The following is a 55,621-nucleotide window of genomic DNA, read 5'->3' on the forward strand; positions in this document are numbered from 1 at the left end:
AGGCGAGGAGGTCGCGTCGACCTTAATCAAGACGCTTCGGTGCGAGTGGATCCACGGCTTCATCGCCGACTTCTTCAACACTATCGGTGGTCACCAGCCCGACTGGCGGCGCTTTCGGCGGCAAGGACGAGCTGACCGTGCAGCCTGCCCTGGCCCTGCTGGCGCTGAAGACCGGACGCGCCGTGCGGCTGCATCTCGACCGGGCGGAATCCGTCATCGCGGGCACCAAGCGCAATGCCATGCGCATCCATATGCGTACCGCCTGCGACCCCGAAGGTCGGCTGCTCGCACAGCAGGTGGATGTGATCGCGGATGCCGGCGCCTACGCGTCGCTCGGTCCGGGCGTGCTTGAGACGGCCCTCGAACACGCCTGCGGGCCATATGTCGTTCCCAACGTCCTCAGCTCGGGCAGGCTCGCCTACACCAATAACGGCGTCTGCGGCGCGTTTCGTGGCTTCGGTGCCAACCAGATGGCCTTCGCGGTAGAGTGCCAGCTGGACCGGCTGGCCGAAGCCGCCGGCATCGACATTATCGAGATACGGCGCCGCAATTTGCGCGAGCCTGGCACGCGAGGCCATCTCGGCCAGCAGGTCGCGCCGTCCGAACGTTTGGCCGAGATGCTGCAAGCCGCCGCTGCTGACCCGATCTGGGCCAAGCCGCGTGGTCCGTCGTTCGACGGCTGTGAGACGATCGGCGTCGGGATGGCGATGAACTATCAAGGCAACGGACTAGGCACGCTGCCGCCGGACCCGGCCGGAGGCGCGTTGCGCTTGGCTGCGGATGGCATGATCGAAGCGCTCTATGGCCTGGACGAGCTGGGACAGGGCCTGCTCACCTCGGTCAAGGCCGCCGTAGCCGGAGCGCTCGGCTGCGGTCGCGACGATGTCCGGCCGGTCACCGGCGATACGGCGGCGACGCCCGAATCCGGTTCCTCTACCGCCTCGCGCGGCACTCACGTGGTCTGGCGGGTCGCGGCAGTCGCCGCACCAGCTTTTGCGCGTGACCTGCTGGCCGCAGCGGGCCAGCTGCTTTGCCGCGAAGCCGGGACGCTGGCGCTGGCACCCGGCGGTATCGTCGAGCGACATTCCAACAGCGGCTCACTGCTCATGAGTTTCGCCGAGCTTGCCGAGGCGTTGCCTCCCGACCGGCTGCCAGCTGCTGCCGTCAGCTTCGAGTTTCCGAAATCGGACTATCTGGAAGGCAATGCACGCCTGATCTTCGCCTTCGGCGCGACACTGGCGCGCGTTGCCGTCAGCCGCATCACCGGACAGGTACGTGTGCTCGACCTCCATCAGCACACCGCGGCCGGACCGATGCTCGATCCCGCCGCCTATCTCGGCCAGATCGAGGGCGGCGGCGTCCAGGGGCTGGGCTTCACCCTCACCGAGGACGCGGCGATGCGGGATGGCCGGTATCTTGCCGGCAACCTCGACTTCTATATGCTGCCAGGCATTGCCGATACGCCGGAAAGCCTCGCGACCTTCGCATTGGAGGATTTGGACGAGGACGACCCGTTCGGCCCGCGCGGAGTTGGTGAGCTTGGCATTGGCGCCGTGACGCCAGCCATCGTCAACGCGATTGCGGACGCCATAGGGGATTGGCCCGAGCGCATCCCGGTCGATCCAGAATGGGTGCTCGACGCCTTGCGGAGGAGTGCGGCGTGAGTGCCGACATCGAGATCGCCTTTAACCTCAACGGCTGCCGCCAGGCGCTGGCCGTGCCCGCCGAGTTGCGCCTGATCGATCTGCTGCGCGATCATTTCGGCATGACTGCCGCCAAGACGGCTTGCGGCATCGGCCGCTGCGGCGCTTGTTCCGTGCTGATGGACGATCGCGCGGTCAATGGCTGTCTGCTCATGTCGTGGCAACTCGACCGGGCCACCATCATCACGCCGGAGGGTTTCGACGACCTTCCCGAAGCTATTGTCCTGCGCCAGGCTCTGGCGGCCGAAAACGCCTTCCAGTGCGGCTACTGCGCACCCGGCATCACTGTTGCGCTGACCGCTCTGCTGCTGGAGAATCCGGCTCCAGACGAGTCTCAGATCCGCACTGCGCTCGAAGGCAATATCTGCCGTTGCACAGGCTATCATTCCATCATCCGCGGTGCTCTCGCCGCGGTCGAGGCGCTCGCTTGCGGGGTACGGACATGACGGTCATCATTCGAAACGGTGCAGCCAGGCATGCAGGCGTCAAGGCGTTCCTGGCCAAACCCAGAATGCGGCACCTGATCGGCGGCGGCTGGTGCGACGCCAGCGATGGCGCAACCTTGCCCGCGACCGATCCTGCGAATGGCGACACGCTCGCACTGCTGGCGCAAGGCACAGCCGATGACGCCGGCCGCGCCATTGCTGCGGCGCGTGCTGCTTTCGAAGGCGAGAGCTGGCGCGACATAACACCGTCGGCACGCGGTAAGCTGCTATGGCGCATCGCCAACCTGATTGAACGCCATGCCGATGAGCTTGCAGAACTCGAGACGCTTGACCAAGGAAAGTCGCTGAAGACCTCACGCTTCGCCGAGATTCCCGCCTCGGCCGAGCAGTTCCACTATTTCGCCGGTTTTGCCACGAAAATCCTCGGCACGACCATCCCCACCTCCATCAGCTACCAACCGGCGCGCAGCAAGATTTTCGCCTACACGGTGCGAGAGCCGATCGGTGTCGTGGCAGCCATAACGCCATGGAATTCGCCGCTGCTCATGGCCTCGATGAAGCTCGCCCCGGCGCTTGCCGCCGGCTGTACGATCGTGCTCAAGCCAGCTGAGGAAACGTCGCTCACCGCGCTCAGGCTCGGCGAACTGATGATCGAAGCCGGCTTGCCGGACGGCGTCGTCAATATCGTGACCGGTCTCGGTGAAACCGTGGGCGCAGCATTGGCTGCAGATCCCGATGTCGATAAGGTCGCCTTCACCGGCTCGACGGAAGTCGGAAAGATGATCGTCTCCGCAGCGCGCGGCAATCTGAAGAAGCTGACGCTCGAGCTGGGTGGCAAGTCGCCGGCCATCATCATGCCCGATGTGGACATGGGGCTCGCAATCCCCGGAGTGGCTCGGGGGATCTTCGCCAATGCCGGCCAGGTCTGCGTCGCCGGCTCGCGTGTCTATGCGCATCGCTCGATCTACGACCGTCTGGTGGAGGGGCTGGCGGAAGAGGCGCGAAAGCTGCGTCTCGGACACGGGCTTGACCCGGATGCCGACCTTGGTCCGCTGGTCAACGGAACCCAGGCTGCGCGCGTCGCCTTCTACGTCGGCGATGGTGCTTCCAGCGGCGCCGAGATCATCGCCGGCGGCCGGCGCTTCGACAACTTCTTCGAGCCGACCGTGGTTACCGGCGTTCGCCCGGACATGCGCATGATGCGCGAGGAAATCTTCGGCCCGGTCGTTGCCGTGACACCGTTCGACGATGTCGCGGAGGCGTTAAGCCATGCGAACGACTCGCCCTACGGCCTCGCCGCAAGCGTCTGGACCCGCGACCTTTCCACTGCGCATCGCCTTGCCGCACGTATCCGGTCGGGCACCGTCTGGATCAATTGCCATTCCTACTTCTCGCCGGAATTGCCGAAGGGCGGCCACAAGCAATCCGGTTGGGGCTATGAGAACGGCGCACCGGGCCTGGAGAACTATCTCGAGACGAAAACAGTCTGCGCGGTGATTTAGCCGCGCCTTTTCCGCGATGTTCGCGGATCGGAGGCTGACAGCCCTTCCATCGGCGGACAAGGATTGATCGACAATTGCTCGGATCCTCCTGAGGACCAGTTCCTTGACGGCCTTGGTCCACATCGACGTTGCGCTTGACTCGTCCATATTATCCATAATAAATCATACATATCGCCCTCGAAAAAAGGCGGCAGGTCTGGGAGGACCAATGAAAATCACGGCCATCAAGGCGCGCGTCTGCAATGCGGAAATGCGCAACTGGGTCTTCGTCCGGGTCGAAACCGACGAGCCCGGGCTGTTTGGCTGGGGTGAGGCAACGCTGGAATGGAAGACCCGAGCCGTCGTTGGGGCGCTTCAGGACCTTGAGGCCCTGCTCATCGGGCAGGATCCGCGCAACGTGGAGCAGTGCTACCAGATACTTACGCGGCACGGATTTTGGCGTCTCGGCGTCGAGGGAATGTCTGCTGTCAGCGGCATTGAGATCGCGCTCTGGGACATCCTGGGCAAATCATTGGGAGTCCCCGTCTGGCGCCTTCTAGGTGGCCAGGTCCGCGACTATCTGCGCACCTACACGCATCTCGGCCTCGGGGACATGAAGGCGGTCTATGAGACCGGATCCGCGGATGCCATCGTGGAACGCGGACGCATCGTGACGCAGGCAGGCTACGACGCGGTCAAGGTCGTCTGCATTCCCTACACCCACTACGTGTCTCCTACGAAGGCGGTCGATTCTGTTGCCAACATGGTTGGCTCACTTCGCGAGGCGGTTGGCCCGGACATCGACATCATGGTCGATTTCCACGGACGCCCTGCATCGGTTAACGCGGCGATGGATTACCTCAGAGCAATCGAGCCGGCCCGCATCATGTTCGCGGAAGAGCCCGTTCCACCCGAAGATGTTGCCGGACTGGCGCATATTACGGCGCGATCGGCCGTGCCGATCGCGTCCGGCGAACGGCTGATCGGGCGCCGCGAATTCACGCACTCGATCGCAGCCCGTGCCTTCAACATTGCCCAGCCTGATCTCTGCCACACTGGCGGTCTGCTGGAGACAAAGAAGATCGCGGCCATGGCGGAAACGGCAGGCATCGGCCTTGCGCCGCACAACCCGCTCGGTCCGATCGCTGGCGTCGCTGCTCTTCACTTCGGCATATCGACGCCAAACGTCGTCATTCAGGAGGAGATGTCCGGGGCCGTCGCCTGGTACGACGAGGTCGTTACCTGGCCAATTCGGCGTAAACCAGGCCGCTGGGACCTGCCCGAACTGCCGGGCCTTGGCGTCACCGTCAATGAGGACGTGATCGTGCGTCACCCCTTTAAGCAGGAAGTGCTGCATGCCCGCAATGCCGTCATGCCGGACGGCACCGTGGTTGACTGGTGAATGCAATGGCAGGCCGGCTGCAAGGAAAGATCGCAATCGTCACGGGCGCCGGCCAAGGCATAGGTGCCGCCACCGCCCGGGCTTTTGCGATGCATGGGGCAAAGACCGTCATTGCCGAACTGAATGCGGCAAGCGGCAAAGCGATCGCCGACGAACTGCGTGCCGGAGGCGCCGACGTATTGTTCGTCGAGACGGATGTCACGGACGCATCCGCGGTCGCGGACATGGTCGCCCGCACGATCACGAGCTATGGCGGCGTCGACGTTCTGGTCAACAATGCCGGTGCCAACGTCTTCTACGAACCATTGATGATGCCGGATGAGGAATGGGAGCGCTGCCTCAAGCTCGACCTCCAGGCCGCGTGGTTCTGCGCCAAGGCGGTTTTGCCGACGATGCTGGCGAAGGGCTCGGGGTCCATCGTCAACATAGCGAGCTGTCACGCCTTCCAGATCATTCCCCATACGTTCCCGTATCCGGTCGCCAAGCATGCACTTTTGGGCCTGACCCGTTCGCTGGCCATCGAATATGCCGCACGCGGTATCCGGGTGAACGCGATAGCACCCGGCTACATCGAGACGCCGATCGCGGAAGCCTACTGGAACACATTCCCGAACCCCGCCGAGGAGAAGCGGCGAGCCTACGACCTCCATCCGCCCAAGCGTATTGGCCGGCCGGACGAGGTTGCAATGACGGCGGTTTTCCTCGCTTCGGACGAAGCGCCGTTCATAAATGCCGAGACGATCACCATCGATGGTGGGCGCTCGGTTCTCTACCACGACTAGCAACCAATAGAGCTCTCAGGGAGGATATTCATGAAAACCACAACAAAGGCTTTGGCGACATTTGCGGTATTGGCTGCCGGACTGATGAGTGGCACAGCAAGCGCAGACGACATCAAGATTGGCTACATCAACAAGATGGGAGACCACCCATGGTTCGTCGCCGAAGTCGGCGGCGCCAAGAAAGCGGCTGAGGCGGCAGGGGCCGCGTTCGTGTCGCAGGACGTTCAGTTCGACGCCAATTTGACGATCACGACCTTCGATACGATGGTCGGCGATGGCGTGAAAGGCATCGCCATCGTTGTCCCCGACAAGGCGCTGGGACCGGTCATCGCGGAGAAAGCAAAGGCCGCAAAAATTCCCTTGGTGGCGGTGGACGACGATATCTACTACCAGGATGGCACCCAGGTCCCCTATGTCGGCATGAATGCTTACAATATCGGTGCGCGGGTGGGCGAAGAGCTTGCTAAGCTCTACAAGGCTGAAGGCTGGGCGGGCAAAGAGGTGCGCATCGCCTCGATCGAGGACCGCAAGGCCGATACCTGCATGCAGCGCAACAAGGGCGCGGAAGAAGCGTTCCTGAAGGCGGTGCCCGATTTCAAGCCGGGCAGCATCGTTCGCGTCCCCTACGACAATACGATGGTCAACGCCATCGATGTGATGACCACCACATTGACGGCCAATCCCAGCGTCACGAACTGGATATTCTATTCATGCAACGATGACGGCGTGCTGGGTGGTGCGCGAGCACTGGAGAATGCCGGCTATTCCGCAGACCAGGGCATGGGGATCGGCATCGACGGGAGCCGCGCCTGCGATGCCTTCGGATCCGGAAAGCCCTCGGCGTTCCGTGGTACGATGTGGCTCAATTCGGAAAATCATGGCGCGCTGGCGGTGAAGATTCTCTTGGCCTCCATCAAGGACGGAACGAAGCTTCCCGTTCAGTCCTTCACCGACCCGGAATACATCACGGCCGACAATTTTGCGTCGGACTACAAAGCCAAGCTCTGCCACTGAACCAGATATGCGTCATGCGCCGCAGTGCGCATGACGCTCTTTGGGCCGGCAGTTCGTCGGCGGGCACACGGGATCGATCCTCGGGAGTGAGCTTTTGATGCAATCGGATTTCTTCTCGCTCGACAGGATATCGAAGCGCTTCGGCGTCGTGCAGGCGCTCGACAATGTCTCGATTGCCTTTCGGCCAGGAGAGGTGCTTGCCCTGGTTGGCGAGAATGGCGCCGGCAAGTCGACAATGATGCGAATTCTCGAGGGCGTGTTCGCACCGGACACCGGCACCGTGCTGCATGGCTCCACGCCGATCGTTTTCAGCGAGCCGCGCGACAGCCACAGAGCCGGAATACGCGTCATCCATCAGGAGCCGGAGATCGTTCCGAACCTGACCGTGGCCGAGAACATTTTCGTCGGCGAACTGCCGCGGCTGGCAGGCGTCCTGCTCGACTGGCACAGGCTCGAGGACCAGACTGATAAGGTGCTTGCGACCTTCGGCATGCAGCAGGATATGCTGCCGCGTCAACTCTGCAGCACACTCGGTCCGGCACAGCGCCAGATGATCGAAATCATGCGCGCCATACGTGCCGGCGGCCGGCTGATCGCATTCGATGAGCCGACCTCGTCACTGACCGACGACGAAGCGCGCCGTCTGTTTTCAGTAATTCGCCGGCTGCGCGGCGCGGGCACTTCGATCGTCTACATCTCTCACAGGCTGAACGAGGTCATCGACCTTGCGGATCGCATTGTCGTGTTGCGGGACGGCCGGCTGGTCGATGATTCCCCCGCTGCCGGTGCCAGCGAGCAGACCATAGCCAAGCTCATGGTGGGCCGCGACATAGCCGATCTGTTTACGCGCGAGACGTGGCAATCGGGGCAACCGTTGCTGGAGGTGGCGGGCCTGACCACCGACCACGTCACCGATGTGAGCCTCAAGGTCCGCCGTGGCGAGGTGCTCGGCATTGCCGGCCTTATGGGTGCGGGTCGATCCGAACTGGCAAAGGCGATTGTCGGCTATGATAGGCGCGTCGACGGAACCATAACGATGAATGGTGTGCCCGTTGGCCCTAACAGCCCGCATGCAGCGATCGTGGCGGGCATCGGCTTTGCCCCGGAAGACCGCAAGCACGAGGCGCTGCTGTTGTTCCGAAGCATTCTTGATAACGCCTCGCTTTGCGTGCCCGACAGAACGTCGACCTTCGGCTTCTTCAACCGGCGCAAGGCACTGGAAATCGTCTCACCGCTTGCAGCAAAGATGTCGATCAAGGCGCCCAACCTCGACGAACAGGTTTCGAAATTATCGGGTGGCAACCAACAGAAGGTCGTTCTCGCGCGCTGGCTTGCGCGGCAGCCGATGCTTCTCATCCTCGACGAGCCGACCCGCGGCATCGACATCGGCGCCAAGGCGGAAATCTATCGCCTGATCGACGAACTCGCCGCCAGCGGCATCGGCATAATCCTGATTTCCTCGGAAATGCCGGAACTGATCGGGCTGGCCGACAGGGTGCTTGTTATGGCTGGAGGCCGGATCACGGCCGAACTTTCCCGCCCTGACATCGACGAGGCCACGATCCTGAGACATGCCATGCCTCAATCTGCAGCATCGCTTGGAGGACAAATTCAGTGAACAGCCTTGAGCTCAGGACAGCAACAACGCAAACCGGCAAAAGGCGCGCTTCCTTGCGCATCGCAGAGCGCATCGGCATTCACAACATAAGCCTTCTTGTTGCTCTCGCCATTCTCGTGCTCATTTTCGGCACCCTGAGAGGCGACGTGTTCTTCTCCAGCCGCAACCTGCTGAACATCGGTCTAGGCATTACCATCCTGGGCGTTCTGGCGATGAGCCAGACCGTGGTTATTGTCGCCGGAGGGCTCGATATTGCCGTCGGCGCAATTGTCGGTCTGACCACAGTATCGACGGCAATGGCCATCCAGGCCACCGGATCACCCGCCGCGGGCATTCTTGCCGGCCTGGTCCTGGGCGGTCTTGCCGGCCTCGTGAACGGCATCATCATCACCTATGGGCGGGTCAACGCTGTCATCGCGACTCTCGGTACGATGGCGATCTTCCGCGGCATCGCGTTCATCATGTCTGATGGGCAATCGATCGCGATTTTCGGCGACACTTTCCGCTTCATCGGGATCGGACGAATCCTCGGCCTGCCTCTGCTGATCTGGATTCTCTTGCTGACCGCGATCGTGTTCCATCTCTTCCTTGCCCGCTCGATCGTTGGCCGCAACATCTATGCCCTGGGCGGCAATCCCGTTGTCGCACGCTTCTCCGGCATCAACATCAACCGCTACCGCGTCGGCATCTACATCATGAGTGGAGTGGCGGCCGGATTGGCCGGGATTCTGTTGGCTGCCCGTACCGGCTCCGGGCAGCCCGTATCCGGATCCCAAGGCCTGGAACTCGAGGCCATCACAGCGGCCGTGCTGGGTGGCTGCGCCTTGCAGGGCGGCAAGGGCACGATCGTCGGCGCACTGCTGGGCGTCGCCATCATTGGCGTCCTCAACAACGGAATGATACTGACGTCCGTGCCAACCTTCTATCAGTTGCTTGCCAAGGGCTCGCTGCTGATACTTGCTGTGGTAATTGCCGAGTACCACTTGAACAGGACATGACGATGGACGCGGCGATCGCTTCGACTGGCCAAGGCAAGCAGGACATTCCTGCCGCAGATGGCACCATGTCATCGCTCAAGGATCGCATCGCACGCGATCTCGGACAGCGCATCCTCGCCGGCTCCTACGCCCAGCACTCCGTCCTGCCGACGGAAGCCGAGCTTTGCGTTATCTACGGGGCGAGCCGCACCGCGCTTCGCGATGCTCTTCTGACGCTTTCGGCGAAAGGATTGATCGAGGCGCGCAAGCGGGCCGGGACGCGTGTGCGCGTGTCGAGCGAATGGAACAGGCTGGATGCACAGGTTCTGGAATGGATGCGCGATATCGAGCCCGATCTCGATTTCGTCCGCGGATTGATCGAGGCGCGGCTGGTCATTGAACCCGCTGCCGCCCAACTTGCGGCCAAGATGGCGACGTCAGGCGATCTCGCAGTCATCGAAGCGGCCTATGAAGCCATGCGCATTGCTCCGCAGGACGATCTCGCTGCGTGTCTCGATGCCGACGTCAGGTTTCATACCGCCATCCTTCGTGCCAGCCGCAACCCGGTGTTCGCCAATCTCGGCAATATGCTTGCGGCCGCCCTCAGCTTCTCCTTCCGCTTGACCACATCGGCCACCGCTAATTACCAGCAGACGCTGAGCGCGCATGGCGACGTGCTGGAGGCAATCAGGATGCGCAGGGCCGACGATGCACACGATCAGATGAAAGCGCTCATCGGGATCGCGTCGAACGACCTTCTTGCAGTGGCCCGCAAAGGTCGCCATCAACAGCCGATCGCCGCTGCCATGGCCGATACCGTCTGAAGCTGATGCTCGGGACGATCAAGATCGGAAGCGGAGACCTGTCTGCTGAAATCGCCCCGTCGCTTGGGGCAGGTCTTGCGAGGTTCGATTATGGGCGCGTGCCACTCTTCAGGCCTTGGCCAAACGGCGGGAGCAGCAAACCGTTCGACCTTGCCTGCAACCTGCTTTTGCCATGGTCAAATCGCATCTCGGGCGGCGGGTTCACATTCGACTCCAAATTCCACGAACTGCCTGCCAATGTTGCAGGCGAGCCATTTCCCATTCATGGCAATGGATTTTCGAGCGAGTGGGACGTCGACAGCGTAACGCAGGACAACGCAAAGCTGTCGCTCATCAGCAACGGGCCCGGCCCATACCGATATCGCGCCGAGGTGAGCTACGCGCTGGCCGGACAGGGGCTCGAGCTGAAACTTCGCGTCGTCAATCGGGCCTCGATGAGATTGCCGTTCGGGCTTGGCATCCATCCATGGTTCCCGAGAACGGCACGAACCGCGCTTCATGCGCCGGCCTCGCAGGTTTGTCTCGAACTGCCCAACCACCTCCCTGAACGGTTTGTGGATGTCAAAACCCGTCCCGACTGGGATTTCGGCGCCCCAGTCGTATTGCCGAGTGGATGGATAAACAATCTGTTTGCCGGTTGGAACGGCGTCGCCACCATATCGTGGCCGGAGCACAGTTGCAGCCTGCGGATTGAAGCTTCATCGTCCTTGAATTTTTACCTGGTCTATTCGCCATCGAAGGACAGCGACTCCTTCTGTTTTGAACCGGTCAGTCATACTGTCGATGCTCACAATCGTGGTTCGATCGACAAATGGAATGGACTGTCGGTGCTTGGGCCCGGCGAGAGCCTGGCAGCCCGTTGCAGCTTTGCCGTCAGTTAGGCGGACCTCTGCGGCGCCCTCGAATTGGCGGATGTCGGCCAGCATGTCCGGTGAGAACGAAGCCGGCTTTTCGTCCAAACGGAGCTTGGGAAGAGGGAACTCCGGCGACCGGGAACCCGTGAGCCAGTTCGACGTTTGCCGGATGTCGCTGCGCAGCTCATCTGCTTGACGCCCACCACATGTGCCTGGCAGGATTGGATCAATGACGGATGTTGAACCAAAAGAATTCGTGCTCGCAGGCATCGTCATGAAGCGACTGGTCTCCGGCGAACAGACGGGAGGCTTGTTGAGTCTCTTCGAAAACACAAGCGACGGGCACACGAAAACGCCAATCCATGTTCATGCGAATGACGACGAGACGGTCTACGTCATCGAAGGGCACTTGACCGCAATTGTGGACGGTGTGGTCCGAACGCTCTCGCCCGGCGAGAGCATGTTTTTGAAGCGGGGCATCCCGCACCAGCTTATGAATCGCGGCAATCAGGTCGTTCGCTATATCCTGATAGACACGCCAAGTGTGTTCGAGCAGTTTCTCGCCGAAGGTGGCCATGAACGCAGCAAGGGAGAGGTGGTCGGGCCGCCGACGCCTGCCGATATCGAGCGGCTCAAAGTAGCCGCGCCGAAGTTTGGGATTACGCTTCTGCAGGACTGGCCGGCAAGAGAGTAGATGGCTTCGTGATGGCGGCTTGAATCGCCGCTAAAGCCAGCCCTTGCCCGAGGAACCGGTATTGGCTAGCCGCCGGCAATCCAATCCGAGAGGCTGCGGGCAAAACTTCGCGGCACGATGAGTTCGCACGCGGTCTCGCCGGTGCGCAGGAAGAGCACGGGCACGTGATGGAAGGATGTTTGCACGGCGCGGCCCGGAGCGGCGGTCGGCGCGTGCCAGTCGACGGCAATGCAGCCGGACAGAAGCCTTGCGATACCAGGGCCGGCCATTTTCAAACGAACACGACCTTCCCCGAGGGGCACGGAACAGCCGAGATCGGGGTCGACGACAAGGGCTGGCGCTTCTGTGCCTTCGTCGAGAGCCAGCCAAAGGCGGCGAGGTGCAACGCGGATGGTTAAAAGGCCCTTGTGGCGAACCGTCTCTCCGACCGAAGCGGGAAGTTTCGTGTTGAGCGACGCCGAGACGCTCTTTTCGAATTGTCTCAGTGTCGCGTCCCAGCCCTCGATCTGGATAAGCGGACAATCCGCCACGGACAGGCTGAAATCCCGAGAAGAGGTCAAGCTAGCCATGCAGCCGTTCTCCCTGCGGATCGATGAATACCGGCGAGACAACGCGGGCGCGAACCGTTTCGACCTTCATCGGATAGACCGCCACGACCTCGCTTCCTTCTGCCGCGACATCACCGGCAAGCAGGGCCAACCCGACATAATGGCCGCATTCGGGGCTGAAAGTGACGGAGGTGACACGACCGCGCCCATGGCCATGGGGTTTCTCATCCGGCAGGAACAGGATGGCGCCGCCGCGCAGGCGTTTTCCCTCTTCGATGCATTCCAGCCCGACCAGACGCTGCCGGTTGGGCGCCCGGAGGGCAGGGCGCCGTCGCAGGACGTCGCCGACGAAGCCGCTGCGCTTGCCGGCCATGCGGCCGAGGCCGAGATCGTCGAGCGTCGTGCGCCCATCGATCTCCGGTCCGGCGACATGGCCCTTTTCGACCCGCAGCGCGCCAAGCGCCTCGACACCGTAAGGCTTCAGGTCGAAGGGTCTGCCGGCTTCGAGCAAGCGGCTCCAGAGCTGTTCACCGGCAGTGGCGCCGACATAGACTTCGTAAGCGCGCTCGCCGGAATAACTGAGACGCAGGATGCGGAGCGCACGGCCCTCCCATTCGCTTTCGAGTAGTCCCATATGCGAAAGCGCCTCCTCGGAAACGTCGAGAGCGGGAAACGCTGCATTCAGGATAGCGCGGCTGTTAGGCCCGGCAACCGACATCGCCGCCCACTCGTCGCTGACCGAGGTAACGGCCACGCGCAAATCCGGCCAGGCCGTGTCGAGCAGGAATTCGAGACGCGACAGCACATCGGCGGCCTTGGCGGTCGAAGTGGTCATGAAGAACCGGTTTTCCGCTAGCCGCGTCGTGGTGCCGTCGTCGAAGACGATGCCGTCGTCGCGCAGCATGACGCCGTAGCGGGCGCGGCCTATCGCCAGTTTGGCAAAGCCGTTGGCATAGACGCGGTCGAGGAAGATTGCCGCATCCGGGCCCTGGACATCGATCTTGCCGAGCGTGGAGATGTCCATCAGGCCCGCCGCCTGACGCACGGTACGCATTTCGGCGACGTAGGCCTCGTTCACGTTACGCCCCGACTGCCGGTAGAAATAGGGCGGCATCCAGAGCCCGACCTCGAGCATCTCGGCGCCGTTTGCCATGTGCCAGTCGTGCATCGGCGTGCGGCGGATCGGCTTGAAATGATGGCCGATGGCGCGTCCAGCAAGCGCGCCGATCGCCACGGGCGTATAGGGCGGCCGAAAGGTCGTGGCGCCGGTCTCGGGGATTGTTGCCTTGCGCAGGGCGGCCATCGCGGCAAGTGCGGCAAAATTGCTGGTCTTGCCCTGGTCGGTGCCCATGCCGAGCGTGGTGTAGCGCTTCAGGTGCTCGACCGATTCATAGCCCTCACGATGGGCGAGCTCGATATCCCCGGTCGTCACGTCCATCTGGAAATCGACGAAGGCCTTTCCACGTCCAACGGAAGGGATCTCGCGAAGTGAACTCGTGCCGGTCTCGTCCAGATCGAGTTTCGACGGAGCGGGCACCGGCGCCGACTTGCCGCAGGAGGCTGCGGCCTCGCTACCGGCGCGATGACCGTCGTCGATGGCATCGGCCGTCGCATAGGTTCCCATCATCGCGCCGGCGCCGAACCGGCCGGCCGGAAACGAACCCGGCACGAAGCCGTCGATGTCGTCGCGGTAGGTGGGCTTGCTCCCCAGGTGCGAGGTGAGATGCACGGTTGGCGACCAGCCGCCGGACACGCAGACCAGGTCGCAGGCGGCCTCGGATTGGCCGTCCGGCCCGTTGAGCGTTACACGTCTGACAGCATGGCCGCCGTTAAGGTCGACGATGCGCGTTGCGGCCCGCACCACCACGCCGAGCCGTGCGGCTTCCGCGGCAAGTGCTGCGGGCGGGACGGCGCGCAGATCGGCAACCGTCACCTCCGCGCCGGCTGCGGCATGGTCGAAGGCGGTGCGCCAGGCACCGTCATTGGTGGTGGCGACGATGATTTTCTTGCCCGGCAGGACGGCGAAGCGATTGAGATAGGTCCGGGCGGCCGAGGCAAGCATCACGCCGGGCCGGTCATTGTTCGAGAACACCATCGGCCGCTCGATGGCGCCGGTGGCGAAAACAATCGAGCGGGCGCGCAGCATGGTGACCGTTTGGCGTGTCTCGCCATTCGGCTGCGGATCGGTTGGATCGCGCTGTTCGACCAGTCCAAGGACATTGCCGTCATAGCTGCCGAAAGCGGTCGTCCGCTTCATCAGCGCGACGGTTTCGAAGTCCTCTAACTCGGCCTCGGCCTGCCTCAGCCATGCGGCCGCTGCGCTGTCGGACGGTTCCGCCAGAAGCTGGCCGCCAAGCAGGAAATCCTGCTCGATCAGCGCGACCCGCGCCCCGGCCGCGGCGGCTGCCCGCGCCGCCGACAATCCCGCCGGGCCGCCGCCGACGACGGCGACATCGGCAAAGGCATGACGAACCTCATAGCGGTCGGGATCGGGGTCGGTGCCGGCCCTGCCCAGGCCGGCCGCCTTGCGGATGAAATGTTCGTAGAACATCCAGGCGCGGCGCGTCGGGCCCATGAAGGTCTTGTAGTAGAAGCCGGCGGACAGAAACGGTGCCAACAGCCCGTTGACGCTTTGCACGTCGAAGGCAAGCGACGGCCAGCAGTTCTGACTCTCCACGGCTATGCCGTCGGCGAGTTCCAGCGTCGTCGCCGGCAGGTTCGGCTCGCGCCTGCCGGCGCTCCCGAGCGTAACCAGCGCATTCGGCTCTTCGGGCCCGGCGGAAAAAATGCCACGCGAGCGATGATATTTGAAGCTGCGACCAACCACCGTGACGCCGTTGGCGAGCAGCGCCGAGGCAAGCGTGTCGCCGCGATACCCAGCCAGCTTGCCGCCGTCGAAGATGAAATTGACCGGCACCTCGCGGCTGATACGGCCACCCACTGGCAGGCGTTTGCGGTTCGAACTCATGCCGGTTGTTTCCTGACAGTCGATTTCCTGGCGAAGTCGACGGCTGCGATGACGTGGTTGCGTGTGTCGCGTTCGACGACCAGCCATTGCCGGCAACCGGTCACGTGCTGCCAGAATTCACGGTGCGGGCCGGCCGGGTTTGTCCTGATATAGACGTAGCGGCACCAGGCCTCCGGATCGGGATCGTCATGGGCCGGACGCGTGACCGAGGCATCGCCGCCATAGCGGAACTCGTCATGGTCGTGCGGGCCGCAGCAGGGGCATTCGATGCGCAGCATTTTGTCCCGCCTCCTATTGCAGCCAGGCGGAAGGGCCGACACCGGCCTCATCGAGCGTGTGGCCGGTGCGGAAACGATCGAGCCCGTAGGCCGCGATCAAGGGATGCGGCTTGCCGGTGGCGATCGTGTGGGCGAAGCACCAGCCGGACGCCGGCGTCGCCTTGAAGCCGCCATAGCACCAGCCGCCGTTGAGATAGAGGCCGTCGATCGGCGTCGGGCAGATGATCGGGCTGGCATCGGGAGTCATGTCCATGACGCCGCCCCAGTGGCGCAGCAGCCGGACGCGCGAAATGCACGGCATCAATGCAATCGCCGCCTCCGCCACCTCGCGCACGACGCCGAGATTGCCGCGCTGGGCGTATGAATTGTAGCCGTCGAGATTGCCGCCGAAGACCAGTCCGCCCTTGTCGGACTGGCTGACGTAGAAATGGTCGGCGCCGTAAGCGACGACGTGATCTACCAACGGCTTCAGCGGCTCGGTGACGAAAGCTTGCAGCACATGGCTTTCGATCGGCAGTTCAAGGCCGGCCTTGGCGCCGAGCACGGACGTGTGGCCAGCGACCGCGAGGCCGACCTTGCCGGCGCCGATGCGGCCTTTCGTCGTTTCGACGCCGACGATACTGTCGCCGTCGCGGACAAAGCCTGTCACTTCGCAGTTCTGGATGATGTCGACGCCATGGCCATCGGCAGCGCGCGCATACCCCCAAGCGACGGCATCGTGGCGCGCCGTGCCCGCCCGGCCCTGGAAGATAGCGCCATGGATCGGGAAGCGGGCGGTGTCGGAAAAGTCGAGATAAGGCACCAGCCGGCGCACGTCTTCCCGGTCGAGGATATCGGCATCGATGCCGTTCAGCCGCATGACATTGGCGCGGTGGCTGAAGCCGTCGAGCTGATCGGCCGAATGCGCCGTGACGAGCTGGCCGCGCTGCGAGAACATGACGTTGAAATTCAGCGCCCGCGACATGCCCTCCCAAAGCTTCATCGAGAATTCGTAGAACTGGGTGTTGCCATCGAGCAGGTAGTTGGAGCGGATGACGGTAGTGTTGCGGCCGACATTGCCGCCGCCGACATAGCCCTTTTCGAGCACCGCGACGTTGCGGATGCCGTGGTTCTCGGCAAGGTAGAAGGCGGTAGCGAGGCCGTGTCCACCGCCGCCGATGACGATCACATCATAGGACGGTTTTGGCTCCGCCGCACGCCAGGCGCGCTGCCAATTCTTCTGGCCGGACAGCGCGTTGCGGAAAATCGAGAGTGCCGAGTAGCGCGCCATGCGTGCGGGCCTATCGAACGATCGGGCCGGCCGGCGTGCGGGTGAGCACTTCAGCGCCCGCATCGGTCAAAAGCACCGTGTTGGAGACGAAGTCATCGCCGCGACCGGTGCCCATCAGCCATGACAGGATGTGGAAGCTCATCCCGGTCTCGATCTCGAGGTCGGAATCGTGCCTCAAGCCGGTCACCGAATTGCCGCCGGTCCATGACGGCGGCTGGCCGGCGCCGACAAGATAACCGCAGTGATGGCGGCGATAGTGGGAAAGACCGGCCTCGTCGGCGACAGCCTGCCAGGCGGCGTAGACATCGCGCGCCTTGGCGCCCGGCCGCAACGCCTCGATGACCGCGTTGAACGCCTTGGCGGTCAATTCCGCCATTGCGGCGTCTTCGTCGCTGATGTGGCCGATGCGAACGAGCCGGCCGAGCGGGGCGTGGTAGCGCGAGATGCAGCCGGACAATTCGACAAAGACCGGCTCGCCCTTGCGGTAGATCCCGTCGCCCCAGGTCGTGTGCTCTTCACCCAGGCGCGCGGCTGGGCGGATGAACGGTCCGAAGCCCGGCGCATGACCGCCGGCGCGGATCATTGCCGCAACACATTGGGCGGCGACCTCCTGTTCGGAAGCGCCATCGGAGATCGCGGCGATCGCGGCACCGGCGGCGGCGTCCGTCACCTTGGCGGCTCGACGCATCAGCGCCTGTTCCTCGGCGCTCTTCACCCGCCGCATCTTGTCGACCAGACCGGAGACATCGCTCCATTTGGCGTCCGCCTGCGTCTGGAGCGCAACGGCAAGCCCATGGCTGAGGCCAGCCGTCCAGTATTCGAGGCCGATCCGCTTGCCCGACAGGCCGAGCTCCGCAAGCACCCGCGCGGCAAGGTCGGCCGCCGTTTCGCTGTCGGAGTGACCACGGAATTCCGCTGCCTTTACCTGCTTCTCGATCGTCACCATTTCCATCGAGCGGGTGACCAGGACAGGTTTTCCCTGGAGCGGGACGATCAGCAGGTGAGGGGCAAAATACCCCCAATGATCGAGCCCGGTGAGATAGAAGACGTTCTCCGGCGAGGCGAAGACCGCCGCGTCGAGGTCGCGCTCGGCCAGTGCAGCACGGACCTTGGCAAGGCGGCCGGCAATTTCGGCTTCGGAAAACGGATTGCGGTCCATCGGGCGTCCTCGTGCTTGTTGCCGGCTTGCTGGCGGGCATGGTCTTTTCGGCAGCCGGTTTCCCGGCCGCCATGTCAGTCGATGACGACGAGTTCGCGCGCCACGTCGCAGAGGCGTTCGCCGCCGCGATCCGTGACGACGAACGATTCCGAGATGGCGATGCCGAAATCGTCGAGCCAGACGCCGGCCATGAAATGGAAGCACATCCCGGGCTGCATCTCGGTGGTGTCGCCGGGACGAAGGCTTGCGGTGCGTTCACCCCAATCGGGCGGATAGGCGAGCCCGACCGGATAGCCGACGCGGCTTTCCTTCTTCAGCCCGTTCTTCCTCAACACTGCCTGCCAGGCGGCTTCCACCTGTTCGGCGGTGTTGCCGGGGCGCGCCTTCTCGAGGCCAGCGTCGACGCCCTCGACGATCGCCTTGGCCATGTCGAGGATGGCTTGCGGCGGCTTGCCGAAATGTACCGTCCGGGTCAGCGCCGCATGATAGCGGCGCCGCACGCCGGCGATCTCCAGAATGGCGAGGCCGCTGTCCGGCAGCGGCGCGTCGGACCACGTCAGATGCGGCGTGCTGGTGCCCTCGCCAACGGGCATCAGCGGACAGATCGCGGCATAGTCGCCGCCCGCTCCGGGCACGCCCATGATCTGCGCGTGATAGATTTCCGCAATGACATGGTTCTGAGGCACACCGCGCCGCATTTTCTCGATGGCACGGTTCATGGCATGCGTGCAGATCGCACCCGCCTCGCGGATCAGCACCAGCTCGGCGTCGGATTTGACCAGCCGCGCCCAGTTGACGAGATCGTGGTTGTTGGCGAAGTGCGCGTCGGGCAGCCCCTCGACAAGGTGGGCGTGGCAGCGCGCAGTGTAATAATGCGCGTCCATCTCGACGCCGATGCGGGCTTTTCCCCAGCCGCGCGACCGGATCAGTCGGGCGAGTTCGTCATAGGGGTGTTCGACGGGCTGCTGCACCAGCCGTTCCGAGAACGGCACGATGTTTGTCTCCGGCAGGCCGGTGGTCAGGCGTGCGCTCTTGGCATCCTGTGCCCTGCCGAACCAGATCGGCCGGTCTTCCTCCAGATGGACGAGCACGCACTGCGGAACGTAGAACGACCATCCATCATAGCCGGTCAGCCAGCACATGTTGGCGGGATCCTGACAAACGATGAGATCGAAGCCGGCTTTTTGCATGCGTGTCTTCACGCCGGCGAGGCGCTGCCCATACTCCGCTTGCGTGAATGTCCCGAAGCCGTTCGCGGTCGCCACCGAAATCCTGCCTTCCAGGTATGCCGTTTGCCTTTTGTAACTGGCAACTAGGCCAAATTGTGCACAACTCGACGTCAATTTGCTGGCTAACTGCGAATTATCGCCGAATTTTCATGGTTTCTATATCTCTGCTTGCGAAATGTCTAGGGCAGTTGTATACGTCTGATCAAGCAGGCGTCGACCTCGAAGAAGGCCGCGCCCTGGGAACCATCCACAGTTGTCCAATGGGAGAAAAGCATGCTCAAATCATCGATATCGCGCCGTATGGTCGTGAAGGCGGCTGCCTGCATCGCACTCGCCGCGACGTCATTGACGTCGTTGTCCGCTCACGCGGAAACCACCCTCGAACGGGCCAAGAAGGACGGCTACATCCGCGTCGGTTTCGCCAACGAGGCGCCGTTCGGTTACGCCACGCCAGACGGCAAGCTGACCGGCGAGGCCCCTGAAGTCGCCAAGGCGGTGCTCGCCAAGATGGGCATACCGCAGGTCGACGGTGTTTTGACCGAATTCGGCTCGCTCATTCCGGGTCTCAAGGCCGGCCGCTTCGACATCATCGCCGCCGGCATGTTCATCACTCCGAAGCGCTGCGCCGAGATCAACTACTCCGAGCCGTCCTACGGCATCGGCGAGGCTATGCTGGTGGCAAAAGGCAATCCGAAAGGCATCAAGGATTTTTCCAGCATCAAGGACAATCCGGATCTCAAGCTTGCCGTGATGGCCGGCGCCGTTGAAGGCGGCTTCGCCAAGGAAGCGGGCGTTGCCGATGGGCAGATCGTCTCCTTGCCTGACCAGTCCAGCCTAGTCGCCGCCGTCCAGTCGGGCCGCGCCGACGCTGCCGCGCTGACCGCTCTTTCGATCGCCGACATGGCCAAGAAAGCCGACGGTGTCGAATCGACCAAGCCCTTCGGCGAGGTTGCCGGCAAGTCGGTGAAAGGCCATGGCGGCTTCGGCTTCCGCAAGGAAGACACCGACCTGCAGGAGGCGTTCAACGCCGAACTGAAGAAGTTCCTCGGTTCGCCGGAGCATATCGCGCTGGTCGAGCCACTCGGCTTCGGCAAGGACTATCTCCCCAACAAGACCACCGCAGAGCTCTGCGCTGGCAAATAGGTTCCCAACTGCTGGCGGCGCGAAAGCGCCGCCCTTTTTTCCCGGGGGAATCGCATGGGAATCCGTACGCTCATTGCCATGCTGGTCATCGCGCTCGTCGTGATCGGCGCGTTGGCAACACAGGAAAGCTATAGAGTGTTCATGCCGGGCCTGCTGCAAGGCGCGGTCCTGACGGTCGAGATCGCCGTCCTCGGCAGCCTGCTGGCAATTATCATGGGCGTGCTTGCAGCACTTGCAAGGATGTACGGCCCGACGCCGCTCAGATGGCTGGCCACGGTTTACGTCGAGATCTTCCGCGGAACGTCGGCACTGGTGCAATTGTTCTGGCTGTTTTTCGTGCTCCCGCAATTCGGCGTCACGATCAACGCGTTCGTGGTGGCGGTGCTCGCGCTCGGCCTGAATGTCGGCGCTTACGGATCGGAGTGCGTGCGCGGCGCGATCCAGTCCGTTGCCCGCGGCCAGTGGGAAGCGTGTACGGCATTGAACATGAGCCGCCCGCAGATGCTGCGCCGGATCATCCTGCCGCAGGCCTTTGTCGCGATGATCCCACCCTGGGGTAATCTGTTCATCGAGCTTCTGAAATCGACGGCGCTGGTCTCGCTGATCACGCTTTCGGATCTCGCCTTCAAGGCGCAGCAAATGAACCAGAACACGTTCAAGACCATTCCGATCTTCACCCTCGTTCTTTTGATGTACCTGGCAATGTCGCTGGTTGTGACCATCGGCATGCGGCTTCTTGAAAGGCGGGCGTCGCTCGGACTGGCGCGGGGGAAGGCGGCATGATCTGGGATTGGGGATTTGCCCTGGAAATCCTGCCGGTGCTTGCTCGCGCCGCCGTCATTTCCATCGAAGCGACGCTGATCGGCTTTGCGCTTGCCGCTTCGCTCGGCCTGGTGCTGGCCGTTGTCCGCATCGCCGTGCCATGGACCAGCTGGACGATTTCGGTGCTGGTCGAGCTGATCCGCTCGACCCCGCTGCTCATCCAGATATTCTTTCTCTATTTCGTCTTTCCGAAATTCGGTGTCGTGCTCGACGCTTTCACCGCCGGGGTGCTGGCCATCGGCATCCACTACGCCGCCTATTGCTCCGAGGTCTATCGCGCCGGTTTCGACAACATCCATCGCGGCCAGTGGGAAGCTTCGATCGCGCTCAATCTCTCGTCCTGGACGACGTTCCGCGACATCATCATTCCGCAGGCGATCCCGCCGATCGTTCCGGCGCTCGGCAATTATCTGGTGGCCTTGTTCAAGGAAACGCCGTTACTTTCCGCAATCGCCGTGATGGAACTGATGCAGACCGCCAAGATCATCGGCTCCGAAACGTTCCGCTACACCGAGCCGATCACGCTGGTCGGCCTGTTTTTCCTTGCCATGAGCCTGGTTTCGGCGGCGCTCATCCGCTCCCTCGAAGGGCTGCTCAACCGGAGGACCACCCGATGACTGAACAACCGATGGTCCGCTTCGACAATGTATCGAAACGCTACGGCACGTTAACCGTTCTCGACGGGCTCAATCTCGAAATAGCGCGCGGCGAAAAAGTCTCGGTCATCGGTCCGTCGGGTTCGGGCAAGACGACGGTGCTGCGCATGCTGATGACGCTGGAGACGATCAATGACGGCGTCATCTGGGTCGAAGGCGAGCCGCTGACCCATATGGAGAGGAACGGCAAGCTTGTTCCCGCCGATCTCGCCCACATCCGCAAGATCCGCGCCAAGATCGGCATGGTGTTCCAGTCGTTCAACCTGTTTCCGCATATGACGGCGATGCAGAACTGCATCGAGGCGCCGATAACAGTGCTCGGCATGAAGCGGGCGGACGCCGAGGCAAGGGCGGCGGAGCTGCTGGAACTGGTCGGCCTGGCCCAGAAGAAGGACCACTATCCGTCACAGCTTTCCGGCGGCCAACAGCAGCGCGTCGCCATCGCCAGGGCGCTGGCAATGCGGCCCAAGATCATGCTGTTCGACGAGGTGACGTCGGCGCTCGACCCGGAGCTTGTCGGCGAAGTGCTGCAGGTGATAAGGCAAATCGGGCGCGAGCATGATCTCACCATGCTGATGGTCACCCATCAGATGGGCTTCGCCAAGGAGTTTTCTGACCGCGTTTGTTTCTTCTATCAAGGCAAGATCTGCGAGCAGGGACCGCCAAGCGAACTGTTTGGTGCTCCCAAGAACGAGCGGACACGGCAATTCCTGCACGCTGTCCTGGAGGCTGGGTGACGATCGAGACAGAGGCGAAGCCGCCCACGACGGTGACCGCCGCGCCGCCGCGCCCGCTCTCCGCGCGGGAGCGGTTCGAGCGCATCTACCGGATATTGCGCGACCGCATCTGCCTGCTCGATTATGCGCCGGGAAGCCACCTGTCCGAGGAAGAACTTGCCCAGGAATTCGAGATCAGCCGCACGCCGGTCCGGCGCGTCCTGGCGCGCCTTGAATCCGAGGGTCTGGTTCAATCCGTCCACGGCGTCGGCACGATCGTCACCGACGTCGACATCGAGGAATTGCAGCAGGTCTATCATCTTCGCCTCGAGCTGGCGCTCCTCGTCGGCAAGCTTTCGCCGATCCCGCGCACGGCGGACGACCTCGACCGGATACGGGCGCTCATCGCGCGCTGCGATTCCGATATACTCAATCCCGACCAGCGCGCTTTCCTGCGCCTCAACATGGATTTTTTCTACGAGCTCACGGCGATGACCGGCAACCAGCCACTGCGCGAGATCAGCGAGCGCCTGTATTTTCAGGTCGCGCGCGTCGTCCTGAAGCTGATGCCGCAATTGGGCCTTGTCGAGGAATTCACCGCGTTCCGCCGCGAAATGGAAGAGGTCCTTGCCGCCGCTGAGATCGGCGACTGGGAGTCCATCGGGCACATAAGGCGGGCGCATATCTCAATGAGCTTCCGCCGCATGATGCGTCACGCAGGCGAGGCGAATCTGGATAGAGCTACATAATCAGCGCTTAAGATTGTGCCGGTGGCCTGCCGTCGAACTTGCCTAGTTGCCAGGGAAAGCATGGCCGCCCGCCCGGTGCCGACAGAATTTGCCAGCACCGGCGAGACTGCAGGCCGGCGCCGCCCTTAAAGAGGATTCTCATTCGGTATGTTGGCGGGATTCCAGACAACCTCCCATAGGTGTCCGTTCGGGTCGCGGAAGTATCCGGCATATCCGCCAAAGAACGTGTCCCGGGCAGGCTTGATGATCTCGGCTCCGGCGCGGGCGGCCTCGTCCATCACTAGATCGACTTCTTCGGGGCGCACAACGTTGTGGCCGATTGTGAACGAGGTCGAACTGATCGGCGCTTTGGGCAGGCCGGTGTCGTAGGCGAGGTCGTCCTGAGCCCAGATCGCGAGCTTCAACCCGCCGGACAGCGTGAAGAACGCGACGGCGCCATGCTCGAATTCGCGGCCGATGATCCCTTCCGTCGGCAAGCCGAGACCGTCGCGGTAGAACGCGAGAGAACTCTCGAGGTTGGCGACAGCGATAGTCAAAACCGAAATGCGCGGTTTCATGGCAGTCTCCTCTGGTTGTCGGAGACACCAGGATAAAGTCGGGCGACAATGAAGACTTGAACAAAACGGCCAACCGCGCGCCGCCAAGTCGAAGGACGCGCCGAGGTTTCACTTGTTGTGCAGCAGGTGATGAATCTGTCGCGGGGTGCTTCCTGTCAAGCGTCGGCTCTCGCGGACAAGCGCCTGGTCGGAATAGCCCGCCTCGGCTGCCAGGATGGCCGTAGCGCTGTTCGATTGGCTCCAAAGCCGCAGAAAGCGCTGGTAGCGGAGGATACGGTCAAGCGTTTTGGGGCCATAGCCGAAGCTCTCGTCGAAGCGCCGGCGCAACGTCCTTTCGCTCATCTCGAGTGCGCGCATCAACCAAGGGACGAGCGGCGCGTCGGGTGGCGGCCCGCGCTCGATCAATCGATATGCCGCCTGCATGGGAGCGTCTGGCGCGCGGGAGGCCGCCTCCTCGGCGACGACCTGTTCGAGCGAACAGGCCAGATCTTCGAAATTGTCGCCAGCGCGCACGCGGCTGGCGAGGCGCCGGGCTCGCGCTCCCCATAAATCGTCGAGCAACAGCCTCTGGCCGACCAGTTCGATTTGCGGCACGCCGAGCCATGCCGCCGCCGTGGCAGGATGAAAGCGCAAGCCGATCACGTTCTCGTCTGCCGACATGACCTCGGTCTGCGGCTCCTTGTCGGGGCCGGCAATTCGGAAGCTGCCTCCGATCCATTGCAGGTCGATCGTTGCATCGGGCATGACGACGATTGGCGGTGCGCCCGCCGGGTCCATTCGATGCGCCCACACCGAAGCAAAGCTCCCGTGAAGCCGCGCCGACGCTGGACGTTGCTGAAATGAACCCGTTGCCTGCGCTGGGACGGGATCGCTCATCTCGCTCCTCTTCGGATTACCGGCGGTGAACCTACGACGCAGTGGCTGCGCCCGCCGTCGCTCGAGACAACAATCTGCACGACCGACAACGTCTGCCAATCGAGAACGGTTGCAAGAATCGGTTGTTTCTTCCGGCAGGAAGGAAGAGGGCAGGTGAACAATCATGTCAGATGCATCGCCTCGGCAGCGCCGTGTGAAGCCATAGGTCGATGGCCGTTTTGTTCAATCCGGCAGGCGAGATGCGTGCTTATCTTTCGCCGTCGTACATCACACGAGAGGTATGCATGATGAGCAACAACAACGATCAACGGATCGACTACGTCGAATTCAACGTGAAAGACATTCAGCGGTCACGCGACTTCTACGGAAAGGCCTTCGGCTGGACCTTCACTGACTACGGCCCGCAATATTGCGAGTTCAACGACGGGCGCTTGTCAGGTGGCTTCGCCGCTGGGCCAGCGAGGTCCGGAGGAGGCCCGCTCGTCATTCTCTATGCCGATGATTTGCCGGCAACGGTCAAGCGGGTCGAGGAAGCGGGAGGCACGATCGTCAGGCCGATTTATGGGTTCCCCGGCGGCCGGCGCTTTCATTTCGCGGATCCGGATGGTTACGAGCTAGCGGTTTACACCGAGGACGGCAGCAAGGAATGATCGCGTTCTTCCACCACCTTGGATTGGTTTTGCTCGGCGGCGTCTTTATCTGGGCGGGCGCCGAGCATTTCCTCAGGTTCCGGGCAGTTACAGCGTCCCTGGCCGAGCGGGGCTTTCCTGCTCCCAGGCCTCTTCTCGCGGCCGGATCGGTGCTGGAGATCGCAGGCGGCTTTTGCCTAGCAGCGGGCCTTGGTGGACCCTTTCCCGCCGCGACCTTGGCCGTATTCACCATTGCGGCGTCGTTCATGGCGCTCAACTTCTGGCGCTACAGCGGCGATGAACGCGAAGCGCTTCGTACCGGCTTCACCATCAATGTCGCCGTCTTGGGCGGGTTGATTGTCGCCGCGACCACTAGCCTGTGATCATCGTTTCGAGGCGGCGGGCCACTGGACCACGACAGAGCCATTCCACGACGCTGCGCTGCCTGGGCATTTCGTTGATGGCTTCCGCAAGGCCGATCTTCCAGCGTGACCTCCTAAACGGCCAGCATTGAACGCGGCGCTCTGTACAAAGCCTGCGTCAGGATCGCGACGATGAATCCCATCCCCTGCGATCCTCCTCTAAGGTACGGCGCCTTGGCTGTCATGGGTCGCCTTAGGCGCTCACGAATGCGCCTCTGAAACTCCGTGTTCTGATGTCGTTGCCTCCTCGGCACGGTTGGTGCGACCTATTCCTCAAAGCGACCCGTGGCGTCACGATCGCGCTCGTATCGTCTGGTGAGCGGAAACGGCGGCAACCAGGACTCGCGTCGGATGATCCAGCTTTCGTAGGTTGGCATCAGTTGGTCAGGCGCATCCAGGGACCCCAGGTTTACTTCGATTTCGTCTGCGGTGCGTCCGAAAACGGAGGAGCCGCAGCGGGGACAGAAAAACCGCCCGGCGTAGTCGCGTGTTTCGCCGTCGATCGTCACCGCATCCTCAGGAAAAATCGCGGAAGCGTGAAAAAGGGCGCCATGATGCTTGCGGCAGTCAAGACAGTGACAAAGGCCGACCCGGTATGGGCGCCCTGACGCGACAATTCGGACGTTGCCGCACAGGCAACCGCCGGTGAATCGGTCCATGCTGCGTCTCCTCCAAAATCAAGCGGCCGGAATGGTTACAACGACCGGCACTGTTGTTGCAATCGCCGCGCCGCGGGCGGGGACACGTCGTTCTTCCGTGGCGACGACATTGCAGCCGCCTCTCTATGCCTTGCGCGAGCTTGCCGCCGAAAATAGGCTTTGGTTTGTCATATGGAACGAAACGGCGCGTTCCATTGAGCCGCCAACTCGGCGGCCGAGGCGATCTTGACGCCGCAGTCGGCGAGTATGCGTGCGACGGTCGCTACCAGTTCGGCGTTGGACGAGGCTATGCTGCCGTCCGGAAGGAAAAGATTGTTTTCGAAGCCGACCCGGACATGGCCGCCAAGCAACGCGGCGGCGGTCACGCACGCCGCTTCGTTGCGGCCGAAGGCGCAGACGCTCCAATGGTCGAAGCGCGGCATGTTCGCCGCTAAGAACGGCAGGAGATCGGCAGGTACGGATGTCTGTCCCGGCGTGTAGCGGCCCAGCACGTAGAGAACCGGTATGCTTGCCCAGGGGATCAGTCCGCGCTGCTGCATGTCCGAAAGCCTGACGGCCTCCTCGGGCGAATAGAGGATGATCTGCGGCGCAACCCTCTCGGTGTGCAGCCAGGCCATGAAGCGCACAAAGGCGAGTTCCGATCCGGCATCAGGAACGATTTCGCGAAGCGCCAGCGAGACAGCTTGCGGCTTCACATCTTGTACGACGGCCATCTGTTGGGCCGGCGAATAGATACCGAGCGCTTCGGAGGTGATCTGAATTATCAAGCGGTCGCCGGCAGCACCGCGGATGGCGGCGATCGTCTGGCGGTAGGCGTCGGCGTTGAGCAGATGATTGCCGCTTCTGTCGCGGACATGGACGTGGATCATAGCCGCACCGGCATCGGCGCATTCCGCGGCCGTCCTCGCAAGTTCGGCTGGTGTCAGCGGAATCGCCGGATGGTCGGCCTTGCTGCGACGTCCCCCGTTCGGGGCGACGGCTATGGCGATGCGGTCGAGACCATGGGCCGGCTTCATGGGGACGTTCTGTGAGTGACAAGATTCATATGAATCAACCTTTGATCACACTGAAACAGACGTTGCAATCGCTGGTCTGGCGAGCTAGCAATATCCATGGACCAGGGAGAGCTTGCTGGACAGATCGTCACTGCCTTCGACGGCATGTCGGCGCAGCTTCGGTCCGCTGCGCGCTATGTCCTTGATAAGCCGTATGATGTCGCGCTGTTGTCTATGCGCGAGCAGGCCCGGCACGCAGGAGTGCAGCCGGCGACGATGACGCGGCTGGCCCAGCATCTCGGCCTTGATGGCTACGAGACCGTACGCGATATTTACGCCGCCGCGATCCGGGACGGCGAAATCGGTTTCGCCGGCAAGGCGGGCCTTCAGGTGGCCAGCCAAAAGCTCAAGGGCGACCACGCGCTGGCGGCCGATATTCTGGATTCGATTTCCAGCCAGCTTTCCCATCTCGCCGAAGGCAGGTCGATCGACCGTCTGGTCGAGACGGCCAGGGCGCTGAGTGCGGCAAGGCGCGTCTATTGCCTCGGCCTGCGCTCGAGCCACGCAGTCGCCTGGCATCTGCATTACATCCTGTCGCTGATCGGCGAGAAGTCGGTGTTGCTGCACGGCATCGGCGGAACCGATGGCGACGCTCTGGCCCATGCGACCAAGGACGACGTGCTGATCGCCGCCAGCGTCCTGCACTACACGCGCTTCACCATCGAACTTGTCGAGTACGCTGCCGGCCGCGGCGTACCGGTCATTGCGATCACCGACAGCGGGGTAGCGCCCTTGGCGCTGCTTGCCGATCACCTAGTGGTCGTGCCGACGGGCAGCCCGTCCTTTTTCCATACTATGACGCCAGCTTTCATCGTTGCTGAGATCCTCGGTGCTCTTGTCGCAGGGCAGGCAGGCGAGGGCGCCGTTGAGTCGCTGCGACGTTTCGATGAGCAGGGCGCCGCTCTCAAGACCCATCTGAACCAACGTCCGCCGAAGAAAATGCCCATGAGGGACCGTCGATGACACACATTCTTCATCGAACCATCCACTCGACGCTCCCGGTCGCCATTCGCGGCCAAGGCATCGAACTGTTCGATGCCGAGGGCAAGTCCTATATCGACGCGTCGGGCGGCGCCGCCGTGTCCTGTCTCGGCCACGGCCATCCCGACGTGATCGCTGCACTGCACGCCCAGCTTGAACGCATCGCCTACGCCCACACCAGCTTCTTCACCACCGAGGTGGCGGAGCGCTTGGCGGATCGGCTGGTCGAGGACGCGCCGAAAGGCTTGGACCACGTCTATCTAGTCAGCAGCGGCTCGGAGGCGGTCGAGGCCGCGCTCAAGATGGCCAGGCAATATTTTGTCGAGAAGGGCGAGCCGCAACGGCGCCATCTCATCGCACGCCGGCAGAGCTATCACGGCAATACGCTCGGCGCTCTTGCCACCGGCGGCAACGAATGGCGGCGCGCCCAGTTCAGGCCGTTGCTGATCGAGACCCACCATATCGACCCCTGTTACGCCTATCGCTATCAAAGGCATGGCGAAAGCGACGAAGCCTATGCGGCGCGCGCCGCCCAGCAGCTCGAAGACAAGATCCTAGAACTCGGCCCGGACGAGGTCATCGCCTTTGTCGCCGAGCCGGTGGTGGGTGCCACGCTCGGCGCGGTGCCGCCGGTCGCGGACTACTTCAAGCACATTCGCGCGATTTGCGACCGCTACGGCGTGCTGCTCATTCTCGACGAGGTGATGTGCGGCATGGGCCGTACCGGCACGCTGCATGCGTGCGAGCAGGACGGCATCGCTCCCGACCTGCTGACCATCGCCAAGGGGCTCGGCGGTGGCTACCAGCCGATTGGCGCGGTGCTGCTCGGCCGGCATATCTTCGATGCCTTTGCCCAAGGCTCGGGCTTCTTCCAGCATGGGCATACCTATATGGGCCATCCAATGGCAGCGGCGGCCGGCCTTGCCGTGCAGGAGGTCATCCGGCGTGACGGTCTGCTCGACAACGTCAGCGCAATGGGCGCGCAGCTGGACGAACGCCTGCACCAACGCTTCGATAACCACCATCACGTCGGCGACATTCGCGGGCGGGGTCTATTTAGGGGAATCGAGCTGGTGGTTGATCGCGCCAGCAAGGAACCATTCGACCAGAGGCTTGAACTCAACGCCCGCATCAAGCGCGAAGCAATGGCCCGCGGCCTGATGATTTATCCGATGGCCGGGACGATTGATGGTGTGCGGGGCGTTCATGTGCTTGTGGCGCCGCCATTCATCATTTCCAAACAGGATATCGATCGGATCGTCGAACGGCTCGGTGAGGCGATCGACGCTGCGATCGCTTCAGCGGCCTGACCCGCACGACGCGGACCGCCTCAACCAGTTCCAACGCGTCATCGGCGACGGGCCGGGACACCCACCAGAGAGGTAGCAACCATGTACAGTTCAATGAAAACCCTGATCGGCGCGGCGGCCTGCATGCTGCTGGCGCTGCCATCCGTCGGAGCCGAGCAGCGCTTCGTCACGGTCGGCACCGGCGGGGTCACCGGCGTCTACTACGCCGTCGGCGGCGCCATTTGCCGACTGATGAACAAGGACCGGCAGAAAACCGGCATCCGATGCTCGACGGAGTCGACCGGCGGTTCGGTCTTCAACGTCAACTCCATCCAGACCGGCGACCTCGATTTCGGCTTGACCCAATCGGACGTCCAGTACCAGGCCCATGAGGGGACCGGAAATTTCGACGGCAAGCCGTTCAAGGATCTGCGGGCCGTGTTCTCCGTCCATCCCGAGCCGTTTACCGTGCTAGCGCGGCCGGACGCCGGCGTCACCAAATTCGAGGATTTCAAAGGCAAACGCTTCAACATCGGCAATCCCGGGTCAGGCACCCGCTCGTCCATGGAGGAGTTGCTCAAGCAGATGGGCTGGACGCTCGGCGATTTCTCGCTTGCCGCGGAGCTGAAGGCGGACGAGCAGGGCAGCGCGCTGTGCGACAACAAGATCGACGGTTTCTTCTACGGCGTCGGTCATCCTTCCGCCGCGATCCAGGATCCGACCACGGCCTGTGGCGCCAAACTCATCCCGCTGACCGGTCCGGCAGTGGACGCGCTGTTGGCAGCTCATCCGTACTATTCAGTCGCCACCATCAAGGGCGGCATGTACGCCAACAATCCGGACGACGTGACGACATTCGGCGTCCGCGCGACAGTGGTGACGAATGCCAGCACGCCCGATGAGGTGGTCTACGAACTGGTGAAGTCGGTCTTCGAAAATTTCGACGACTTCAAGAAACTGCATCCGGCTTTCGCCAATCTCGATCCCAAGGAGATGGTCAAGACCGGTCTGTCGGCGCCAATGCATCCGGGCGCGGAGCGCTATTACAAGGAGAAGGGCTGGCTCTGAGGCCTTCAATGCGAGGCGCCACAGGCGCCTCGCATCGCAAAATAATTGTAGGGAACGATGACAGATCAAAGCCAGCGGGCGGCAGGGCCTGACCAACCCGTTATCGACATTGACAAGCTTAGCGAGATCGTCGCCGAGGCCGACACCGGTGGGCGCAAGCCGACCGGCCGCACCGCGAAGCTGATCCTCGGCGTATCGCTGGCATGGTCGCTGTTCCAGCTCTGGTATGCCTCGCCCCTTCCGTTCATGCTCAATTTTGGTGTCGTCAGCGACGGCATCGCCCGCTCCATCCATCTGGCCTTCGCCCTGTTTCTGGCGATGCTGACGTTTCCGGCCTTCAAGACCTCGTCGCGCAGCCGGGTGCCGCTGCCCGACTGGGTGCTAGGCATCGCCGGGGCGGCGTCCGCCCTGTATCTGTTGGTCTTTTACAGCGATATCGCCCATCGGCCGGGCCTTCCTACTACGGCTGACCTGATCGTCTCGATCGCCGGCGTCCTCATCCTGCTCGAGGCCGCCCGTCGCGCCGTCGGGCCTGCCATCACCGTCATCGCGGCGATCATGCTGATCTATATCTTCGCCGGGCCTCACCTACCTGGCCTGCTCGGCCACAAGGGCGCGACGTTATCGCGCGCAGCCTCGCAGATGTGGCTGACGTCGGAGGGGGTCTTCGGTGTTGCCCTCGGTGTGTCCACCAACGTCGTCTTCATGTTCGTTCTGTTCGGAACATTGCTGGAGCGCGCCGGCGCCGGCGGCTTTTTCATCCAGCTTGCCTTCTCGCTGCTCGGCAAATACCGCGGCGGTCCGGCCAAGGCCGGTGTCGTCGCTTCCGGCCTGACCGGCATGATTTCCGGGTCGTCGATCGCCAATGTCGTGACCACCGGAACCTTCACCATCCCGCTGATGCGTCGCGTCGGATATTCTGCGGTGAAGGCCGGCGCCATCGAATGCGCGGCCGGCGTCAATGGTCAGCTGATGCCTCCGGTGATGGGCGCCGCCGCGTTCCTGATCGCGGAATATGTCGGCATCTCCTATGCCGAGGTGGTCAAGCACGCCTTCTATCCGGCGCTGCTGACCTACGGCTCGTTGTTCTACATCGTCGATATCGAGGCGATGAAGACGGGGATGAAGGGCCTGCCGTCACGCAGCACGCACTCCGCATTTCAGAGTGCGCTGCGCGGGCTGATGGGCGTATGCGGTTTCATCATCTTCGCAGGGCTTGCCTATTACGGCATTGGCTGGACGAAGATCGTTTTCGGCGCGGCCGCGACCTGGATGATCACTGCCGCGCTGATCGCCGTTTACATCGGCCTTGTCGCCTACCGGGCGCGTTATCCCGACCTGCCGCTGGAGGATCTGGAGGGCGAGATCGTCAGGATTCCCCACTTCGGCGAGACGGCGCGCACCGGCCTGCATTTTCTGCTGCCTGTGATCCTGCTGATCTGGTGCCTGATGGTGGAGGAGTTGTCGCCCGGCCTGTCGGCATTCTGGGGCGCTGTCGCCCTTATGGCGCTGATCGTCACGCAGCGGCCGCTCACCGCCTTTTTCCGCAAGGACCGAGCGCTGGCGCAGCATTGGCTTCACGGTTTCGACGATCTGGTCGGTGGCCTGTCCGCCGCCGCACGCAACATGACGACGGTCGGCATTGCCACTGCGACGGCCGGCATCATCGTCGGAACGGTTCTGCTCACGGGCATCGGGCTGGTAATGACCGAGCTGGTCGAATTCATCTCGGGCGGCAGCTTCATCGTCATGCTTTTGTTCACCGCGGTGATCTGCATCATTCTCGGCATGGGCATGCCGACCACTGCAAGCTATGTCGTCGTCGCCACCTTGATGGCGCCGGTCATCGTCGATTTGGCGGCGCAGAACGATCTTGCCGTGCCGCTGGTCGCCGTCCACATGTTCGTTTTCTATTTCGGGCTGATGGCGGACGTGACGCCGCCAGTGGGCCTGGCGGCTTATGCTGCTGCGGCAATTTCCGGCGCCGATCCGGTGAAGACCGGCATTCAGGGCTTCAAGTACGAGATCCGTACCGGCCTGCTGCCGTTCATCTTCATCTTCAACACCGGACTGCTGATGATCGATCTCGAAGGTCCGTTCGATTTCGTCGCGATGGTGGTGACATCGACGCTGGCCATGGTCTCGTTTGTAGCAGCGACGCAGAATTGGATGCTCGTGCGCAACCGCTGGTACGAGACGATTGCGTTGCTTGTGGCCTGTTTCATCTTGTTCAGGCCAGGATTGTTGCTCGATCAGGTGAGTGAACCGTATCGGGCAGTACCCGCCACCGAACTCAGCCGTATCGTCGACGAGACGGCCGAGGGAGGCGCGGTTCGCTTGCGCCTGACGACACTGAACCTCAACGGCGATGAGATATCGAAGCTGGTTCGGCTGCAGCTCGGGCCTGCAAATTCATCGGCCGAACGCCTGAAGGCTGCGGGCCTGGACGTCAGTGCGCTTGGCGATAGCGTGACGGTCGGCGTCGTGCGACTGGGCAGCCAGGCGGCCAAATTCGGCCTGCAGCCCGGCGACGAAATCAACCAGGTGCTAGTCCCGGCGGAACGGACGTCGCGCTATTGGTTCGCCATTCCGGCTCTGCTGTTGCTCGGTCTCGTCGTCTGGGGCCAGAAGCGGCGAAGGCGGACGGTTGGTCTGTAAACGTCTTGTGAGCGGAAGCGTCTTGGCCAGCATGTCGGTAGCAAGAGAACCAAACGACGCCCCGGAGCCGGCTAACGCGGAAATGCGCATGCCGACGCGCGACCGCCCCTTCGAACCCGTCGACTACGGGCTTTACGCGCTGACGGTCATTGCCTGGAGCGCATCGTGGTTCGCGATCGAGCTTCAGGTCGGCAGCGGCGTGTCGAACGAGGTCAATCTGGTTTGGCGCTTCGCCATCGCCACGCTGCTGATGTTTGCCTGGGCAGGTTTTTCCGGCCGGCGTCTCCGCTTTTCGATCACCGATCATCTGCGCTTTGCAGTGCTCGGCATCCTCATCTTCTCGTCGAACTTCCTGTTTTTCTATTATGGCGCCGGCTATCTCGTCAGCGGCTTGCTCTCGGTCGTCTTCTCGCTCGCCTCGGTAATCAACATGCTGCTCGGTGCCTTGGTCATCGGCGAGCGCCCGGCGCCGCGCATTCTCGCCGGCGGCCTCATCGGCTTCGCCGGAATAGCGCTGATGTTCTTTCCCGAAATCGCCGCCAACGGGCTTTCCGGCGGCACGTTGGTGGGCCTTCTTCTGTGCCTCTGCGGCACGCTGAGCTTCTGCGCCGGCAATCTCGTCTCCGTCGCAAACCAGCGCCGCGGCCTGCCGCTCGTTTCAACGAGCGCCTGGGGCATGCTTTATGGCACTCTGTGGTCGACGTTCCTGGCCTTCCTGCTTGGTGAGCCGTTCGTGTTCGCGACGACGGCCTCTTATATCGGCTCGCTGGTCTTCCTCGCCGTCATATCGACCGTCGTGGCTTTCGCCGCCTACCTGACGCTGCTCGGACGCATTGGCGGCGCCCGCGCCGGCTATGCGACCGTCATATTTCCCGTCTTTGCGCTTTTGATCTCCACGGCGCTGGAAGGCTATGCCTGGACTGCGTACGCGATCATCGGGCTCGTCCTCGTCGCCGCCGGGAACGTCCTGGTCATTCGCGGAGGACGGCGCTGACGCATGGAATGCTTGCGCAATGCCGCCGCGTTCCGGTTGTGCGGGCCGCGGTTCTATCGAGCTTGACTCTCCGCATGCTCTGTCTAAGCTGCGGTCAATGGGTCAGACCAATGTACCAGGGTTGGCCCGGGAGGGAACTAAACGCGCATGCCGATCCAGGCCGTTGAACCACGCCGGCTTTACCGACAGGTCGCCGATCAGCTCAGGCAGCTGATCGATGCCGGCGAGTTTTCCGTCGGCGACCGCCTGCCAACCGAGCGGGATCTGGCCGATCAGCTCGGAATTTCCCGCCCGACAGTCCGTGAAGCGCTGATAGCGCTGGAGGTCGAAGGCCGCATACGCATCCGCGTCGGCTCGGGTATCTACGTCACCGATCCGCCGAGCGCCGCCGCCTCCGAACCCGAAGTCGAGGAAGGCCCGTTCGAGCTGTTGCGCGCGCGCGAATTCGTCGAAGGCGCGATCGCCGCCGAAGCGGCCCTCCATGTCCGGCCTGCAGATATCGAACGGCTCGACGACGTGCTGCGCCGGATGGAGGCCATGCGCCACCCCAACAAGATGACCATTGCGCTCGACCGGGAATTCCACACCGCTGTCGCCGGCATTCTCGAGAACGCGGTGCTGGTGCGCTTCATCGGCGAGCTTTTCGACCAGCGCATGAACCCGTACTTCGAACGCCTGTCGATCTATTTCGAGACCAGCGATTCCTGGCAGGTCGCGGCAAAGGAACATCGTGCCGTGCGCGATGCAATTGCCGCGCGCGACCCCGAGCGGGCCAAGGCCGCCATGCAGCAGCATCTGCGCCAGTCGCAAATCAGATTCTCACGCAATTTCGATGAGAGAGCCGCAGCCAAGGAGGTTGCGGAATAGCAGTTGGCCGGGGGGAGATCCGGCCGTCAAGTTCAACCAGGGAGGAATTAGATGCTGAGAAAATACGCAGTTCTGCTCGGTGCGATCGCCGCAATTGCCATACCCATGGCGTCGGCCTCGGCGGAAACGGTCCTGAAATGGGCACATGTCTACGAGACGACGGAGCCCTTCCACACCGAATCCGTGTGGGCTGCCGACGAGATCAAGAAGCGCACCCAGGGCCGCTACGCCATCGACGTCTATCCGGCCTCGCAGCTTGGCAAGGAAGCAGACATCAACCAGGGCCTGATGCTCGGCACCGTCGATATCATCATTTCCGGATCGAGCTTCGCGGCGCGCGAATATCCACCGATCGGCGTCACCTATTTCCCATACACTTTCCGCGATGCCGACCATCTGCTGAAATACACCAAGAGCGACGTCTACAAGGCCCTGACCAAGGGCTATGAGGACAAGACCGGCAATCATATCGTCGCCACCACCTATTACGGGACGCGGCAGACCACCTCGAACCGTCCGATCGCCAAATGCTCCGACATGCAGGGCCTGAAGATGCGCGTTCCCGACGTGCCCGCCTATCTGGCCATGCCGCGTGCCTGCGGCGCCAACACCGCGCCGATCGCCTTCGCTGAGGTCTACCTGGCCCTGCAGAACGGCACGGTCGAGGCCCAGGAGAACCCGCTGACCACCATCGAGGCGAAGAAATTCTACGAGGTGCAGAAGAACATCGTGCTGACTGGCCATATCGTCGATCATCTCAACACCATCATATCGGCGTCGCGCTGGGCCTCGCTTTCCGACGAGGACAAGAAGATCTTCACCGAGGTGATGCAGGAGGCCGCCGCCCGCGCCACGGCGAAGATCGTCGCCCGCGAAAAGGAACTGGTGCAGGTATTCAAGGACCGCGGCATCACCGTAACCGATGTCGACCGTGCCGACTTCGAGAAGAATGTGCTGGAGAAGGTCACCTTCGAGGAGTTCGGCTACAACAAGGCCGATTGGGAAGCGATCCGCGCCATCAAGTAGGGCATCGGGAAATCGGATGCTCAACCAAGAGAATAGGGCGGCAATCGGATTCGCCACTTGCCCATCCGTCCGGCTTCAAATTGCGCCGGACGGCCCTTCCAATCCTTGACGACCCACCAGCTTCGGGAGCCCGCGCCAATGGCCGAGGAACACCACACCGAGATCACCGTCGAAGAGATCGCGCACGCCTTCGAGGAGGTGCCGGTCGACGTCGACCTGTCGGACCACGGTATCGAGGATTGGGTCACGCTTGCCGTGTTCTGGGGCATGGTCGTCTGTGTCTTCCTGCAGTTCTTCACCCGCTATGCGCTGAACAACAGCTTTGCCTGGACCGAGGAGATCGCCATCAACGCGCTTGTCGTCGTTGTCTTTCTCGGTGCCGCCATGTGCGTGCGCCTTTCGCGCCATATCCATGTCGACGTGCTTTACCACTATCTGCCGGAGCGTGTCGGCCGCTGGCTGGCGCTCGCCGTCGATATTGTCCGCATCGCATTCTTCGCCTACGGAACATGGCTGATGTGGCGCTACGTCACGATCGTGGCGCATGAGCGCATGGTCACCGTCAACCTGCCGCGGCGCTGGTTCTTCTACGCCGTACTGGCCGGGTTCGTGCTGATGCTTCTGCGCTCGATCCAGGTCTTCATCGGCAATTACCGGCGCGGCTATTCGGTGCTCGAGCGTCCTGGTGCGTTCGAGACGGCGGGGGTCTGAGCGATGCTGCTTCTGGTCGGGGGCTTTCTTGTCCTGATGCTCATCGGCGTGCCGGTCGCCGTTTCGATGGCGGCCGCGTCGATCCTATACCTCGTCATCTACGGCGTCGCGCCCGATATCATCGCGGCCCAGCGCATGATCGCCGGGGTGGAGAGCTTTCCACTGCTCGCCGTGCCCTTCTTCATTCTGGCCGGCAACCTCATGAACATCGCCGGCGTCACCGGGCGCATCTATTCCTTTGCCCTTGCCCTGGTCGGCTGGATGAAGGGCGGCCTGGCGCAGGTCAACATCATCGGATCGGTGATCTTTTCCGGCATGTCGGGCACCGCGCTCGCCGACGCCGCCGGTATCGGCACCATCGAGATCAAGGCGATGAAGGACCACGGCTATCCCATCGACGCCGCGGTTGGCGTCACCGCCGCTTCCGCCACGCTCGGGCCGATCTTTCCGCCCTCGCTGCCCTTCGTCATCTACGGCATGATGGCCAATGTCTCGATCGGTGCCCTGTTCATGGCCGGCATCCTGCCCGGCGTGGTCATGACCGTGCTGATGATGATTACGGTTGCCATCTTTGCCTACAGTCGCGGCTGGGGTTCCGACACGCCTTTCGAGCTTCGGCGGCTGGCCGAAGCGGCGGGCGAGGTGCTGGTGGTGGCTGCCTTTCCGATTGGCTGTTACGTGCTTGTGCAGCTTGGCCTGTCGATCAACATCGCGGTCGGCATCGCGCTGCTGGTGCTGATCGCGGCGGACTGGTATTTCGATTTCTCCGCGGTCATGGCGCTGATGACGCCGGTCATCCTGATTGGCGGCATGACGATGGGCTGGTTCACGCCGACCGAGGCGGCGATGGCGGCCGTGATCTGGTCGCTTTTCCTCGGGCTGGTGCGCTACCGCACGATGACGCTGCGTTTGCTTGCCAAGGCCAGCTTCGACACGATCGAAACGACCGCCTCGGTGCTGTTCATCGTTACCGCCGCATCGATCTTCGCCTGGCTGCTCACCGTCAGCCAGGCAGCACAGCTGTTTTCGAACTTCATTTTCGCGCTCACCGAAAACAAGTGGGTCTTCCTGATCCTGGTCAACATCCTGATGCTGGTGGTCGGCTGCTTCCTCGATACGATCGCCGCGATCACCATTCTGGTGCCGATCCTGCTGCCGGTCGCCGCCGTCTACGGCATCAACCCGGTGCATTTCGGTCTGATCATGACGCTCAACCTGATGATTGGGCTTTTGCACCCGCCGCTCGGCATGGTGCTCTTTGTGCTGTCGCGCGTCGCCAAACTCTCGGTCGAACGCACCACCATGGCGATCCTGCCGTGGCTGGTGCCGCTTATCGTGGCGCTGCTTCTGATCACCTTCATACCCGCCATCACGCTTTGGCTGCCGACCGAGATGGGCTTGATCCGGTGAGCGGCCAGGTGATTGCCGCGACGCTGTTCGGCCCGCAGGACCTGCGCGTCGTGGAGCGTCCGCTTGAACCGCTGGCACCAGGTATGGTGCGGGTGCGCTTTGGGGCAGGGGGCATCTGCGGCTCCGACCTGCATTATTTCCGCCATGCCCGTACCGGCGACTTCGTCGTCACTTCGCCGCTTGTCCTCGGCCACGAAATCTCAGGCGAAATCGTCGAGATCAACGGCGCCGCGCCCGGTCTGGGCGTCGGCGACCACGTCGCGGTCAATCCGTCGCGCTGGTGTGGGCATTGCGCGCGATGCCTGGAAGGCCGCGCCAATCTCTGCGAAAACATCTATTTCATGGGTTCGGCATCGAAGACGCCGCATATGCAGGGCGGCTTCGCCAGCCTGTTCGACCCCACGCCCGCGCAATGTTTCAAGGTTCCATTTGATGTGGCCTACCAGGCGGCCGCACTTGCCGAGCCGCTGGCGGTCAGCCTGCACGCCATCGCGCGGGCGGGCGACATCAGGGGCCGCAACGTCATCCTGTTCGGTGCCGGCCCCATCGGTCTCTTGGCCATGCTCGCGGCCAGGCTTGCCGGCTGCGCTGAGCTTACGGTCGCCGATATCGCCGCCGCTCCGCTCGCCTTCGCCCGCCGGCTTGGCGCCGACAGGACGATCGACCTTTCCAGCGGCGACGCCGAGCTCCAGGCGCTTGCTGCCGGCGGTTCGCTTGATGTGGCGTTCGAGATTTCAGGCACCGCCGCCGGCCTTGCCGCGGCGATCGCCAGTGTCCGGCGCGGCGGCACGGTGGTCCAGGTCGGCAATCTTCCCGGTGGCCAGATCCCGCTGCCTGCCAATGCGGTGATGGCCAAGGAGATCGACCTCAAAGGCACCTTCCGCTTCGGCACGGAGTTCGGCCGGGCGGTCGATCTCATCGTTTCGGGGGAGGTGGATGTCCTCAAGCTGGTGACGGCGGAGCGCACGCTTTCCGCCGCCCCAGACGCGTTCCGTCTTGCCGCCGACCGTTCACAGAGTGTCAAGGTCGTGCTGACCGCCGACTGAATCGTGGTTTTGCCAGATCGTTAGTAGCCATAACTCATTGCGAACGGACGAAACTCAGAACGTGCTCGACGTATATGCTCCCACCCAGGTCTCCGGTTAAACTCGGGAGCAATACCCGGCAGCTTGCTGTCAAAATTGTTGGCAGCAAATCCGCTCGCGATTAAAGCCCCTTCGTCGCGAGATTTCGCTCAGTTCGGCCATTCCTCGTCCTGCCAACCGCGCGCTGCGTGGATCCCCCCCAAAATTGAAATGCTTTCCCGGCCGCCCTTGGCGGTCACGGCATAAGCGATGATGTAGGGCAGGCGACTCACAGGCTTTTCATAGGTGCCGGATACACGGCCGGGTCGCCCGGTTGCCATTTCCCCAAGCGCGGCCCCTGCGTCCAGAATCCGGTCTGCTACCAGGCGCGCAGCGCGCGGATTATCCTGCGAGATATAGGCGATCTGTTCCTTGATGTCGTCCAGCTCACCGCGAGACCACTGAACGGCTCGCGTCACACCTTGCGGCCCGTGCCGGCATCAATCGCAGCATAAATTTCTGCCATAGCCTTATCATGAGACACGATGCGCCCAGCTTCGACATCAGCAAGGCCGCGCTTGATACCTTCAATGATTTCAAGCTCGCGATCGACATACGCTGCGACGGCTTCACCTGCGAGGAACGACTTGCTACGCCGGGTGTCGGTTGCGATCCGGTCGAGCTTTTCCTTTACATCGGGACTGACGCGAATTGTCATAGTGGTGCTAGCGGCCATAGCGGTGTCCTGTGTTGATCTGTGTACACCTTAGCACAGAGCGCCGCGCTGGTCCATTATCCCTTGACCGCCGAGCCGACGATCGAATCCACGAAGAAGCGCTGCAGGAAGGCGAAGAGCATCAATGGCGGCAGCACGGCGAGCGTGGCGCCGGCCATGACAAGTCCTGTATTGAGGGCGCCTCTGTTGTAGCTGAGCAGGCGGCTGAGGCTAATGACGATCGGATAATCCTCTGCATTGCCCTGCAAAACTGTCAGCGGCCACAGATAGCTGTTCCAATGATAGACGAAGGCAAACAGCGCCAGTGCCGCGATCGCGGGCGCCAGACTGAATCGAGGATGCGCAAAGTCCCTGTTTTTTGCCAGGCAATCGGCGCTTCACTGTGCGGGTACAAATAGAATGTGCGACCGTGCTGGCTTCCCAGCATCAGAGCATACGCCTGTAACCTTCATAGCCCGATGCCGCGCTTCTTTCCCAGGTTCCAATCCACGCCCCCCGTATCCGAGCACACGACCCCGATGACTTGATTACCCAATCGCTTTTCGAGCGACGGCGACCAGGGCACGAGCTTGAATTCGAGCCCATTGTCGATCATCGCGAGCCGGCCTGAAGCCAGCGAGAAACGCCGCCGGTAAATCCCAGCCACATGATCGCCGTTGGCAGCCTTCGTGAATGAGAGGCCCGTCTCGGCGGCGAGGCGGGCACCGAGCGATTCCACCTCATGATCGTGTAGAGTATCGATCAGATTGCGCACAAGAATGACGCGCTGTCCCTCGCGCCTGGCCAGATCGCGGCTGACAAGGTGGTCGACCCGATCTTGCAGTGCCTGTCTTACGTCCCTGCCAAAGCCGCCGTCACCGAATTCGGCAGGCTCGCGTGCAACGAGTTGGCGATCGAGCCAAGTCGCGCCGGAAGCATGGACCTGCTGTTCGATTGAGAGGTCGGAGCGGACCGCGAGCGTGACCCGGCCACCGCCATTTGCACTCGCATCGCGGCACAACTCCACGACCGAGCCCGGGTCGGAGTCTCCGGCCGCATCAGGGTCATGGAAGCGAATGTGGTGCGTGCGTCCATCAATGCCATCGACGATGGCATAGGCCGCGCCGCGCCGTTCGTCATCAAGGCCGCGTTCGAGCAGTCGGCCGATCACGGGCGCATCAATCTTTTCGGCGGCCAGCACATAGTCGGCCGTCCCTTTTTCTAGCCCATGCACAGTGAGGCTGCGGTGCATGCGCTTGATGATGTCGCCGCGTTCACCGAGGGTGCGCAAAGTGGCCTCGGCCTCTTCGACCACCATCCACTGGCCGGGACGGATCTCGTTCGCGAGGCCCAGGCTTTCCAGTTGCCGCAGCCGGCCGACTTTTAGCCCCAGGAACTCGTCGGGCCGGCGATCAGGGTGTGGCGCGAGATCAATGATACCATGACGGTCGGCGTCACGAACAAGCTGGCGATCGAGCTGCGTCCAGCGCTCAGTGTCGACCTGGTGCTCGATGGCCTGGCGGATGTCGAGGTCCGTGCGGAGCCCAAGCGTCTGGGTGAGAATGTCGCTCGCCCGATCGCGCATGCCCTGGCGGATGTAGTCGCGCGAGATGACAAGGCTCTCGCCATCGTCGGCAACGCCGCGAACGAGGATGTGAACGTGCGGATGTTCGGTGTTCCAGTGATCGACGGCTATCCAGTCGAGCTTCGTGCCGAGGTCGCGCTCCATGTCGACCATCAGGTCACAAGCGAAGTTCTTGAGGTCGCCGAGCTCCATTGCATCCTCCGGCGAAACGATGAAACGGAAGTGATGCCGATCATCCTTGCAGCGGTCGCAGAAGGCGTCATGATCTGCATCTTTGGTGTCGGGACCGAACATCCTCGCCTTCTCACCGTCACGTGTAACACCTTCGCGGCGAAGATATTTGAGATGGGTGGCGAGTGGCGCAGACCCTCTGAACTGCCGTACCACACGGGTCTTGACGACGGCGCCGCGTGAGCTGTCAGAGATGAGGCGACTGGCGCGGATGCTCGCTGACCTGCCGCGGCCAAACGTTGAAGCTCGCGGGGAGGTGATCCGACCCTCGCGTGTAAGGTGCCCGCCGGCGCGCTGTGTGGCCGCAAGAGCCTGGAAGATGAAGGGTCGTGCGCGCTGGCCGGCGCGGGAGCGGATGCGACCGGGGCGGACGCGAAAGCTATCGTCACGCTTCATGCTAGACGGCCACGAGGTGCGGTTTCCATTGAAAGACTGAAAAATTGGGAATAGCGCACATCGCTGATTGTGCCAGCACATTGCGAAATGAGACGAAAATCGTAAGGAAAACAATCGGCCGAACCGAGCCGCACCTCGCGGCCCTTTATCCTGCCAATCTCTCTGTTCTCATCCACAGCCAACCCTTCCGCCGCAATTTCCGCGACGGAACAGGCCGGAATGCAATTGAGGAGGAACGTGGCGATCATCGCGATATGGCTAAAGAGGGTTGAGCGAATAGGCCGGAAACAGCGTGGTTCGATTGGAAATCGGTTTCACTCGGCCGTGGCTCGATCGCGGTCAGGTCCGCAACAGGATTGCCCATTGGCGACCCCATTGCGGACGAATGAATCGCCGCAAAGATCGTCTCGCCATAACCATTGCCATCCGATGCAGTGGCGTTCCGAATGTCATGGGGATGCGCAAAGATCGTTGCACGGAGCGAGCTGGCTCTGCCCCTTCCTTGCCGCGCGCGCCGCGGACTGAGAACTGCACCATCGAGCAGCGGCGCGAGTTTCCTGACGTAGTCGACCGTCTCGCGTGGCAGCGGACGGCCGGTTAAGAGATGTTCGGTGTACCGACCAGGACCGGCATTGTAAGCGGCAAGAAAGCCGCTGCGCCCGAAGCTGTCGAGCATTTCGCGAAGATATGCTGCACCTGCAAGAATGTTGTCACGCGGTTGATAGGGATCGTCACCGAGACGGTATTTGATGCGCAGTTCTTCCCACGTCGCCGGCATGATCTGCATCAAGCCCATTGCGCCCTTGCTTGAAAGCGCACGAACATCGCCGACGCTCTCAACATGCATGACGCCGCGCAGCAACCGCTCTGGAATGGCGAAGCGTTTTGACGCTTCTCGAATATGCCGCGACCACGGGCCAGCCGACAAGATCGTCGACTCGGAGTGCGCCGGCCGTTCACCATGAGAGGAAGCCGCTGCACCAGTTTCGGGCGCCACGAAGCCAAGCATGACACATGCGGCAAACGTCGTCATGCCTCTGTGGGCTGCATCCCGCAGACCGCAGAACCGATGCGCCGCCAGCCTGCGACGGTGTTCGCTTCCGTTAAGGGCAGGGGCTCGCCGATCGAACCGGCTTTGCCAAAACTGTGATGAAATCGGCGTCCGCAACCACAAGCAAGTGTCAGGCCCCCTCTGGGCTGCGTCGCGGGCGGTCGGGTCGAAGGGTTTGACCGGCGCGCAATGGATCAAAAGGGTTGCCGAGAAAGATTCGTCGAAGGGCTCCAGAAGCATCTGTTCAGCCTCGCCCGTCGCGCTTCGATGATCGGTTCCAGTGCAGGCTCCAGACGCTGTTCTCTGCATCGGACCGGAACAGCTTGGCGCGGATCGGCTGCGTAAAGGACGGGTCGTCAATTGAGACGGAGAGGTAATCCCCAGCCTTGTCTCCGGCGCGGTCCCAAGCCGCACCGACCGCCATCCCTTCGCAATAGATCAGATGGTCGGGCGCGTTTTCGGTTTTGGATTTCTCGGCAGGCAGAATGGCAATCTTCGCCTCGATTGTTAGCGTGGAGAGATTGCCGAAGAAGCCGTCATCATTGCGCGTGAAGGTTCCGATCTGGGTCATTGCAGTGCTCCTTTCATGGGTGTTAGTGCGCGCCGAGCCGAGCCGTCACGGCTCGCTAGCAAGGGGATCGTTGGTGATATCCAGCACCGGAGTGGTGCGCTCCGTGGTCCAGACGGGAACCGCACGGCCAACGATCGATGAGAGCGGGAGCGGGCCGAAATAGCGGCTGTCAAAACTGTCGGCTGCACCCGGGTTCATAAGGAAGACGTCGGCCTCGGCAATGTCGCGGCAGCCCTGCCAGATGGGCAGGGCTCGACCGCGCCTGTCACGCTCGCGCGCATGTCCATACGTCTTGCCGTTGACGATGATGGTTGTGCCTTGGCGACAGACGGTTGCGCCCCCGAGTGCCAAAATACGCTTCAGGAGCGGCACATTTTTCGGCAGATACCCGCGTCTTGCCATGAAGGCCGCCAATGGCTCGGGCGGCATGATGACGGCGATATTGGCAATACCGATTTTGTCGGCCGGCTGGACGCGATAGAGCCCGACGGGGATGCTCGCCGATGCATTCCAGATGGACAGCGGCGGATGGCTAATCCATGCCGGCGCCGCGGCGAGCACTACGCCGCCAACCATCGTGGCGATGATCTTTGTGCGCTTGCTCATGACCCGATCCCGGGGCGCAGCAGGCAAGTTTTACGACGCTTGGCCGTGTATGGACTCGGCTGCTCGCGTGCGGCTATCCGGCTGTGGACGTGCCGCCGTTTACGCGGCGACATGAAGGTCAGGGTTTGCTGCTGTTTCGCCGCTACCAGGCGGCGCGGTTGCAATCTCCTGGCTTGCGCGTGGATGGTTTGCGACGCAGCCCAGACCAGGATGGCAGCGTTCCAAATCGTTGCCATGCCGTGCACACCTGCCGCCTCAACGCAGGTCGATTCTTCGCGCGCATGAGAGTGGATCGGTGTCAGGTGGCGGGATTTCACCAACAAGACGAGCTGCCACGCCACGACGTCCCGCGTGCCGGGTGGAGGGAAGCCGGATGAGGGGACATGAGGCAGCGCAAATTGCTGCTGAACGGTCTCGCGATACTGCATTTTCGGTGCGCCACAGATCAGGAGCTGCGGTCGCGCCTGCCGACATAGGCGGGCGCGCGGGCTGCATGGGGTTTTGCCGGCGGAACATAGGTCGCGTTGGCATCGCTGGTGGAGGTGCGTGCGCCCAGCTCTATCCAGGCGTGCAGGTCGTTGATGTCGTAGAGAACGCGCCCGCCGACCTTTCGGTATTTTGGGCCGGTGCCGTAGGTCCGGTGCTTTTCGAGTGTGCGGGCGCAGAGCCCGACGATGGGTGCTGCCTCCTTCGTGCGCAAATACTTTTGGGGCGCGTCCGCGGGACCCTTCGACATCGCTCGATCTCCATTCGGTTCTGCTGTCGTCCTGGCCTGCCGGGACGCGCGAAGTGGACCATGATCGAAATGAGGAAAGGCGAGGGAGGGCAAAGATTGGGGGGCGCGTTTTTGCTACCCCGAAGAAGGACTTCGGCGGCCGGACTTTTCGCTGCGGTTGTGGGGGTAGAAGAGAAGATCGCGATAGCCGCCGGCGACTAAAAAAGCTGCACGGCGTAAGATAGCTCGGACCTTGTGGCGGAGGTGATGATCACGCCAATCTCGCGGCACAATCGGCTCTTGCGAAAACAGCACCTCCGCGAGCTGACGATAGGTTGCACCCGTGCGGTGACCATCATGTGCGCGTAAATTGAGGATATGCCTGGTCTTGGTCTGTTGCGGCAGCGCGCCGTAAGATGGACTGGCTGCCCGGCCGTTCAGTGCGCGCCAGAACCGGCGCGCTGCATCGAGCCGCGTCTCGAATGCAGCATCGAGCGGCAGAAGGATAGCGTTGAATTCACCTGCGCGGTCATCAGCGACGAGATGACTTTTCCCAATTAAGGTAGACCAAATAATGTGAAGGCCTTCGTCCTGCGGCCAAACGCTGGCTCCGGCAAGGCTGGAAGGTCGAACTGTTTGATGGGATGCAGATACCCGCATGACCCGGAGCACGCGCGGCGAGGCCTGTTCCGTCCAGATGATATTGTCAGCTTTCGGAAGTCCGGCACCGGCAGTTTTGAAATCGCGCGCCCCAACGGGCGGCGAGATCGGGCTGACCGGCAGGTTCTCCAGAACCAGCGAGTTGCGATGCAAGCTGGCTGCACTCTGCCACGAATTCGTCATTCCGGATCAGATACTCGGCAGCGAACTCCGTAGCCTGGTAGCTGCACATGTGTGCATACGCCGCCGGATCGGTCCAATCGCCTTGCACTGTTCCTGTCCTCTCCGCGTACCCGGATGTGAGGCGTCGGCATCAACATTCCCGGCGGATAAGGAAGTTGAATAGTTGGAGAGTCGGCAAACCATTATGCTGACTCAGCAAAGTGGAGCGCCGGCCCGCGTCAGTGCGGAGCGCCGCCAGCGAGAAGATATCGGTAGCCGCTGGTCGTCATCCATCGCGCGCGGGCAAGATGGGTCTCCCAGGACCGGAACGCTCGTTCCGGCTCCTGCTCCGGGTCTATATGCAAGACGATCCTGGCCACCTCTCGCCAATCGGCATCTTCCGCTGCCGCGTCAAGGAGGCGAATGTAGGTGAGCAGACGCTCCTCGTCATAGCCGGTCAGGACCGGGGCATCCGGCGCAATGTCGGCGACATCAGGATCGAGCAGCGGTTTAAGCATGGTATTTGACCGTTCATATTTCGATCGCGATCTCGAAGGAGCCGTCCTTTAGATCGAGCACCAATCATAGCGAATAGGAACGATCATTCCTAGAACGATAGTTCCCTTTCTGGTCCCTAATCCGTCATGAATCTCAAGGAGATCATGGCGGCCAACATGCGTCGTCTGCGCCATGACCAGAACGTGACGCAGGAGGAACTGGCCGCCCGCTCTGGACTGAGCATGCGTTACGTCGGATCGATCGAGCGCGCTCGGGTGTCGGCCAGCATCAGTGTTCTTGGGAGGATCGCAACTGCGCTGAATGTGGACCCATGCGAGTTGATCAGAAAATCGGCACCGTGAGTTGACGCGGGAAACACCGCGAATTTTCGATGATCGGCGAGGCAACATGCAGGAATGAAGTCTCCAGTCGCGAACACGACAGGTAGTCGCCCCAAGTCCGACGGAGCTGGTTGCGCAGCGACTGCGCTCATCTTGTCGTGAAAAGGAGGACGGCCCCGCCCTGTTCGTCCGGGCGGAGCCTTGGTCGGGGCCTTACTCCGCGTTGCGGCGGCCGTTGGGGCGCGACCAGATGAGGCTGTAGCCTTCGCCTTCTTCATCGTTGAAGAGGTTGGCGTAGATCGGAGCAGCGAAGCTCGGATCGTCCAGCTTCACGCCGAGATAGTCGCGGCCGTCATTGGAGCGCTTGGACCATGCGGCGCCGATCTCGACCCACCCGACGAAGACACGGTGGCTGGGGGCGCTGTCGCCAGAGCGGTTGGTCTCGGGCACGACCCGGACGTTCTTGGTCTGGAGCGAGAGAGTGACGATTTCGCCGGTGAACTCGTTGTTGCCGGTCCTCTTGAAGGTTCCGATTATCGCCATGAGTTTTCTCCTTGAACTCTGTTTCGAGCCCGCACCATTGCGGCCTCGATGGCGATCGGCGGGCCGGAGGCGATCGACGCCGCATCGCTTGCGACCGCAGCGCCAGCGGAGGATGGCAGCCAAGCGACTTTGTTGTTTGGCGAGGAATGACGGCGCAGCCGGCAGGGGAAGAAAGTCGATCGGCGCCATTGCGGCTTAGGCGATCGAGGCGCAGCCGACCTTCGGCCAGATCAGCCCATTAAAGAGGCCGTTTGGAGCGGCCCACCAGATAGAGACATCAACGGAGAACCTGGCGATACCGTCGCTGGCGAAATCCCGGCTACGACGATCACCGGCGTCGATGCTCCTCTGTACAGGCATCGCGAAGTCGCAAGCTGTTGTCGGCACCGCGCTTAAGACACGCACGTGATGGTCAAAGTCACGGCTGACGTGCATCACCGGATATCCGCTATCTTTGGAACGAGACGGCACGCCGTGGTGGATTCGAACTGTGCGTCGCGCGATGCCGTGTCAGCGACAACGCTAACAATGTGACGGCCGGTCAGAAAAAAGCATCCTGCCCACGCCGGTTGTTCTGTGAGTTCGCCCAGATCCAGCCCTGTTCGGTTGAACGGGCGTCGTTATTCGCAGCTGTGATGCCAGCTGCGACGCAGCTGAAACGTTGACGGCAAGCGTGACGGCGTCGCGCGCCTTTGCTAGAGCGCGCGGACTTGAGTATCGCAAAAGACGGGCGGCGCCGGGAGCCGGAGATACGGCATCCCGGGCCAAGCACTCCAGCGAGCTGCAAATACAGTATGCGCTGCCCGACCGCGGCCGTATCGTACAATCGAAAAAAGGTAGGGGCGGGCAGCGCTTACGCGCCGCCTCCCTTGGGGCGGAAGTCGAGGACTGGGATGCCGAGCTTCTTTGCCTTGTCTGCAAGATTGTCCTGAATTCCGGTCCCGGGAAAGACGATGACGCCTATTGGCAGTACCTCCAGCATTGCGTCATTGCGCTTGAACGGGGCGGCTTTGGCATGCTTTGTCCAATCAGGGGCAAAGCCGATTTGGGGTACCTTGCGGTGGTCTGCCCAACAGGAGGCGATCTTTTCGCCACCCTTCGGCGATTTCCCATGCATCAAGACCATGTCGGGATGCCTGGCGTGGACCTGGTCGAGCTTGGCCCAGATCAGCTGGTGGTCATTGAAGTCGAGCCCAGCGGTGAAGGCGATTTTCGGGCCAGGTGGCAGAAGGACTTCCTGCGAGGCGCGTTTCTTGGCGCTGAGAAAGTCGCGGCTGTCGATCAGCGCAGAGGTCATGTTGCGGTGGTTGACCATCGATCCGCTGCGCGGTCGCCAACTCGATCCGGTGTGGCGCTCGTAGTGATCCGCGGCCTGATCACGCATCAGTTCGAAGGCGCTTTGGCGTTCGATCAGCGTCTGCCCTTCGGCCGTCAGGCGTTCCAGCTCGACGGATTTCACTTCGCTGCCGTCCTGCTCACGCTGGCTGCGGCGTTGCGCCTGCTCGTTGTGGTCGAGTTCGCGCTCGATCCGATCTGCGGCGCGGTGAAAGATGTTGACGGTCGACCACAGAAGATCGTCGAGATCGGGCTCGAGGCGAGTGTCTTGCAGTGCCACGATGAGGGCGTCGAAGATGTCGGCGATCGCGCCGGCGACGCAGTGGCCCTCTGGAAGCGGTCGAGGATCAGGCTCATCCGCGAAGGGTCGGTAGCCATAGAGCTGGAGTTCGGTGAGGACGTGGTCGATGGGTGAAGACGAGTGCTGTGGTTCGTAGTCGTCATGCTCGCTCATTGGATGCTCCGCCGGTTGGACCGCGACCCTCGCGGCCTTCATGGCGACGGAAGCCGGCGGACGGGACGGACCTGCACCCGCAGCGAAGCGAAGGGCCGGAGTGTCAGCGGAGGAGGGTGAAGGCCGGCTATTTTGCTTCGCGATGGAAAGCGCTCCCTTGGGGAGCGCGCCGGAAAATAGTCGGCCGAAGACATTGCGGGTCCGGGTCGTTTGCTGGCCGATCGCCCTCTCGAAGGCCCGCAGGCGCGGTTCTCTCCGACTTCAGGAGCATCCAAGCGATGCAAGCGACAGCGGACAGATTGTTTCGTTCCGAGTTATCCCGCCACTGCCATGAAACGGGTGATGTCCTGCGGGGCGAGCTGAACACGGACTGCTGCTCGAACGGCATCCACGCCTAGCGTACAGAGATCTTCGTTGAGGTCCCCAAGTGCCGGCGAGAGCACGACCGGCTCGATCCCGGCAGCATTCGCTCTTTCGATCAAGGTGTCACGCGCGCCGTTACCGGCTGGATCGGCGTCGCGCACGATGTAGAGCCGTCTCAGCGTGAGGGGGAACAGCATGGCAGCAAGATGGGCGGCCGAAAGTGCCGCTGCCATAGCCATATCGGGCAGGATGCACCGAAGCGACAAGACGGTCTCGATGCCTTCGCCGCCCGCCATGACGTCGCCCGGCAGGCCAAAGCGAACCGCGTGACCGAGAAGATCGCCCATCGCGCGCCTCGGCGTACCGACCGATGCCTTGCCCCTGCCGGAAGGATCAAGCCAGGTGCGATGTGCGCCAGTCAAATGGCCGTCGAGATCGGTGACGGAAGCGATCATCGCCGGCCAGGTCTCAGTCGGCGCGTGTTCGTCGGGCCGGTAGTAGCAGCGCGGGTGAAAACGCAGGCTTCCGGTCCCGTGCAAAGCGGTAATACTGCGGTTGCGCAGATACGCCTCTACGACCGTACCCGCAATCGGCTGCGACATCGCAAACAGCCGACGCGCTGCCTCCGATGATCCGGATGGCGTGTCTACCGATTTCGGCCGGGGAGAAATCTGCTCTGGTTCGGGATGCGGCAAGCCGAGAAATGTCATTGCTTCATTCGCAACGTCCTTGAAGTTGCTGAAGCCGCGGCTTTCGCGGATGACGTCTAGAAGGTCGCCATGCTCGCCAGTCGCCGCATCGGCCCACTTGCCGGCTGCTCCTTTTCCGTTCGCTGACCCGACGAGACGCACGAACATTGAGCGGCCCGGCGTGTTTTGCACATCGCCGACAAGCCAGTAGCGGCCCTCGCGATGCCCGTTCGAAAGATAGTAGCGACAAACCGCCTCAGCCTGCTGGCCGAGGCGGTGCGCCAGTTCTGACGCATCGTGGCGGGCCATCACGCACCCTCCCGCGTGTCGATGCGCTGGACTGGATAGCCCTTCAGCAACTTGCCCAGAATTGCGGGTCCAGATGCGTCGGCGGGCACGAACATGCGCAGCTTCCAGGAGATGATCTCTCGGAAGAGGCCGTAAGCCGAAAGACGGTCGCGCATTGTGTCGTTGAAGCCCGTCAGCTCGATTCGGCTAACGCCCATGAGGCGGCTGCGCCGAAGCTGCAGACCATCAGCGAGGTCGAGGATCGTTCGACCGCCCAGTAGCGCAACGAAAGCATCACTGGCTGTGATCGAAGGCGAGCTTGTTGCCAGTGCGCCCGCGATCCATGCTGGCGGGACCTGACGACCGATGATGCGCTCGCCATCGTCAGTCTGGAGCCGGTACACACGTGAGAATTCCCTAGGCAGACGCTTCCAGATCGGCAGCAGCATGCCGGCAACGACATGGATAGTGCTGTCCGTGAACTCGGGCACGTCAGCCGTCTCGGCACTCCAGGCGTCAGCGAACGCAGCCTGCTCAGCCTCAACCCAGTGGCTCTCCGCCATCATCTTCAATGAGGCCTGATGGTGCTCCATCGGCCGGATCAGCCGGACGCGCCATTCGATCTCGCCGTTGTCGAGCATGAGTGCGGGCGCTGGCACCTGTACGGCGGCGCGGCCGGATCGGTTGTTGACCAGGAGCTTCGCGCGGGGATCGTGAAGCTGGGCAAGGGCATCGGCAAGTGAAACGGGTCGATTGCGCTTGCGCTGGGCGATGGTCAGCAGTCGCGTTTCCGCACCGGTGGCCGCATGGACATGGATGACGCGTCGCTCGGTGACGACGAAGCTCTCGGCACGCAGTGTTTCCAAGCCGATGTCGTAGGCACCGGAGGCAATGGCGCCCTCGATTTTCGCATTTAGCAATTGTTCGAAGGCTGTAAACAGGACGGTTTGAAGTGCGATGGTAAGCGCCAGCAGCCGATTGAGGAAGGTCGTGATCGGTGGCAGCTCGTCCTTGATGCCGGTGGACTCCGTCAGTGTGAGGCCGGTCGCTTCCTCGAACATCTGGAGTGAGCAGCCGTCCACCTTGCCGCGAACCAGCAGCAGGTAAAGCTGCCGCAGCGCGTCGCGGGCATAGTGCGACTCCAGATTGTCCTCAGGGCGAAATAGGCCCTGACCGCCGGTCTGGCGCTGGCCGCGCGTAATGGCGCCCAATGTGTCGAGCCGCCGGGCTATCGTCGAGAGAAAGCGCTTCTCAGCCTTCACATCGGTCGCAACCGGCCGGAACAGCGGCGGCTGCGCCTGGTTCGTGCGGTTGGTGCGCCCCAAGCCCTGGATGGCGGCATCGGCCCTCCAGCCCGGCTCAAGCAGATAGTGAACTCGAAGGCGGCGGTTCTTCGCAGTGAGATCAGCGTGATAGCTGCGGCCAGTGCCACCGGCGTCGGAAAACACCAATATGCGCTTACAGTCATCCATGAATGCCTGTGCCTCGGCGAAATTGGCCGATCCGGCGCGGTTTTCGACGACAAGGCGATCGATGCCTCGAGTGCTGGTCTTGCGAACGACGCGGCGCGACCGGCCTGTCACTTCCGCTACGAGGTCGGTGCCGAAGCGCTGTACGATCTGATCGAGTGCCCCCGGGACGGGGGCCAGTGAAGCGAGTTGCTCGATGAGGCGATCGCGGCGGGCGACCGCTTCGCGGCTCTCGACGGGCTGGCCGTCGCGATAGACCGGACGTGACGACAAATTGCCTTCGCTGTCGGTGAACGGCTCGTAGAGTTGCACGGGGAAGGAATGCTGCAGATACGAGAGGACATATTCGCGCGGCGTGATGTCGACGCGAACGTCGTTCCATTCCTCGGTTGGAATTTCCGCGAGGCGCCGTTCCATCAGTGCCTCGCCGGTCGAGACGATCTGGATGACGGCGGCATGGCCTTGATGGAGATCGCGCTCGATCGAGCGTATCAGGGTCGGCGTCTTCATGCCGGTGAGCAAATGCCCGAAGAAGCGCTGTTTCGTGCTCTCGAAAGCCGAACGTGCAGCCGACTTTGCCTGACGGTTCAGTGTCCCGGTCTCGCCTGTGACGTTGGCGGCCCGCATTGCGGCGTCGAGATTGTTATGAATGACGCTAAACGCTCCGGCATAGGCGTCGTAGATGCGGGTCTGCTCGGAGGTAAGCTGGTGCTCGACCAGCTCGTATTCGACACCATCGTACGAGAGCGATCGGGCCGTGTAGAGACCGAGTGCGCGAAGGTCTCGGGCCAGCACTTCCATGGCGGCAACGCCGCCGGCCTCGATCGTCTCGACAAATTCGGCCCTGGTCGCGAAGGGCAAATCCTCACCACCCCACAGGCCCAAACGCTGCGCGTAGGCGAGGTTGTGGACGGTGGTTGCGCCCGTCGCCGAGACATAGACGACGCGGGCGTTCGGCAGGGCGTTTTGGAGGCGGAGCCCGGCGCGTCCCTGCTGTGAGGCGGCGACGTCGCCGCGTTCTCCCTTGCCGCCTGCGGCGTTCTGCATGGCGTGGCTCTCGTCGAAAATGATCACTCCGTCGAATTCGGTGCCCAACCATTCGACGATCTGCCGCACGCGCGAGACCTTCTCACCGCGTTCGTCGGAGCGCAGCGTGGCGTAGGTGGTGAATAGGACCCCTTGATCGAGGCGGATGGCCTTGCCCTGCGGGAACCGCGACAGCGGCGTGACCAGCAGGCGCTCCATGCCGAGAGCAGACCAGTCGCGCTGGGCGTCTTCGATCAGCTTGTCGGATTTGGAGATCCACACCGCCTTGCGGCGGCCCTGCATCCAACTATCCAGGATGATGCCGGCCGACTGGCGGCCCTTGCCGGCGCCCGTCCCGTCGCCGAGCATGAAGCCCCGGCGGAATCGCACGGCGTGCGCGGCATCGTCGCGCGCGGCAGAGACAAGATCGAAGGTCTCGTCCACCATCCAGGAACCGGCGAGGAACTCCGAATGGGCCTCGCCGGCATAGATGACTGTTTCTAGCTGCGCGTCGGACAAGAGGCCGTCGCTGACAACCTTGGCAGGAAGAATCGGCCGGTAGCTCGGCTTCGGCGGAGCAACGGATGCCATCGCCGCCGATTGAACCAGCTTGGTCGGATGCGGATGGGCGCCCGGAATGCGGATCGCCTGCAACCCGTACTCCTCATAGATGCCATCGGTGATGTGCCTACTTTCGGCAGGCCTCCAGTCCAAAGTCTCGTAAGCAAGCTCGGCGCCTTCCGGCTCGGCGAGGCTGCGCACCGGAGAGGAAGCCGCGGATCTGGCGAGATCACCGCGCACGGTGCGGGCTGTGGGCCCCAGTGCCTTGACGGCGGGCGCAAAAGTCGAAGCGCTGACCGGCAGCCGTGCGGGAACGTGCTCGCCAATCCTGGCGATCAGTGTGGCGACATCGGGCGCCGTGCCGGCTGATGCTGGAAAGCTGCCTGGATTGTCGGCCGGCAGTTTGTCGATGACGGTCAGCCGGGTCTCGACGGTGGTGCCATGCCTGGCGTAGACGGCGCCGTCGATCGCGGCGGTGAACACCACGCGACCGCGCTCCTGGAGCCTGACGAAGGACTCGCGCCAGATGGGCAGCTCTGGGGAAAAATTTGCGCCAGTGATTGCGACAAGCCGCCCGCCCTCGGCGAGCCGGGCCAGCGCAGAGGCGACGTGACGATAGGCAGCGTCGGACACGCGACCCGAGACATTGGCCAGAACCGAGAACGGCGGGTTCATCAGCACGACGCTCGGCACAATGCCGGGATTGAGATAATCATCGATCTGCGCTGCGTTGAAGCGAGTGACGGGGATAGCCGGAAAGAGCAATGAGAGAAGCCCGGCGCGGGCCTCGGCCAGTTCGTTGAGCAGCAACGTGCTGCCGCTGATCTCGGCCAAAATAGCAAGTAACCCGGTGCCGGCGGAGGGCTCAAGCACGCGGTCGGCAGGGGTGATTGCCGCGGCAGTCACGGCCGCCAGACCGAGCGGAATGGGGGTGCTGAACTGCTGAAGCGCTTCGGTCTCTTCGGAGCGGCGCGTGTGAGTTGGGAACAGGCCGGCAATCTTGTCCAGCATCGGAAGTGCAGCGGCCGCAGAACCGGCTTTGCGGAAAAGCGACTTTCCGTATTTGCGCAGGAACAGCACCGTCGCGACTTCGCAAGCGTCATAGGCTGATTTCCAGTCCCATGCGCCGGACGCATCGGAGGCACCGAAGGCAGCTTCCATGGCCGAGCGAAGGCTCGAGGCGTCGACGCGCTGACCGCGTTCGAGATGGGGCAGAAGAAACTGCGCCGCGCTGTGGATGGCGGCAGCTGGTTCGACAGCCGGGGATGAGACAAGCGGAAGCGGCACTGCCGGAGCGGCAGTCTTCGAAGAAACATCAAGCATGGAGAAAACCTCGAGGAGAGCGGAACGGGAATGAACCGGGCGGCCCTCTCTCTCGACCAATCCGGCTCAAATCCGCCTTGGCCGGCCTCTCCCCTCTGGACTGCGGTCTTGCCGATAACGATCCTTCTTCGATCCAGGCGCTGCGCCGCTACCCGGTGTCAGCCCAACGACGACAGCGGCAACGCGGTTGGCAGCCCGGGGGCGATATCTTGGCAGGCAGTGGGGACGGCGGGGCAGCAGCCGCCGACCGAGAAGGACGCGGCAGAAGCGGCCAATTGGCTTTGCCCGTGTGCGAGAAAGTGAGCGCCCGGCAGGGGTAGGAAAGGGCGCGGGGGGGGCCGCGGCCCGGCGCGCGCGGGGGGGTATTTAAGGGGCCAGTGGGGGTGGGGGGGGTTAATATGCGCCACGTGGGGGGCGCGGGGGGGTTATAACATGAGGCG

At 62.6% G+C, this 55,621-nt stretch carries 56 protein-coding genes; 29 read left to right on the plus strand and 27 right to left on the minus strand.

The features are described 5' to 3' along the window. Positions 1–86: 86 nt before the first annotated feature. The 11 genes from NKI97_RS28470 (at position 87) to NKI97_RS28520 (ending at position 11,795) form a co-directional block, all read left to right on the plus strand. Entirely contained in the window at positions 87–1,664 is a 1,578-nt protein-coding gene (locus tag NKI97_RS28470) for a xanthine dehydrogenase family protein molybdopterin-binding subunit (RefSeq protein ID WP_352837812.1), read from the plus strand. Continuing rightward, positions 1,661–2,149: a (2Fe-2S)-binding protein gene (locus NKI97_RS28475; protein WP_352449810.1), complete on the plus strand. Its 489-nt coding sequence runs from the start codon at positions 1,661–1,663 to the stop codon at positions 2,147–2,149. Before NKI97_RS28470 ends, NKI97_RS28475 begins: the two co-directional genes overlap by 4 nt. Next, positions 2,146–3,651: an aldehyde dehydrogenase family protein gene (locus tag NKI97_RS28480; RefSeq protein ID WP_352837814.1), complete on the plus strand. Its 1,506-nt coding sequence runs from the start codon at positions 2,146–2,148 to the stop codon at positions 3,649–3,651. Before NKI97_RS28475 ends, NKI97_RS28480 begins: the two co-directional genes overlap by 4 nt. Before the next feature lie 112 nt (positions 3,652–3,763). After that, entirely contained in the window at positions 3,764–5,032 is a 1,269-nt protein-coding gene (dgoD, locus tag NKI97_RS28485) for a galactonate dehydratase (protein WP_352837816.1), read from the plus strand. Positions 5,033–5,037: 5 nt separating this feature from the next. Continuing rightward, positions 5,038–5,814: an SDR family oxidoreductase gene (locus tag NKI97_RS28490; protein ID WP_352571181.1), complete on the plus strand. Its 777-nt coding sequence runs from the start codon at positions 5,038–5,040 to the stop codon at positions 5,812–5,814. A 30-nt stretch (positions 5,815–5,844) separates the two neighbouring features. Next, on the plus strand, positions 5,845–6,828 hold the full coding sequence (locus NKI97_RS28495; protein WP_352571183.1) for a substrate-binding domain-containing protein: 984 nt from the start codon (positions 5,845–5,847) through the stop codon (positions 6,826–6,828). Between the two features lie 97 nt (positions 6,829–6,925). Beyond that, entirely contained in the window at positions 6,926–8,446 is a 1,521-nt protein-coding gene (locus NKI97_RS28500) for a sugar ABC transporter ATP-binding protein (RefSeq protein WP_352743697.1), read from the plus strand. 53 nt (positions 8,447–8,499) lie between these two features. Then, complete coding sequence (locus NKI97_RS28505) at positions 8,500–9,444, plus strand: ABC transporter permease (protein ID WP_352837817.1); 945 nt, start codon at positions 8,500–8,502, stop codon at positions 9,442–9,444. 2 nt (positions 9,445–9,446) lie between these two features. Next, positions 9,447–10,247: a FadR/GntR family transcriptional regulator gene (locus NKI97_RS28510; protein ID WP_352837819.1), complete on the plus strand. Its 801-nt coding sequence runs from the start codon at positions 9,447–9,449 to the stop codon at positions 10,245–10,247. Between the two features lie 5 nt (positions 10,248–10,252). Further along, entirely contained in the window at positions 10,253–11,128 is an 876-nt protein-coding gene (locus NKI97_RS28515) for an aldose 1-epimerase (protein WP_352837821.1), read from the plus strand. Between the two features lie 202 nt (positions 11,129–11,330). Continuing rightward, positions 11,331–11,795 carry a cupin domain-containing protein gene (locus NKI97_RS28520; protein WP_352821411.1) on the plus strand — a complete coding sequence of 155 codons (465 nt, stop codon included), beginning with the start codon at positions 11,331–11,333 and terminating at the stop codon, positions 11,793–11,795. A gap of 65 nt (positions 11,796–11,860) precedes the next feature. On the opposite strand, the gene NKI97_RS28525 is transcribed toward NKI97_RS28520, so the two are convergent. The 6 genes from NKI97_RS28525 to NKI97_RS28550 form a co-directional block, all read right to left on the minus strand. Further along, positions 11,861–12,364 (minus strand): sarcosine oxidase subunit gamma family protein, encoded by a 504-nt coding sequence (locus tag NKI97_RS28525; RefSeq protein ID WP_352756912.1) that lies wholly within the window; start codon positions 12,362–12,364, stop codon positions 11,861–11,863. After that, on the minus strand, positions 12,357–15,311 hold the full coding sequence (locus tag NKI97_RS28530; RefSeq protein WP_352837823.1) for a sarcosine oxidase subunit alpha family protein: 2,955 nt from the start codon (positions 15,309–15,311) through the stop codon (positions 12,357–12,359). The genes NKI97_RS28525 and NKI97_RS28530 overlap by 8 nt, the downstream gene beginning before the upstream one ends. Next, positions 15,308–15,589 (minus strand): sarcosine oxidase subunit delta, encoded by a 282-nt coding sequence (locus tag NKI97_RS28535; RefSeq protein WP_352837825.1) that lies wholly within the window; start codon positions 15,587–15,589, stop codon positions 15,308–15,310. The genes NKI97_RS28530 and NKI97_RS28535 overlap by 4 nt, the downstream gene beginning before the upstream one ends. Before the next feature lie 13 nt (positions 15,590–15,602). Beyond that, positions 15,603–16,859 carry a sarcosine oxidase subunit beta family protein gene (locus NKI97_RS28540; RefSeq protein ID WP_352743706.1) on the minus strand — a complete coding sequence of 419 codons (1,257 nt, stop codon included), beginning with the start codon at positions 16,857–16,859 and terminating at the stop codon, positions 15,603–15,605. A 10-nt stretch (positions 16,860–16,869) separates the two neighbouring features. Then, on the minus strand, positions 16,870–18,018 hold the full coding sequence (locus NKI97_RS28545) for a M24 family metallopeptidase (RefSeq protein WP_352821406.1): 1,149 nt from the start codon (positions 18,016–18,018) through the stop codon (positions 16,870–16,872). Between the two features lie 74 nt (positions 18,019–18,092). Then, the gene (locus NKI97_RS28550; protein ID WP_352837827.1) at positions 18,093–19,283 is read right to left on the minus strand and encodes a M24 family metallopeptidase; all 1,191 of its coding nucleotides are present in this window, start codon (positions 19,281–19,283) and stop codon (positions 18,093–18,095) included. A gap of 237 nt (positions 19,284–19,520) precedes the next feature. On the opposite strand from NKI97_RS28550, the gene ehuB reads away from it, so the two are divergent. Genes ehuB through NKI97_RS28575 form a run of 5 tightly spaced genes read left to right on the plus strand, consistent with a single transcriptional unit; the run spans position 19,521 to position 23,333 of the window. Beyond that, the gene (gene ehuB / locus NKI97_RS28555) at positions 19,521–20,390 is read left to right on the plus strand and encodes an ectoine/hydroxyectoine ABC transporter substrate-binding protein EhuB (RefSeq protein WP_352449795.1); all 870 of its coding nucleotides are present in this window, start codon (positions 19,521–19,523) and stop codon (positions 20,388–20,390) included. Between the two features lie 54 nt (positions 20,391–20,444). After that, positions 20,445–21,173, plus strand: a complete 729-nt coding sequence (ehuC, locus tag NKI97_RS28560) for an ectoine/hydroxyectoine ABC transporter permease subunit EhuC (RefSeq protein WP_352470566.1) — start codon at positions 20,445–20,447, stop codon at positions 21,171–21,173. Beyond that, on the plus strand, positions 21,170–21,829 hold the full coding sequence (gene ehuD / locus NKI97_RS28565) for an ectoine/hydroxyectoine ABC transporter permease subunit EhuD (RefSeq protein WP_023674259.1): 660 nt from the start codon (positions 21,170–21,172) through the stop codon (positions 21,827–21,829). Before ehuC ends, ehuD begins: the two co-directional genes overlap by 4 nt. Next, positions 21,826–22,605 carry an ectoine/hydroxyectoine ABC transporter ATP-binding protein EhuA gene (gene ehuA / locus NKI97_RS28570; RefSeq protein WP_023717024.1) on the plus strand — a complete coding sequence of 260 codons (780 nt, stop codon included), beginning with the start codon at positions 21,826–21,828 and terminating at the stop codon, positions 22,603–22,605. The genes ehuD and ehuA overlap by 4 nt, the downstream gene beginning before the upstream one ends. After that, positions 22,602–23,333 (plus strand): GntR family transcriptional regulator, encoded by a 732-nt coding sequence (locus tag NKI97_RS28575; RefSeq protein WP_023674261.1) that lies wholly within the window; start codon positions 22,602–22,604, stop codon positions 23,331–23,333. Before ehuA ends, NKI97_RS28575 begins: the two co-directional genes overlap by 4 nt. Positions 23,334–23,458: 125 nt before the next feature. On the opposite strand, the gene NKI97_RS28580 is transcribed toward NKI97_RS28575, so the two are convergent. Then, positions 23,459–23,890 (minus strand): VOC family protein, encoded by a 432-nt coding sequence (locus NKI97_RS28580; RefSeq protein WP_352837829.1) that lies wholly within the window; start codon positions 23,888–23,890, stop codon positions 23,459–23,461. 108 nt (positions 23,891–23,998) lie between these two features. Then, complete coding sequence (locus NKI97_RS28585) at positions 23,999–24,766, minus strand: AraC family transcriptional regulator (RefSeq protein WP_502907130.1); 768 nt, start codon at positions 24,764–24,766, stop codon at positions 23,999–24,001. Between the two features lie 284 nt (positions 24,767–25,050). On the opposite strand from NKI97_RS28585, the gene NKI97_RS28590 reads away from it, so the two are divergent. Continuing rightward, the gene (locus NKI97_RS28590; protein WP_352745818.1) at positions 25,051–25,416 is read left to right on the plus strand and encodes a VOC family protein; all 366 of its coding nucleotides are present in this window, start codon (positions 25,051–25,053) and stop codon (positions 25,414–25,416) included. Next, positions 25,413–25,778 carry a DoxX family protein gene (locus tag NKI97_RS28595; protein WP_352837832.1) on the plus strand — a complete coding sequence of 122 codons (366 nt, stop codon included), beginning with the start codon at positions 25,413–25,415 and terminating at the stop codon, positions 25,776–25,778. Before NKI97_RS28590 ends, NKI97_RS28595 begins: the two co-directional genes overlap by 4 nt. 305 nt (positions 25,779–26,083) lie before the next feature. On the opposite strand, the gene NKI97_RS28600 is transcribed toward NKI97_RS28595, so the two are convergent. Both NKI97_RS28600 and NKI97_RS28605 read right to left on the minus strand, forming a co-directional pair. Further along, on the minus strand, positions 26,084–26,476 hold the full coding sequence (locus NKI97_RS28600) for a GFA family protein (protein ID WP_352452141.1): 393 nt from the start codon (positions 26,474–26,476) through the stop codon (positions 26,084–26,086). A gap of 167 nt (positions 26,477–26,643) precedes the next feature. Continuing rightward, entirely contained in the window at positions 26,644–27,492 is an 849-nt protein-coding gene (locus NKI97_RS28605; protein WP_352745661.1) for a beta-keto acid cleavage family enzyme, read from the minus strand. A gap of 96 nt (positions 27,493–27,588) precedes the next feature. Between NKI97_RS28605 and NKI97_RS28610 the strand changes: the two genes are divergently transcribed. The 10 genes from NKI97_RS28610 to NKI97_RS28655 all read left to right on the plus strand — a co-directional run bounded on the left by NKI97_RS28610 (position 27,589) and on the right by NKI97_RS28655 (position 39,581). Next, on the plus strand, positions 27,589–28,494 hold the full coding sequence (locus NKI97_RS28610; protein ID WP_352837834.1) for a MurR/RpiR family transcriptional regulator: 906 nt from the start codon (positions 27,589–27,591) through the stop codon (positions 28,492–28,494). After that, positions 28,491–29,822 (plus strand): aspartate aminotransferase family protein, encoded by a 1,332-nt coding sequence (locus tag NKI97_RS28615; RefSeq protein WP_352837836.1) that lies wholly within the window; start codon positions 28,491–28,493, stop codon positions 29,820–29,822. Before NKI97_RS28610 ends, NKI97_RS28615 begins: the two co-directional genes overlap by 4 nt. A gap of 93 nt (positions 29,823–29,915) precedes the next feature. Then, positions 29,916–30,869, plus strand: coding sequence for a TAXI family TRAP transporter solute-binding subunit (locus tag NKI97_RS28620; RefSeq protein ID WP_352837845.1), 954 nt, complete (start codon positions 29,916–29,918; stop codon positions 30,867–30,869). A 57-nt stretch (positions 30,870–30,926) separates the two neighbouring features. Next, complete coding sequence (locus NKI97_RS28625; protein ID WP_352837837.1) at positions 30,927–33,527, plus strand: TRAP transporter permease; 2,601 nt, start codon at positions 30,927–30,929, stop codon at positions 33,525–33,527. A gap of 88 nt (positions 33,528–33,615) precedes the next feature. Continuing rightward, positions 33,616–34,521 carry a DMT family transporter gene (locus NKI97_RS28630; protein ID WP_352452147.1) on the plus strand — a complete coding sequence of 302 codons (906 nt, stop codon included), beginning with the start codon at positions 33,616–33,618 and terminating at the stop codon, positions 34,519–34,521. 147 nt (positions 34,522–34,668) lie between these two features. Beyond that, positions 34,669–35,388, plus strand: a complete 720-nt coding sequence (locus NKI97_RS28635; RefSeq protein WP_352452148.1) for a FadR/GntR family transcriptional regulator — start codon at positions 34,669–34,671, stop codon at positions 35,386–35,388. A gap of 51 nt (positions 35,389–35,439) precedes the next feature. Further along, positions 35,440–36,414 (plus strand): sialic acid TRAP transporter substrate-binding protein SiaP, encoded by a 975-nt coding sequence (locus tag NKI97_RS28640; protein ID WP_502894239.1) that lies wholly within the window; start codon positions 35,440–35,442, stop codon positions 36,412–36,414. Positions 36,415–36,552: 138 nt separating this feature from the next. Further along, the gene (locus tag NKI97_RS28645) at positions 36,553–37,125 is read left to right on the plus strand and encodes a TRAP transporter small permease (protein WP_352745671.1); all 573 of its coding nucleotides are present in this window, start codon (positions 36,553–36,555) and stop codon (positions 37,123–37,125) included. Between the two features lie 3 nt (positions 37,126–37,128). Then, positions 37,129–38,535, plus strand: coding sequence for a TRAP transporter large permease (locus NKI97_RS28650; RefSeq protein WP_352452150.1), 1,407 nt, complete (start codon positions 37,129–37,131; stop codon positions 38,533–38,535). Then, positions 38,532–39,581, plus strand: coding sequence for an L-idonate 5-dehydrogenase (locus NKI97_RS28655; protein WP_352837839.1), 1,050 nt, complete (start codon positions 38,532–38,534; stop codon positions 39,579–39,581). Before NKI97_RS28650 ends, NKI97_RS28655 begins: the two co-directional genes overlap by 4 nt. A 188-nt stretch (positions 39,582–39,769) precedes the next feature. Here NKI97_RS28655 and NKI97_RS28660 read toward each other — a convergent pair whose 3' ends face one another. The 12 genes from NKI97_RS28660 to NKI97_RS28715 all read right to left on the minus strand — a co-directional run bounded on the left by NKI97_RS28660 (position 39,770) and on the right by NKI97_RS28715 (position 46,809). Beyond that, positions 39,770–40,078 carry a type II toxin-antitoxin system RelE/ParE family toxin gene (locus NKI97_RS28660; RefSeq protein WP_352452152.1) on the minus strand — a complete coding sequence of 103 codons (309 nt, stop codon included), beginning with the start codon at positions 40,076–40,078 and terminating at the stop codon, positions 39,770–39,772. Beyond that, a complete protein-coding gene (locus NKI97_RS28665; RefSeq protein ID WP_352452153.1) occupies positions 40,075–40,335 on the minus strand; it encodes a CopG family ribbon-helix-helix protein in 261 nt (86 codons plus the stop codon). Before NKI97_RS28665 ends, NKI97_RS28660 begins: the two co-directional genes overlap by 4 nt. Before the next feature lie 448 nt (positions 40,336–40,783). After that, on the minus strand, positions 40,784–42,526 hold the full coding sequence (locus NKI97_RS28670) for a relaxase/mobilization nuclease domain-containing protein (RefSeq protein WP_352745679.1): 1,743 nt from the start codon (positions 42,524–42,526) through the stop codon (positions 40,784–40,786). Next, positions 42,523–42,774, minus strand: coding sequence for a hypothetical protein (locus tag NKI97_RS28675; protein WP_156937256.1), 252 nt, complete (start codon positions 42,772–42,774; stop codon positions 42,523–42,525). The genes NKI97_RS28670 and NKI97_RS28675 overlap by 4 nt, the downstream gene beginning before the upstream one ends. Then, positions 42,771–43,559 (minus strand): lytic transglycosylase domain-containing protein, encoded by a 789-nt coding sequence (locus NKI97_RS28680; RefSeq protein WP_352452155.1) that lies wholly within the window; start codon positions 43,557–43,559, stop codon positions 42,771–42,773. Before NKI97_RS28680 ends, NKI97_RS28675 begins: the two co-directional genes overlap by 4 nt. Positions 43,560–43,821: 262 nt before the next feature. Then, on the minus strand, positions 43,822–44,148 hold the full coding sequence (locus NKI97_RS28685; protein WP_023674284.1) for a DUF736 domain-containing protein: 327 nt from the start codon (positions 44,146–44,148) through the stop codon (positions 43,822–43,824). A 45-nt stretch (positions 44,149–44,193) separates the two neighbouring features. Continuing rightward, complete coding sequence (locus NKI97_RS28690) at positions 44,194–44,754, minus strand: S26 family signal peptidase (protein ID WP_352452156.1); 561 nt, start codon at positions 44,752–44,754, stop codon at positions 44,194–44,196. Then, a complete protein-coding gene (locus NKI97_RS28695) occupies positions 44,751–45,182 on the minus strand; it encodes a replication initiator protein A (RefSeq protein WP_352745685.1) in 432 nt (143 codons plus the stop codon). Before NKI97_RS28695 ends, NKI97_RS28690 begins: the two co-directional genes overlap by 4 nt. Before the next feature lie 17 nt (positions 45,183–45,199). Further along, complete coding sequence (locus tag NKI97_RS28700; RefSeq protein WP_023674287.1) at positions 45,200–45,490, minus strand: helix-turn-helix transcriptional regulator; 291 nt, start codon at positions 45,488–45,490, stop codon at positions 45,200–45,202. 114 nt (positions 45,491–45,604) lie between these two features. After that, entirely contained in the window at positions 45,605–46,129 is a 525-nt protein-coding gene (locus tag NKI97_RS28705) for a DUF2285 domain-containing protein (protein WP_352452158.1), read from the minus strand. A gap of 46 nt (positions 46,130–46,175) precedes the next feature. Then, a complete protein-coding gene (locus NKI97_RS28710) occupies positions 46,176–46,361 on the minus strand; it encodes a transcriptional regulator domain-containing protein (protein ID WP_352452199.1) in 186 nt (61 codons plus the stop codon). A gap of 169 nt (positions 46,362–46,530) precedes the next feature. Continuing rightward, on the minus strand, positions 46,531–46,809 hold the full coding sequence (locus NKI97_RS28715; RefSeq protein WP_023674289.1) for a DNA -binding domain-containing protein: 279 nt from the start codon (positions 46,807–46,809) through the stop codon (positions 46,531–46,533). Between the two features lie 126 nt (positions 46,810–46,935). Here NKI97_RS28715 and NKI97_RS28720 point away from each other — a divergent pair, with 126 nt between their 5' ends. Beyond that, on the plus strand, positions 46,936–47,151 hold the full coding sequence (locus NKI97_RS28720) for a helix-turn-helix domain-containing protein (RefSeq protein ID WP_023674290.1): 216 nt from the start codon (positions 46,936–46,938) through the stop codon (positions 47,149–47,151). A gap of 192 nt (positions 47,152–47,343) precedes the next feature. On the opposite strand, the gene NKI97_RS28725 is transcribed toward NKI97_RS28720, so the two are convergent. The 5 genes from NKI97_RS28725 to NKI97_RS28745 form a co-directional block, all read right to left on the minus strand. After that, complete coding sequence (locus NKI97_RS28725) at positions 47,344–47,673, minus strand: DUF736 domain-containing protein (RefSeq protein WP_352837842.1); 330 nt, start codon at positions 47,671–47,673, stop codon at positions 47,344–47,346. 195 nt (positions 47,674–47,868) lie between these two features. Then, positions 47,869–48,108 (minus strand): hypothetical protein, encoded by a 240-nt coding sequence (locus tag NKI97_RS28730; protein ID WP_352745687.1) that lies wholly within the window; start codon positions 48,106–48,108, stop codon positions 47,869–47,871. A 418-nt stretch (positions 48,109–48,526) separates the two neighbouring features. Next, a complete protein-coding gene (locus NKI97_RS28735; protein ID WP_352452161.1) occupies positions 48,527–49,462 on the minus strand; it encodes an SLOG family protein in 936 nt (311 codons plus the stop codon). Positions 49,463–49,776: 314 nt separating this feature from the next. Then, entirely contained in the window at positions 49,777–50,823 is a 1,047-nt protein-coding gene (locus NKI97_RS28740; RefSeq protein ID WP_352748923.1) for a DUF7146 domain-containing protein, read from the minus strand. After that, complete coding sequence (locus NKI97_RS28745) at positions 50,823–55,181, minus strand: strawberry notch-like NTP hydrolase domain-containing protein (protein WP_352837844.1); 4,359 nt, start codon at positions 55,179–55,181, stop codon at positions 50,823–50,825. Before NKI97_RS28745 ends, NKI97_RS28740 begins: the two co-directional genes overlap by 1 nt. Between the last annotated feature and the right edge of the window lie 440 nt (positions 55,182–55,621).

Origin of the sequence: Mesorhizobium sp. M0296 (assembly GCF_040321675.1) — a bacterium.
In the GTDB taxonomy this organism is placed as follows: Bacteria; Pseudomonadota; Alphaproteobacteria; order Rhizobiales; family Rhizobiaceae; genus Mesorhizobium.

Bases quoted from the DNA above. Each gene is read 5' to 3' on its own strand.
- NKI97_RS28480 (WP_352837814.1), top strand. From the start codon at position 2,146: ATGACGGTCATCATTCGAAACGGTGCAGCCAGGCATGCAGGCGTCAAG.
- NKI97_RS28490 (WP_352571181.1), top strand. From the start codon at position 5,038: ATGGCAGGCCGGCTGCAAGGAAAGATCGCAATCGTCACGGGCGCCGGC.
- NKI97_RS28495 (WP_352571183.1), top strand. From the start codon at position 5,845: ATGAAAACCACAACAAAGGCTTTGGCGACATTTGCGGTATTGGCTGCC.
- NKI97_RS28500 (WP_352743697.1), top strand. From the start codon at position 6,926: ATGCAATCGGATTTCTTCTCGCTCGACAGGATATCGAAGCGCTTCGGC.
- NKI97_RS28510 (WP_352837819.1), top strand. From the start codon at position 9,447: ATGGACGCGGCGATCGCTTCGACTGGCCAAGGCAAGCAGGACATTCCT.
- NKI97_RS28515 (WP_352837821.1), top strand. From the start codon at position 10,253: ATGCTCGGGACGATCAAGATCGGAAGCGGAGACCTGTCTGCTGAAATC.
- NKI97_RS28520 (WP_352821411.1), top strand. From the start codon at position 11,331: ATGACGGATGTTGAACCAAAAGAATTCGTGCTCGCAGGCATCGTCATG.
- NKI97_RS28525 (WP_352756912.1), bottom strand. From the start codon at position 12,364: ATGGCTAGCTTGACCTCTTCTCGGGATTTCAGCCTGTCCGTGGCGGAT.
- NKI97_RS28530 (WP_352837823.1), bottom strand. From the start codon at position 15,311: ATGAGTTCGAACCGCAAACGCCTGCCAGTGGGTGGCCGTATCAGCCGC.
- NKI97_RS28535 (WP_352837825.1), bottom strand. From the start codon at position 15,589: ATGCTGCGCATCGAATGCCCCTGCTGCGGCCCGCACGACCATGACGAG.
- NKI97_RS28540 (WP_352743706.1), bottom strand. From the start codon at position 16,859: ATGGCGCGCTACTCGGCACTCTCGATTTTCCGCAACGCGCTGTCCGGC.
- NKI97_RS28545 (WP_352821406.1), bottom strand. From the start codon at position 18,018: ATGGACCGCAATCCGTTTTCCGAAGCCGAAATTGCCGGCCGCCTTGCC.
- ehuB (WP_352449795.1), top strand. From the start codon at position 19,521: ATGCTCAAATCATCGATATCGCGCCGTATGGTCGTGAAGGCGGCTGCC.
- ehuC (WP_352470566.1), top strand. From the start codon at position 20,445: ATGGGAATCCGTACGCTCATTGCCATGCTGGTCATCGCGCTCGTCGTG.
- ehuD (WP_023674259.1), top strand. From the start codon at position 21,170: ATGATCTGGGATTGGGGATTTGCCCTGGAAATCCTGCCGGTGCTTGCT.
- ehuA (WP_023717024.1), top strand. From the start codon at position 21,826: ATGACTGAACAACCGATGGTCCGCTTCGACAATGTATCGAAACGCTAC.
- NKI97_RS28580 (WP_352837829.1), bottom strand. From the start codon at position 23,890: ATGAAACCGCGCATTTCGGTTTTGACTATCGCTGTCGCCAACCTCGAG.
- NKI97_RS28585 (WP_502907130.1), bottom strand. From the start codon at position 24,766: ATGAGCGATCCCGTCCCAGCGCAGGCAACGGGTTCATTTCAGCAACGT.
- NKI97_RS28590 (WP_352745818.1), top strand. From the start codon at position 25,051: ATGATGAGCAACAACAACGATCAACGGATCGACTACGTCGAATTCAAC.
- NKI97_RS28595 (WP_352837832.1), top strand. From the start codon at position 25,413: ATGATCGCGTTCTTCCACCACCTTGGATTGGTTTTGCTCGGCGGCGTC.
- NKI97_RS28600 (WP_352452141.1), bottom strand. From the start codon at position 26,476: ATGGACCGATTCACCGGCGGTTGCCTGTGCGGCAACGTCCGAATTGTC.
- NKI97_RS28605 (WP_352745661.1), bottom strand. From the start codon at position 27,492: ATGAAGCCGGCCCATGGTCTCGACCGCATCGCCATAGCCGTCGCCCCG.
- NKI97_RS28610 (WP_352837834.1), top strand. From the start codon at position 27,589: ATGGACCAGGGAGAGCTTGCTGGACAGATCGTCACTGCCTTCGACGGC.
- NKI97_RS28615 (WP_352837836.1), top strand. From the start codon at position 28,491: ATGACACACATTCTTCATCGAACCATCCACTCGACGCTCCCGGTCGCC.
- NKI97_RS28620 (WP_352837845.1), top strand. From the start codon at position 29,916: ATGAAAACCCTGATCGGCGCGGCGGCCTGCATGCTGCTGGCGCTGCCA.
- NKI97_RS28625 (WP_352837837.1), top strand. From the start codon at position 30,927: ATGACAGATCAAAGCCAGCGGGCGGCAGGGCCTGACCAACCCGTTATC.
- NKI97_RS28630 (WP_352452147.1), top strand. From the start codon at position 33,616: ATGCCGACGCGCGACCGCCCCTTCGAACCCGTCGACTACGGGCTTTAC.
- NKI97_RS28635 (WP_352452148.1), top strand. From the start codon at position 34,669: ATGCCGATCCAGGCCGTTGAACCACGCCGGCTTTACCGACAGGTCGCC.
- NKI97_RS28640 (WP_502894239.1), top strand. From the start codon at position 35,440: ATGCTGAGAAAATACGCAGTTCTGCTCGGTGCGATCGCCGCAATTGCC.
- NKI97_RS28645 (WP_352745671.1), top strand. From the start codon at position 36,553: ATGGCCGAGGAACACCACACCGAGATCACCGTCGAAGAGATCGCGCAC.
- NKI97_RS28650 (WP_352452150.1), top strand. From the start codon at position 37,129: ATGCTGCTTCTGGTCGGGGGCTTTCTTGTCCTGATGCTCATCGGCGTG.
- NKI97_RS28665 (WP_352452153.1), bottom strand. From the start codon at position 40,335: ATGGCCGCTAGCACCACTATGACAATTCGCGTCAGTCCCGATGTAAAG.
- NKI97_RS28670 (WP_352745679.1), bottom strand. From the start codon at position 42,526: ATGAAGCGTGACGATAGCTTTCGCGTCCGCCCCGGTCGCATCCGCTCC.
- NKI97_RS28675 (WP_156937256.1), bottom strand. From the start codon at position 42,774: ATGATCGCCACGTTCCTCCTCAATTGCATTCCGGCCTGTTCCGTCGCG.
- NKI97_RS28680 (WP_352452155.1), bottom strand. From the start codon at position 43,559: ATGACGACGTTTGCCGCATGTGTCATGCTTGGCTTCGTGGCGCCCGAA.
- NKI97_RS28685 (WP_023674284.1), bottom strand. From the start codon at position 44,148: ATGACCCAGATCGGAACCTTCACGCGCAATGATGACGGCTTCTTCGGC.
- NKI97_RS28690 (WP_352452156.1), bottom strand. From the start codon at position 44,754: ATGAGCAAGCGCACAAAGATCATCGCCACGATGGTTGGCGGCGTAGTG.
- NKI97_RS28695 (WP_352745685.1), bottom strand. From the start codon at position 45,182: ATGCAGTATCGCGAGACCGTTCAGCAGCAATTTGCGCTGCCTCATGTC.
- NKI97_RS28700 (WP_023674287.1), bottom strand. From the start codon at position 45,490: ATGTCGAAGGGTCCCGCGGACGCGCCCCAAAAGTATTTGCGCACGAAG.
- NKI97_RS28705 (WP_352452158.1), bottom strand. From the start codon at position 46,129: ATGCGGGTATCTGCATCCCATCAAACAGTTCGACCTTCCAGCCTTGCC.
- NKI97_RS28710 (WP_352452199.1), bottom strand. From the start codon at position 46,361: ATGTGCAGCTACCAGGCTACGGAGTTCGCTGCCGAGTATCTGATCCGG.
- NKI97_RS28715 (WP_023674289.1), bottom strand. From the start codon at position 46,809: ATGCTTAAACCGCTGCTCGATCCTGATGTCGCCGACATTGCGCCGGAT.
- NKI97_RS28720 (WP_023674290.1), top strand. From the start codon at position 46,936: ATGAATCTCAAGGAGATCATGGCGGCCAACATGCGTCGTCTGCGCCAT.
- NKI97_RS28725 (WP_352837842.1), bottom strand. From the start codon at position 47,673: ATGGCGATAATCGGAACCTTCAAGAGGACCGGCAACAACGAGTTCACC.
- NKI97_RS28730 (WP_352745687.1), bottom strand. From the start codon at position 48,108: ATGCACGTCAGCCGTGACTTTGACCATCACGTGCGTGTCTTAAGCGCG.
- NKI97_RS28735 (WP_352452161.1), bottom strand. From the start codon at position 49,462: ATGAGCGAGCATGACGACTACGAACCACAGCACTCGTCTTCACCCATC.
- NKI97_RS28740 (WP_352748923.1), bottom strand. From the start codon at position 50,823: ATGGCCCGCCACGATGCGTCAGAACTGGCGCACCGCCTCGGCCAGCAG.
- NKI97_RS28745 (WP_352837844.1), bottom strand. From the start codon at position 55,181: ATGCTTGATGTTTCTTCGAAGACTGCCGCTCCGGCAGTGCCGCTTCCG.